Origin of the sequence: Pseudomonas sp. NY15372, assembly GCF_048068215.1 — a bacterium.
Lineage (GTDB): Bacteria > Pseudomonadota > Gammaproteobacteria > Pseudomonadales > Pseudomonadaceae > Aquipseudomonas > Aquipseudomonas guariconensis_A.
The window spans coordinates 1-56,557 of record NZ_JBLUPY010000020.1; the positions used below are offsets into that span (position 1 = coordinate 1).

General features: G+C 62.8%; 54 protein-coding genes (1 of these 54 cut by a window edge). 10 read left to right on the forward strand and 44 right to left on the reverse strand.

Features of this window, described 5'->3' with window-relative positions; translation table 11 throughout:
* Positions 1-168: 168 nt before the first annotated feature.
* Positions 169-948: a ferredoxin--NADP reductase gene (fpr, locus tag ACNFG0_RS14865; RefSeq protein WP_196144878.1), complete on the reverse strand. Its 780-nt coding sequence runs from the start codon at positions 946-948 to the stop codon at positions 169-171.
* Between the two features lie 120 nt (positions 949-1,068).
* Here fpr and ACNFG0_RS14870 point away from each other — a divergent pair, with 120 nt between their 5' ends.
* On the forward strand, positions 1,069-1,995 hold the full coding sequence (locus ACNFG0_RS14870; protein WP_196144877.1) for a LysR family transcriptional regulator: 927 nt from the start codon (positions 1,069-1,071) through the stop codon (positions 1,993-1,995).
* On the opposite strand, the gene ACNFG0_RS14875 is transcribed toward ACNFG0_RS14870, so the two are convergent.
* The 3 genes from ACNFG0_RS14875 to ACNFG0_RS14885 all read right to left on the reverse strand — a co-directional run bounded on the left by ACNFG0_RS14875 (position 1,996) and on the right by ACNFG0_RS14885 (position 4,049).
* Entirely contained in the window at positions 1,996-2,358 is a 363-nt protein-coding gene (locus ACNFG0_RS14875) for a diacylglycerol kinase (RefSeq protein WP_084854460.1), read from the reverse strand.
* A 73-nt stretch (positions 2,359-2,431) separates the two neighbouring features.
* Positions 2,432-3,082, reverse strand: a complete 651-nt coding sequence (erdR, locus tag ACNFG0_RS14880; protein WP_084854459.1) for a response regulator transcription factor ErdR — start codon at positions 3,080-3,082, stop codon at positions 2,432-2,434.
* Positions 3,083-3,338: 256 nt separating this feature from the next.
* Entirely contained in the window at positions 3,339-4,049 is a 711-nt protein-coding gene (locus tag ACNFG0_RS14885) for a tRNA-uridine aminocarboxypropyltransferase (protein ID WP_196156023.1), read from the reverse strand.
* Between the two features lie 219 nt (positions 4,050-4,268).
* Between ACNFG0_RS14885 and ACNFG0_RS14890 the strand changes: the two genes are divergently transcribed.
* Entirely contained in the window at positions 4,269-4,691 is a 423-nt protein-coding gene (locus ACNFG0_RS14890) for a quorum-sensing-regulated virulence factor family protein (RefSeq protein ID WP_196144875.1), read from the forward strand.
* Here the strand turns inward: ACNFG0_RS14890 and ACNFG0_RS14895 are convergent, their stop codons facing one another.
* Positions 4,692-4,898: a hypothetical protein gene (locus ACNFG0_RS14895; RefSeq protein ID WP_196144874.1), complete on the reverse strand. Its 207-nt coding sequence runs from the start codon at positions 4,896-4,898 to the stop codon at positions 4,692-4,694.
* A 400-nt stretch (positions 4,899-5,298) separates the two neighbouring features.
* Here ACNFG0_RS14895 and ACNFG0_RS14900 point away from each other — a divergent pair, with 400 nt between their 5' ends.
* The gene (locus ACNFG0_RS14900) at positions 5,299-6,417 is read left to right on the forward strand and encodes an LOG family protein (protein ID WP_196144873.1); all 1,119 of its coding nucleotides are present in this window, start codon (positions 5,299-5,301) and stop codon (positions 6,415-6,417) included.
* 193 nt (positions 6,418-6,610) lie between these two features.
* Here the strand turns inward: ACNFG0_RS14900 and recX are convergent, their stop codons facing one another.
* The 7 genes from recX to ACNFG0_RS14935 all read right to left on the reverse strand — a co-directional run bounded on the left by recX (position 6,611) and on the right by ACNFG0_RS14935 (position 11,750).
* On the reverse strand, positions 6,611-7,078 hold the full coding sequence (gene recX, locus ACNFG0_RS14905) for a recombination regulator RecX (RefSeq protein ID WP_416765428.1): 468 nt from the start codon (positions 7,076-7,078) through the stop codon (positions 6,611-6,613).
* Between the two features lie 8 nt (positions 7,079-7,086).
* Positions 7,087-8,154, reverse strand: a complete 1,068-nt coding sequence (gene recA / locus ACNFG0_RS14910) for a recombinase RecA (protein WP_023381942.1) — start codon at positions 8,152-8,154, stop codon at positions 7,087-7,089.
* Positions 8,155-8,260: 106 nt separating this feature from the next.
* Positions 8,261-8,743 (reverse strand): CinA family protein, encoded by a 483-nt coding sequence (locus tag ACNFG0_RS14915; RefSeq protein WP_196144871.1) that lies wholly within the window; start codon positions 8,741-8,743, stop codon positions 8,261-8,263.
* A gap of 118 nt (positions 8,744-8,861) precedes the next feature.
* On the reverse strand, positions 8,862-9,410 hold the full coding sequence (locus ACNFG0_RS14920) for a hypothetical protein (RefSeq protein ID WP_416765430.1): 549 nt from the start codon (positions 9,408-9,410) through the stop codon (positions 8,862-8,864).
* A 41-nt stretch (positions 9,411-9,451) separates the two neighbouring features.
* Entirely contained in the window at positions 9,452-10,246 is a 795-nt protein-coding gene (locus tag ACNFG0_RS14925) for a hypothetical protein (RefSeq protein WP_416765431.1), read from the reverse strand.
* Between the two features lie 188 nt (positions 10,247-10,434).
* Positions 10,435-10,767, reverse strand: coding sequence for a phage holin family protein (locus ACNFG0_RS14930; protein ID WP_196144868.1), 333 nt, complete (start codon positions 10,765-10,767; stop codon positions 10,435-10,437).
* 236 nt (positions 10,768-11,003) lie between these two features.
* Positions 11,004-11,750 (reverse strand): XRE family transcriptional regulator, encoded by a 747-nt coding sequence (locus ACNFG0_RS14935; RefSeq protein WP_416765432.1) that lies wholly within the window; start codon positions 11,748-11,750, stop codon positions 11,004-11,006.
* A gap of 149 nt (positions 11,751-11,899) precedes the next feature.
* Here ACNFG0_RS14935 and ACNFG0_RS14940 point away from each other — a divergent pair, with 149 nt between their 5' ends.
* Complete coding sequence (locus ACNFG0_RS14940) at positions 11,900-12,796, forward strand: LysR substrate-binding domain-containing protein (RefSeq protein ID WP_416765434.1); 897 nt, start codon at positions 11,900-11,902, stop codon at positions 12,794-12,796.
* A 1-nt stretch (position 12,797) separates the two neighbouring features.
* On the opposite strand, the gene ACNFG0_RS14945 is transcribed toward ACNFG0_RS14940, so the two are convergent.
* Complete coding sequence (locus tag ACNFG0_RS14945) at positions 12,798-14,183, reverse strand: amino acid permease (RefSeq protein ID WP_416765436.1); 1,386 nt, start codon at positions 14,181-14,183, stop codon at positions 12,798-12,800.
* Between the two features lie 235 nt (positions 14,184-14,418).
* On the opposite strand from ACNFG0_RS14945, the gene ACNFG0_RS14950 reads away from it, so the two are divergent.
* From ACNFG0_RS14950 to fdxA, 3 genes are all read left to right on the forward strand, one after another.
* Positions 14,419-15,219, forward strand: coding sequence for a phytanoyl-CoA dioxygenase family protein (locus tag ACNFG0_RS14950; protein ID WP_196144864.1), 801 nt, complete (start codon positions 14,419-14,421; stop codon positions 15,217-15,219).
* Positions 15,220-15,364: 145 nt separating this feature from the next.
* Positions 15,365-17,935, forward strand: coding sequence for a DNA mismatch repair protein MutS (mutS, locus tag ACNFG0_RS14955; RefSeq protein ID WP_416765438.1), 2,571 nt, complete (start codon positions 15,365-15,367; stop codon positions 17,933-17,935).
* Between the two features lie 141 nt (positions 17,936-18,076).
* Positions 18,077-18,400 carry a ferredoxin FdxA gene (gene fdxA, locus ACNFG0_RS14960; protein WP_054891051.1) on the forward strand — a complete coding sequence of 108 codons (324 nt, stop codon included), beginning with the start codon at positions 18,077-18,079 and terminating at the stop codon, positions 18,398-18,400.
* A gap of 652 nt (positions 18,401-19,052) precedes the next feature.
* Here the strand turns inward: fdxA and rpoS are convergent.
* The 8 genes from rpoS to ACNFG0_RS15000 all read right to left on the reverse strand — a co-directional run bounded on the left by rpoS (position 19,053) and on the right by ACNFG0_RS15000 (position 26,282).
* Positions 19,053-20,060 carry an RNA polymerase sigma factor RpoS gene (gene rpoS, locus ACNFG0_RS14965; protein ID WP_196144862.1) on the reverse strand — a complete coding sequence of 336 codons (1,008 nt, stop codon included), beginning with the start codon at positions 20,058-20,060 and terminating at the stop codon, positions 19,053-19,055.
* 108 nt (positions 20,061-20,168) lie between these two features.
* Positions 20,169-21,023, reverse strand: coding sequence for a peptidoglycan DD-metalloendopeptidase family protein (locus ACNFG0_RS14970; protein ID WP_196144861.1), 855 nt, complete (start codon positions 21,021-21,023; stop codon positions 20,169-20,171).
* Between the two features lie 184 nt (positions 21,024-21,207).
* Positions 21,208-21,846 (reverse strand): protein-L-isoaspartate(D-aspartate) O-methyltransferase, encoded by a 639-nt coding sequence (locus ACNFG0_RS14975; protein ID WP_196144928.1) that lies wholly within the window; start codon positions 21,844-21,846, stop codon positions 21,208-21,210.
* 38 nt (positions 21,847-21,884) lie between these two features.
* Entirely contained in the window at positions 21,885-22,634 is a 750-nt protein-coding gene (gene surE / locus ACNFG0_RS14980; RefSeq protein ID WP_084854406.1) for a 5'/3'-nucleotidase SurE, read from the reverse strand.
* Positions 22,622-23,680 (reverse strand): tRNA pseudouridine(13) synthase TruD, encoded by a 1,059-nt coding sequence (gene truD / locus ACNFG0_RS14985; protein WP_416765442.1) that lies wholly within the window; start codon positions 23,678-23,680, stop codon positions 22,622-22,624. The genes surE and truD overlap by 13 nt, the downstream gene beginning before the upstream one ends.
* Entirely contained in the window at positions 23,677-24,150 is a 474-nt protein-coding gene (ispF, locus tag ACNFG0_RS14990; protein ID WP_196156009.1) for a 2-C-methyl-D-erythritol 2,4-cyclodiphosphate synthase, read from the reverse strand. Before ispF ends, truD begins: the two co-directional genes overlap by 4 nt.
* 156 nt (positions 24,151-24,306) lie before the next feature.
* Positions 24,307-25,161, reverse strand: a complete 855-nt coding sequence (gene fghA / locus ACNFG0_RS14995; protein ID WP_196144858.1) for an S-formylglutathione hydrolase — start codon at positions 25,159-25,161, stop codon at positions 24,307-24,309.
* 8 nt (positions 25,162-25,169) lie between these two features.
* Complete coding sequence (locus tag ACNFG0_RS15000; RefSeq protein WP_016712915.1) at positions 25,170-26,282, reverse strand: S-(hydroxymethyl)glutathione dehydrogenase/class III alcohol dehydrogenase; 1,113 nt, start codon at positions 26,280-26,282, stop codon at positions 25,170-25,172.
* 108 nt (positions 26,283-26,390) lie between these two features.
* On the opposite strand from ACNFG0_RS15000, the gene ACNFG0_RS15005 reads away from it, so the two are divergent.
* Positions 26,391-27,287, forward strand: coding sequence for a LysR substrate-binding domain-containing protein (locus ACNFG0_RS15005; RefSeq protein ID WP_196156008.1), 897 nt, complete (start codon positions 26,391-26,393; stop codon positions 27,285-27,287).
* 118 nt (positions 27,288-27,405) lie between these two features.
* Here the strand turns inward: ACNFG0_RS15005 and ispD are convergent, their stop codons facing one another.
* From ispD to rpsB, 23 genes are all read right to left on the reverse strand, one after another.
* On the reverse strand, positions 27,406-28,113 hold the full coding sequence (gene ispD, locus ACNFG0_RS15010) for a 2-C-methyl-D-erythritol 4-phosphate cytidylyltransferase (protein WP_416765444.1): 708 nt from the start codon (positions 28,111-28,113) through the stop codon (positions 27,406-27,408).
* Positions 28,110-28,391 carry a cell division protein FtsB gene (gene ftsB, locus ACNFG0_RS15015; RefSeq protein WP_043208829.1) on the reverse strand — a complete coding sequence of 94 codons (282 nt, stop codon included), beginning with the start codon at positions 28,389-28,391 and terminating at the stop codon, positions 28,110-28,112. Before ftsB ends, ispD begins: the two co-directional genes overlap by 4 nt.
* A gap of 157 nt (positions 28,392-28,548) precedes the next feature.
* Entirely contained in the window at positions 28,549-29,838 is a 1,290-nt protein-coding gene (gene eno / locus ACNFG0_RS15020) for a phosphopyruvate hydratase (protein ID WP_196144855.1), read from the reverse strand.
* A gap of 152 nt (positions 29,839-29,990) precedes the next feature.
* Positions 29,991-30,836: a 3-deoxy-8-phosphooctulonate synthase gene (gene kdsA, locus ACNFG0_RS15025; protein WP_196144854.1), complete on the reverse strand. Its 846-nt coding sequence runs from the start codon at positions 30,834-30,836 to the stop codon at positions 29,991-29,993.
* A gap of 3 nt (positions 30,837-30,839) precedes the next feature.
* Positions 30,840-32,468, reverse strand: a complete 1,629-nt coding sequence (locus ACNFG0_RS15030) for a CTP synthase (protein WP_196144853.1) — start codon at positions 32,466-32,468, stop codon at positions 30,840-30,842.
* Between the two features lie 269 nt (positions 32,469-32,737).
* Positions 32,738-34,021: a tRNA lysidine(34) synthetase TilS gene (gene tilS, locus ACNFG0_RS15035; protein ID WP_416765445.1), complete on the reverse strand. Its 1,284-nt coding sequence runs from the start codon at positions 34,019-34,021 to the stop codon at positions 32,738-32,740.
* A gap of 153 nt (positions 34,022-34,174) precedes the next feature.
* The gene (locus ACNFG0_RS15040) at positions 34,175-35,122 is read right to left on the reverse strand and encodes an acetyl-CoA carboxylase carboxyltransferase subunit alpha (protein WP_196144851.1); all 948 of its coding nucleotides are present in this window, start codon (positions 35,120-35,122) and stop codon (positions 34,175-34,177) included.
* 105 nt (positions 35,123-35,227) lie between these two features.
* Entirely contained in the window at positions 35,228-38,752 is a 3,525-nt protein-coding gene (gene dnaE, locus ACNFG0_RS15045; RefSeq protein WP_196144850.1) for a DNA polymerase III subunit alpha, read from the reverse strand.
* A gap of 162 nt (positions 38,753-38,914) precedes the next feature.
* A complete protein-coding gene (gene rnhB / locus ACNFG0_RS15050; RefSeq protein WP_196165835.1) occupies positions 38,915-39,538 on the reverse strand; it encodes a ribonuclease HII in 624 nt (207 codons plus the stop codon).
* A 1-nt stretch (position 39,539) separates the two neighbouring features.
* A complete protein-coding gene (gene lpxB, locus ACNFG0_RS15055; protein ID WP_416765446.1) occupies positions 39,540-40,667 on the reverse strand; it encodes a lipid-A-disaccharide synthase in 1,128 nt (375 codons plus the stop codon).
* A 1-nt stretch (position 40,668) separates the two neighbouring features.
* A complete protein-coding gene (gene lpxA, locus ACNFG0_RS15060; RefSeq protein WP_196144847.1) occupies positions 40,669-41,445 on the reverse strand; it encodes an acyl-ACP--UDP-N-acetylglucosamine O-acyltransferase in 777 nt (258 codons plus the stop codon).
* The gene (fabZ, locus tag ACNFG0_RS15065; RefSeq protein ID WP_003252314.1) at positions 41,442-41,882 is read right to left on the reverse strand and encodes a 3-hydroxyacyl-ACP dehydratase FabZ; all 441 of its coding nucleotides are present in this window, start codon (positions 41,880-41,882) and stop codon (positions 41,442-41,444) included. Before fabZ ends, lpxA begins: the two co-directional genes overlap by 4 nt.
* Positions 41,883-41,995: 113 nt before the next feature.
* Positions 41,996-43,051: a UDP-3-O-(3-hydroxymyristoyl)glucosamine N-acyltransferase gene (gene lpxD, locus ACNFG0_RS15070; protein WP_196144846.1), complete on the reverse strand. Its 1,056-nt coding sequence runs from the start codon at positions 43,049-43,051 to the stop codon at positions 41,996-41,998.
* Between the two features lies 1 nt (position 43,052).
* Positions 43,053-43,556 carry an OmpH family outer membrane protein gene (locus tag ACNFG0_RS15075; protein WP_043208855.1) on the reverse strand — a complete coding sequence of 168 codons (504 nt, stop codon included), beginning with the start codon at positions 43,554-43,556 and terminating at the stop codon, positions 43,053-43,055.
* Between the two features lie 44 nt (positions 43,557-43,600).
* Positions 43,601-45,952 (reverse strand): outer membrane protein assembly factor BamA, encoded by a 2,352-nt coding sequence (bamA, locus tag ACNFG0_RS15080; protein ID WP_196144845.1) that lies wholly within the window; start codon positions 45,950-45,952, stop codon positions 43,601-43,603.
* A 79-nt stretch (positions 45,953-46,031) separates the two neighbouring features.
* The gene (rseP, locus tag ACNFG0_RS15085) at positions 46,032-47,384 is read right to left on the reverse strand and encodes an RIP metalloprotease RseP (protein ID WP_196144844.1); all 1,353 of its coding nucleotides are present in this window, start codon (positions 47,382-47,384) and stop codon (positions 46,032-46,034) included.
* Positions 47,385-47,430: 46 nt separating this feature from the next.
* On the reverse strand, positions 47,431-48,621 hold the full coding sequence (ispC, locus tag ACNFG0_RS15090) for a 1-deoxy-D-xylulose-5-phosphate reductoisomerase (protein ID WP_196156004.1): 1,191 nt from the start codon (positions 48,619-48,621) through the stop codon (positions 47,431-47,433).
* The gene (locus tag ACNFG0_RS15095; RefSeq protein WP_196144842.1) at positions 48,618-49,433 is read right to left on the reverse strand and encodes a phosphatidate cytidylyltransferase; all 816 of its coding nucleotides are present in this window, start codon (positions 49,431-49,433) and stop codon (positions 48,618-48,620) included. Before ACNFG0_RS15095 ends, ispC begins: the two co-directional genes overlap by 4 nt.
* Positions 49,433-50,188, reverse strand: a complete 756-nt coding sequence (uppS, locus tag ACNFG0_RS15100) for a polyprenyl diphosphate synthase (RefSeq protein WP_084854365.1) — start codon at positions 50,186-50,188, stop codon at positions 49,433-49,435. The genes ACNFG0_RS15095 and uppS overlap by 1 nt, the downstream gene beginning before the upstream one ends.
* 16 nt (positions 50,189-50,204) lie before the next feature.
* Positions 50,205-50,762, reverse strand: a complete 558-nt coding sequence (gene frr, locus ACNFG0_RS15105; RefSeq protein WP_196144840.1) for a ribosome recycling factor — start codon at positions 50,760-50,762, stop codon at positions 50,205-50,207.
* The gene (gene pyrH, locus ACNFG0_RS15110) at positions 50,759-51,502 is read right to left on the reverse strand and encodes a UMP kinase (protein WP_084854362.1); all 744 of its coding nucleotides are present in this window, start codon (positions 51,500-51,502) and stop codon (positions 50,759-50,761) included. Before pyrH ends, frr begins: the two co-directional genes overlap by 4 nt.
* Before the next feature lie 180 nt (positions 51,503-51,682).
* The gene (tsf, locus tag ACNFG0_RS15115; RefSeq protein WP_196144839.1) at positions 51,683-52,546 is read right to left on the reverse strand and encodes a translation elongation factor Ts; all 864 of its coding nucleotides are present in this window, start codon (positions 52,544-52,546) and stop codon (positions 51,683-51,685) included.
* Positions 52,547-52,731: 185 nt separating this feature from the next.
* A complete protein-coding gene (rpsB, locus tag ACNFG0_RS15120; protein ID WP_196144838.1) occupies positions 52,732-53,469 on the reverse strand; it encodes a 30S ribosomal protein S2 in 738 nt (245 codons plus the stop codon).
* A gap of 347 nt (positions 53,470-53,816) precedes the next feature.
* On the opposite strand from rpsB, the gene map reads away from it, so the two are divergent.
* Positions 53,817-54,599, forward strand: a complete 783-nt coding sequence (gene map / locus ACNFG0_RS15125; RefSeq protein WP_196144837.1) for a type I methionyl aminopeptidase — start codon at positions 53,817-53,819, stop codon at positions 54,597-54,599.
* A gap of 36 nt (positions 54,600-54,635) precedes the next feature.
* Positions 54,636-56,557, forward strand: partial view of a [protein-PII] uridylyltransferase gene (locus ACNFG0_RS15130; RefSeq protein ID WP_196156001.1) — the 5' portion only. 781 nt of this gene lie beyond the right edge of the window; the window shows 1,922 of its 2,703 coding nt (coding positions 1-1,922); it begins with the start codon at positions 54,636-54,638; its stop codon lies beyond the right edge, outside the window.

Sequence of the window (56,557 nt, forward strand, 5' to 3'; positions counted from 1 at the left end):
AAGGCCGCGCCGCGCTCCCCCCCCCGCGCCGGCACGCCGGCCCCCACACCCTGGCGCACCCCCCAAACCCGTGGGGCGCGGGCTTGCCGGCGATGGGCTGCGTAGCAGCCCCAAGGCTTAACGGACTGGCATCAGGCCAGGCCTGCGTTTTTTATTGCAGTGTGCTGCTTACTTCTCGACGAAGGCACGCTCGATCAGGTAATCGCCTGGCTCGCGCATGCGCGGGGAGATCTTCAGGCCGAAGCTGTCCAGAACCTCGGCGGTCTCGTCGAGCATGCTCGGGCTGCCGCAGATCATGGCGCGGTCGTCCTGTGGGTTGATTGGCGGCAGGCCGATGTCGCTGAACAGCTTACCGCTGCGCATCAGGTCGGTCAGGCGGCCTTGGTTCTCGAACGGCTCACGGGTCACGGTCGGGTAGTAGATCAGCTTTTCACGTACCGCATCGCCGAAGAACTCGTTCTGCGGCAGGTGCTCGGTGATGAACTCGCGGTAGGCCACTTCGTTGACGTAGCGTACCCCGTGAACCAGGATCACCTTCTCGAAGCGCTCGTAGGTTTCTGGGTCCTGGATCACGCTCATGAATGGTGCCAGGCCAGTGCCGGTGCTGAGCAGGTACAGGTGCTTGCCTGGGTTCAGGTCGTCCAGGACCAGCGTGCCGGTAGGCTTCTTGCTGATGATGATCTCATCGCCTTCCTTCAGGTGCTGCAGCTGGGAGGTCAGCGGGCCATCCGGCACCTTGATGCTGAAGAACTCCAGGTGCTCTTCCCAGTTCGGCGAGGCGATCGAGTAGGCGCGCATGAGCGGACGGCCGTTGTCCTGCTGCAGGCCGATCATCACGAACTGACCGTTCTCGAAGCGCAGGCCCGGGTCACGGGTGCACTTGAAGCTGAACAGGGTGTCGTTCCAGTGGTGCACACTGAGGACACGTTCGTGGTTCATGTTGCTCATCTATGGGGCTCCTGAAGAAAGACGCAGCGCGGACGAAGCGCACTATTGCGCGATATTTTAGGGGCAGCGACAATATCTGTTAAATGGATTATCAAGATATGTCTTATCGGTTATATAGATATGCGATTCACACTTCGTCAGCTACAAGTTTTTGTCGCCGTCGCCCAGCACCAGAGTGTGTCGCGGGCGGCGAGCGTCCTGGCGTTGTCGCAGTCGGCAGCCAGTACCTCGATCACTGAACTGGAGCGTCAATCCAGCTGCCAGCTGTTCGACCGCGCCGGCAAACGGTTGAGCCTCAATGCCCTGGGCCACCAATTGTTGCCTCAGGCCGTGGCCCTGCTCGACCAGGCCAAGGAAATCGAAGACCTGCTCAATGGCAAGACCGGCTTCGGCTCGTTGGCGGTCGGTGCCACCCTGACCATCGGCAACTACCTGGCCACCCTGCTCATCGGCAGCTTCATGCAGGGCCACCCGGAAAGCCAGGTCAAGCTCCATGTGCAGAACACCGTCCATATCGTGCAGCAGGTGGCCCACTATGAAATTGACCTGGGTCTAATCGAAGGCGACTGCAGCCACCCGGACATCGAGGTGCAGCCGTGGGTGGAGGATGAACTGGTGGTGTTCTGTGCGCCCCAGCATCCCTTGGCCAAGGTCGGCCGAGCGGATGTGGAGACGCTGTCCCACGAAGCCTGGATCCTGCGCGAACAGGGCTCCGGCACCCGCCTGACCTTCGACCAGGCCATGCGCCACCATCGCGCCAACCTGAACATCCGCCTGGAGCTGGAACACACCGAGGCGATCAAGCGGGCCGTGGAGTCGGGCCTGGGTATCGGCTGCATCTCGCGCCTGGCCCTGCGTGACGCGTTCCGCCGTGGCAGCCTGGTGCCGGTGGAAACCCCGCAACTGGACCTTTCCCGACAGTTCTACTTCATCTGGCACAAGCAGAAGTACCAGACCTCTGCCATGCGCGAATTCCTCGAACTGTGCCGCAGTTTCACCGCCGGTGTCAGCCGCAGCGACGAGATCGTCCTGCCGCCGATCGCCTGATCAGAGCAGGATCACGCCCCACACCAGCGCCACCATGGTCATGGCGACCAGCTGGGCAGCGCTGCCCATGTCCTTGGCGTTCTTCGACAAGGGGTGGCGCTCCAGGGAGATGCGGTCGATAGCTGCCTCGACCGCCGAATTGAGCAGCTCGACGATCAAGCCCAGCAGGCACACGGCGATGAGGATCGCCCGCTCCACGCGGGTGACCGGCAGCCAGAACGCCAGGGGAATCAGCACCAGGTTGGCGATCACCAACTGACGGAACGCGGCCTCGCCTTTGAAGGCGGCACGCAGGCCGTCCAGCGAGTAGCCGGCGGCGTTGAAGATACGTTTGAGGCCGGTCTGGCCCTTGAATGGCGACATGGGAGTCACTTCACCGGTAAAGGGCCGGCAGATTAGTCCAACCCGAGTCAAAAAAGCGTGAATGGACGAGGACTTAGCTGCTCGCAACCGATTCCAGTTGTTGCAGCAGCAAGGCCGCCTGGGTGCGGGTACGCACACCGAGCTTGCGGAAGATCGCCGTCACGTGGGCCTTGATGGTCGCCTCCGAGACATTCAGCTCATAGGCGATCTGCTTGTTCAGCAAGCCTTCGCAGACCATCGTCAATACCCGGAACTGCTGCGGTGTGAGGCTCGCCAGGCCTTCGCTGGCGGCTTTGGCTTCGGCCGAGACATCGACCTTCTCGAACGCCTGAGGCGGCCACCAGACCTCGCCGTCGAGCACCTTCTGCACCGCATCCTGGATGACGTCCAGGTTGCTGGACTTGGGAATGAAGCCACTGGCACCAAACTCGCGGGACTTGACCACCACGGCCGCTTCTTCCTGGGCCGACACCATCACCACCGGGATCTGCGGGTACTGCCCACGCAGCAGGACCAGGCCGGAGAAACCATAGGCACCGGGCATGTTCAGGTCCAACAGGACCAGGTCCCAGTCGGCCTTTTCGGTCAGGCGGGTTTCCAGTTCGGCGATGCTCGCCACCTCGACAAGCCGCACATCGGGCCCCAGGCCGAGGGTAACGGCCTGGCGCAGGGCGCTGCGAAACAGCGGGTGGTCATCGGCAATCAGGATTTCGTATGTGGCCATCGATCTATGGATCCTGTTCTGTGCCAGGCGCTAGGGGTGGGAGAAGCACCTGGCAGACAACTCAAGGCGCGAACGGCAGGGCCGCCGGCCGGTAAGGCACGGCGAAGTCCGGGGTAACAGCATCTTCGTCGTGCCCGAATCGGCGCCAAGAATGCCGAGCACGGCCCGGGGGGTCAAGCCAATCGCCCGGTCGCACCCGCCCTCCTGGCTGCCAGCCCGGACATTATGAACCAATCCGGCGCACCTGCCCCTTGGACTATAGGAAGGTATGCAAGCGCTGGTGGGCATCATCTTGCAAGTCCAGCGGCAGATGCCGCTTGGCACTGAGGTAATGCAGGCTGAAGACGTCCAGGTAGGCGTCCAGGGCGCGGGAGGCCTGCTGGTCGCCGGCCAACTCCAGGCACATGGCGGCAACCTCGGCCGTGCAAAAATGATCGTCACGCTTGGAACGCCGCAGGCGATAGCGCGACATCTGTTCGGCCTGCAGGCTCAGCACCGGGAAGCGGTCAAGGTACGGACTCTTGCGGAACATCTTGCGTGCTTCGGTCCAAGTCGCGTCAAGCAGGATGAACAGCGGCCGCTTGCCAGGCTCGCGCACCACTTCGCTGACCACCCGCTCCGGCGCCACGAACTCGCCCGGGAAGACGATATAGGGCTGCCATTGGGGGTCGTCGAGCAACGCCAAAAGGCGCGGGTCGACTTCGGTTCGCTGCCAGCCGAAGGCTGCGGTGTCCTCGACCAGGTCGGCAATCAGCCAGCCGGTGTTGGTCGGCTTCAGCGGCTCGGTATCGTGCATCACCAGGCACACCCCGGCGTCGGCCTGCACCTTGGGCTTCAGGGCACACAGGCAATGGCTGGCGATCACCCGGCAATCCGGGCAGCGCACCGCGCGCGAGCCACGGGCGATGAAAGGTTTGTTGCTGCGGGCCAGGCGCTCGGCGCGCAGGCGCGCTACCGCGTGGCTCATGGCTGCAAGCCTCTGGAAGGATAAGGAACGGACACTGCGACAACTCGGCGGGAAACGAGCCGCCAGTCTACCAGAGGCTGCGTCATTTGCCGTGCAGGCGGCCGGACGCCTCCTTTATAATCGCGCTTTTGCGACCTGGGATCCCCATCGATACGGGGGCCACGGAACGCCGCTCGCCGGCGCAGGTCAAAGTGCCAGTCATCGAACCAGGAGAGATTCATGCTGCGTTTTACCATCCCGGCCTTGAGCCTGTTGCTTGCCCTGCCCCTGGCGGCCCAGGCAGCCTCCAAGCAGGAATACGAGCTCAACCAGATGCTGGAGAAGGTCGCCAAGGAAAGCAGCGTCGGCACCCCCCGCGCCATCAACGAAGACATCCTCGACCAGGGCTATACCGTCGAGAAAGGCAAGGCACTGGTCAACCACCTGAGCGTACGCGAGAGCCATGCCGAGCGGATGCGCGCCAATCCGGAGCAAGTGCGCAGCCAGCTGGGCGACAGCGTTTGCCGTAACAACGGCTACCGCCAGCTGATGTCCAAAGGCGCGGTGCTGGTATACCGGTTCACCGTGTACAAGACCAACCAGCCGATCATGGACCAGGCGTTCAATAACGCCAGTTGCGTAGCAGGCAACAAGAAGAAGTAATCAGGCCACCCGGTCGTTGTCGTTGGCGCGCCGCTGCTCTTCGTCGGCGCGCAGCTCTGCCAGCAGGGCTTGGAGGTAGCGCGACCGTCGCTCGCCGTCGCCCAACCTGCGCAAGCACTCCGCTTCAAGGCTCAGGTGATTGGCCTGGGCTGCCTGCTCCAGCAGCAGGTACAGCTGCCTGTCCACCTCGATCACCAACCGATGCATGCCGAACCTCCTGCATCGAGACGCTGCGCCTCCAGTTAACCAGAGCTTCGCAAGGCTTGGATCCGATCCGACGAGTGGAAATGCTGCTCGTTCTGCTTTGCCGTGCGCGCCCTTCGCCCGGCCTGGGTCATCCGAGGCAGCACGATCGCGCGCCAGGGTCTAGATTGATAGCAACCCCCCGTGTATTTCCGGCAAACCGAGGAGAATGCCGAGGGCACGGTATTTGCGGTCCAAAACAGAACGACAACGTGATGGATTTACCACTGCACCACGGCCTTGAAGGCCTACTGCAACGCCCGGCGTGCATACTCGGGCTACAGCAGCCAGCGACGCATGCAGTGTCGCGGCCGGGATACGCCATCGGCCCGGTCAGAGGTTCTGCTGCAGAAGGAGACGTTGAATGCCTTACCAACCGAACGAACTCTTGTTCAATCACTTCAGGGACAACGGTATCGACCTGAGCAAGATTGAAGAACAGCTGCAACTGGTTGCTCCCGACAGCCCCAACCTGCCGCTTTACCGCGACATGATGTTGACCATCCTGCGCATGGCCCACGACGACACCAACCGCTGGAACGCCAAGATCACCCTGCAGGCCCTGCGTGAACTCGATCATTCCTTCCGCATCCTGGAACGCTACAAAGGGCGGCGTAAGGTCACCGTGTTCGGCTCGGCGCGCACGCCGCTGGAACACCCCATGTATGCGTTGGCTCGGGAGCTGGGGGCAACCCTGGCGCGCTCGGACCTGATGGTCATCACCGGTGCCGGCGGCGGCATCATGGCAGCCGCCCATGAAGGCGCCGGCACTGAACACAGCCTGGGTTTCAATATCACGCTACCCTTCGAGCAGCACGCCAACGCCACGGTGGATGGCACGGAAAAACTGCTGCCGTTCCACTTCTTCTTCATCCGCAAGTTGTTCTTCGTCAAGGAAGCCGACGCGCTGGTCTTGTGCCCAGGCGGCTTCGGTACGCTCGATGAAGCGCTGGAAGTACTCACCTTGATCCAGACCGGCAAAAGCCCGCTGGTGCCGGTGGTGCTGCTGGACTCGCCCGGCGGTAGCTTCTGGCGCGACGCCCTGGCATTCATCAGCCGGCAACTGGAAGAAAACCGCTACATCCTGCCCAGCGACCTGAAACTGCTACGCCTGGTGCACAGCGCCGACGAAGCCGTCGAGGAGATCAACCAGTTCTACAGTAACTATCACTCAAGCCGCTGGCTGAAAAACCAGTTCGTCATCCGCATGCATCACCCGTTGAGCGACGCGGCGCTCTATGACATCCAGGAGGGGTTCGCCGACCTGCGCCTGAGCGGCAAATACCATCAACAGCCCGACAGCGGGCTTGAGCACGAGGTTGGCAATTTTAGCCACCTCACCCGGTTGACCTTCGCCTTCAACGGTCGCGACCAAGGCCGCCTGCGCGAACTGGTGGATTTCATCAACCTGCCGGAAAACTGGGCCAAACCACAGCCAATGCATACGACCCAACGGGCGCGGGAGGCCTTGAAAGTCGATTGAAGGAGCAATTGCATTGCGGGGTATGTCCCGACCCGATCGCCAAGCCGCTCCACTGTTTGCCCGCAGGCCTTAGGAGCGGGCTTGCCCCGCGATCAAGGGCGAAGCCCTATCCAAATAGCCGCGAACATGGACAGCTCAACACAAACCGCTAGAGCGCATTCACCACAGGGCACGGCATCCTGTATGGGAATGCTCAGTCGTCCAGATCCCGACCATTGAGCAGGCGGCCGATCAGATCCATGGGGAAACCACGATAAGCCAGGAATCGGGTTTGCTGGGCACGACTACGGGGATCATGGGGGCGTTGCCCGGCGAACTTGCGTTGCCAGACGTCCTGCAACCGGGCCGCCCAGTCTACCCCGCTGTCACGCAGGGCCTGGTCGATATCACCACGGTTCAGACCGCGCAGGCCAAGCTCTTCGCGAATACGCGCGGGGCCATAGCCGGCATTGGAACGGTAGGAAATGAAACTCTCGAGATAACGGGCTTCACTGAGCAGCCCTTCTTCGGCAAGCCGGTCGAGCGCAGGCTCGATCAACTCATCCGGTGCGCCGCGCTGACGCAACTTGCGCGTCAGCTCGACACGACCGTGCTCGCGGCGTGCGAGCAGGTCCATGGCTGTCCGCCGGACGGCGACGGGGGTGTCGAGTACGACGGACATAGGGCCAATCAATAACCGGCGTCGGCGTCAGCCATGTCGTCGGCATCGGCTTCGGCAGCAGCAGCCTTGCCTGCGGCAGCGACGGCACCGGCGTTGAGCAGCTTCTCGCGGATCTGCTTCTCGATCTCGGCGCCCACGGCTGGGTTTTCTTGCAGGAACTTGGCGGCGTTCGCCTTGCCCTGGCCGATCTTGTTGCCCTGGTAGCTGTACCAGGCACCGGACTTCTCCACCAGACCTTGGGAAACACCCAGGTCGATGATTTCGCCGTTGCGGTAGATACCCTTGCCGTAGAGGATCTGGAACTCAGCCTGGCGGAACGGTGGCGAGACCTTGTTCTTGACGATCTTGACGCGGGTTTCGCTGCCCACGACTTCGTCGCCTTCCTTGACCGCGCCGGTACGACGGATGTCCAGGCGCACGGAGGCGTAGAACTTCAGGGCGTTACCGCCGGTGGTGGTTTCCGGGCTGCCGAACATCACGCCGATCTTCATACGGATCTGGTTGATGAAGATGACCAGGCAGTTGGCGTTCTTGATGTTACCGGTGATTTTACGCAGCGCCTGGGACATCAGACGAGCCTGCAGGCCCACGTGCATGTCGCCCATCTCGCCTTCGATCTCGGCCTTGGGCACCAGCGCGGCCACGGAGTCGACGATGATCACGTCGACGGCGTTGGAGCGCACCAGCATGTCGGTGATTTCCAGCGCCTGCTCACCGGTGTCCGGCTGGGAAACCAGCAGGTCGTCGACATTGACGCCCAGCTTGCCGGCATATTCCGGGTCGAGGGCGTGCTCGGCGTCGACGAAGGCGCAGGTGGCGCCGTTCTTCTGGGCTTCGGCGATGACCGACAGGGTCAGCGTGGTCTTACCCGAGGATTCCGGACCGTAGATCTCGACGATACGGCCTTTTGGCAGGCCGCCGATGCCCAGGGCGATGTCCAGGCCCAGGGAACCGGTGGAGATAGCTGGAATGGCCTGGCGCTCGTGATCGCCCATGCGCATGACTGCGCCCTTGCCGAACTGGCGTTCGATTTGACCCAGGGCCGCAGCCAAGGCGCGCTTCTTGTTGTCGTCCATTGAAATCCTCACGTGATCGACTGGCGGCCCTGGGGCCGGGAATACCTGTATAAGTAGCCAGTATTATTCCACAGGGATACGATTCCGCAAACCCCCGCCAGGCGATTTACTCCGCACCAAGCTGTAACAAGCCGTCTAACGCGGCGATCACCGTCTGTCGGCGCACCGCTTCGCGGTCGCCGTCGAAGTGCCGGCGCTCGCTGGTCACATGGACACCATCGGCCCAGGCCAGCCATACGGTACCCACCGGCTTGGCCGGTGAACCACCGTCTGGCCCGGCCACGCCACTGACCGCCACGGCAAAACGTGCGCCACTGGCGGCCTGGGCTCCACGGACCATGGCCTCGACCACTTCCTGGCTGACGGCGCCGACTTCGGCGAACAGCGCTTCGGGTACACCCAGCTGGCGGGTCTTCTGCAGATTGGAATACGTCACGTAGCCGGCCTCGAACCAGGCCGAGCTCCCGGGAATGCGGGTAATGGCCTCGGCGATACCCCCGCCGGTGCAGGACTCGGCAGTGGTCACCTGGGCATTGAAACGCCGCAAGTGCTCACCCAGGCGGGTGGAGAGAACGGTGATCGGGTCCATGGTGCGCTCCTTGAAGACTGCCCGTCACCCTAGCACAGACGCCGCGAACGAGGAGCGGCCCCCATCAATGCGGCGCCCTGCAAGTTCCTACACACAAATAGGAACGAATCCAGTTAAATCAAGATCGTCCCAAAAGCACCCGGCGATGTTTCCACGCAATCAAGAGTGCAACAAAAATAAACCCCATGGCGGCAAGGGTACAAAGCACCACAGCCTGCCAAATCGATTCGTTATTCCAAGCCACGACCTGTTGATTGAAGTTGTCGTCGAATAGCACCTTCCCTTCTGGGCTCACTAACGCTCGAAGCACAGTTTCTTGCTCACCCACTTCAATTGTCATACGCAGCCTTGAACCTATTCGCAGTTTTTCTCGTTCATAAACGCCGGCATCCAAAAAAGCCGATTGGACCTGCCTCCCCTCCTGATCAATATAGGAGACACCAAATCTGAGCACCGAACGATTATATTCCCACGGAGAAGCATAGCCATTAATCCATGCCTCTACAGTGACCAAATTTTTCGCATCCGGCGGCGTATAGGTTCTAAGGCCGCTATGGTAAATTGCCGCTATCGCTAAAAGGGTTACCCCTACCAGCAAGACATTCAAGACCTGCACCTTAGGGGGTTGTATTTTAAGCAGTGCGGCAAATTGAGCAATCGACGACATTTAATACCTGAGCACGTTCGTGGCTATGACCCGACGGACATTCAATGGTAGCGATCGATACCAAAAGCGCCCTGCGGGCTGACAATTTCGATAGGCCCAATATCGATTCGCCATCCCGGTGGCTCCGGGAGCGGAAAAATCATAGGCCCCGAATGTCCGTTCTCAATGTAGCCTCCAGTAGACCCTATAGTGCCGCTATAAAGATGCCGGCTTTTTCCTACAAGTGTAACAACACGTGTACTTGGATCCCACTGGTTAACTGCGATACGGTTCCCATAGAGAGAGTCGATCTGCGCTAGCGATACAAGCTTCAAGTCAGGGGCCACCCAGTAAGTGGGGTACGCCGACTTCGGATTGGCACGAAAATGCCTTTCCCATAATGGTTTCAGCAGGGTAGCATACAACTTCGTCGCTACATCTGATAAAACAATGCCCGCTACGTTAGCACCTATGCCTATCGCAACGAACGGGAGAGATGCTTGAGCGGCGCCAGTCAGCAATATCACACTCCCTACGACACCCGCCACATTCCCGACCAAACTAAGAATATCGCCAGTTTCAAAAGATTTATCCGTACGATATTGAGCAGTTATTTTCAGAAACACCGTCGTCGCCGCAAGCGTATTCGTTTTGATATTGAGAAACGGAGTAAACCCAGCGGTCAATTTCACGATCGAGATTACACCCGCCACCGCCGCTCCTGTCTGGGCGCTTTGATTGACGAGGGCGAACCCCTTCTTATCACTATTGTACTGGTCAATCAGTGAAGTACCGGCCGCTGCCGCGCCCACGGGTTTATCGACATACCCCAAAATAATTTCAACCGTCCTGGCCATGCGCCTTACTCCTTGATCAACGTTTTGAACGCCACGCTCATGCGCAATCTGTTGCAACTCGTCGCTGGCGCTCTCGCGCCATGGGGAATTTCGCCATCGAACACCACGACTCGCCTTGGCTTAGGTTGGACGGCCCTGAGGATCGTTTCCTTGTCGTCACCGCAGAACATCAATTCGCCGCCCCAGCATTACCGATCCTGGGAAACATCCTTCAATCCCAGCCGCCTGGCTGCCCAGCGCTCGTAAAATCCGATCGCGATGTCGGCGCCCGACAGCGCGGTCATGCACCCCAAGGCACAAGCACTCCAGATCGAGATACCGCTGGCATACGACAACATGACTGTCGAAACACCACAGACCATGCACGCCCCGGATCGCAACGCCAGCCGTCGCATCAAGGACCAGCCTCGAGCACCGGCCTTGTCGGCCCGCCACATCTCGCCACAGAGCCCGCCCACCAACGCCAGAACGATCACCAGCCAGAACGGCACCTCCAGCAACATCTGTTGCTCGTTCATCACTGCCCCGCCTCCTATATGAATTCCAAAGGCCTCCATCACCGCCACTCCGTAACTCATTCAGCGGCTTCGGAGACAAAATATGCATCAATGCATAGGCGGTCAATGCATTTCATCATGCTTTTGTGCATAAGGAATCTGCTGTTATGCATGCAAGCCATGCACGACACGGCTTGTAGGGATTTTCCACAGGCGAAAAAAAACCCGCCGAAGCGGGTTTTTTCCTCACAGATGCCCCATCAGCGAGCGTACATGCCCCACCAGAACACATGGCCGAGCAGGCTGATCTGTTCTTCCTGCATCTGCTGGAAGCTGTAGTCCTCGTCAGGGTGCTCGTCGCGGTTGAAGCTGCGCAGGCGGATGCCGGTGGGCAGGCGATAGACCTGCTTCACCCGCAGTTGGCCGTTGTGGTTGATGGCATAGAGGTCGCCATCGATGATGTCGCCGATGGAGCACTTGCCGGTGTTGACGCCCACCGTGGCACCGTCGCGCAGCACCGGCAACATGCTGTTGCCACGTACCGTCACGCATTTGGCCTGGTCGAACTGCACGCCATTGTGGCGCAGGCTGCGCTTGCCGAAACGCAGGCGCGCGCGTTCGCTTTCTTCGATGACGAATCGTCCTGATCCTGCTGCCAACTCGACCTCTCGAAGAAAGGGAACGGAAACCTCGTCGTCCTCGACCGGGGTTTCGTCGTCCCACAGGCTGATGTCGCTCAGTTCCGCATGGCCACGGGCCGCTTGCACCGACTCGCGCAGTTCACGGGGCTCGTCCAGCTCGGCACGGCCTCGCAGTTGGTCGGTGCTCACGCCGAAATAATCGGCGATCTTCGACACGTGTTTGTCGGACGGGTCGACGATCTTCTCGCTGAGAATGCGCGACAAGGTGGATTGGGGAACGCCCGTGCGCCGGTGCAGCTCCGTCGGGGACAGGCCGTGGCGATCGAGCAGTACTCTGAGTACGGAGGCTACGTTGCGTTTTTGCATACCGTGCATCATGGATGTGCTGCAACGCAAATGCAATCCATGCACGTCATCTTCTCCTGCCGTTCCCCACGAGCGGGCAATTCCTTGTAGGCTCATAGGCCCGGTGGCACGGGATGATTTGGCCTGCCAATAGAAGGACAAGAACAACAATGATCGGCTTTACCTTCCGCCAGCTCGAATACTTCGTGGCCACCGCCGAACAGGGCAGCGTCAGCGCCGCGGCACGGGCCAAGCACATCTCCCAGCCTTCGGTGTCGCTGGCGATCTCCCAGCTCGAGGCGATCCTGGGCGAGAAGCTGTTCCTGCGCCAGGCCAGCCGTGGCCTGGAATTGAGCCCGGCCGGGCGCCAGCTGCTCGAACAGGCGCGGGAGATACTGGCCATGGCGGCAGGCATCGGCACGGCAGGGGATGAACCGGAAGTGCTGCGCGGCAACCTGAGCCTGATCTGTTTCCAGGACCTGGGCCCCTGGTACGCACCGCGCCTGCTCAGCGGCTTTCGCCAGCGTCACCCGGAAGTCGCCATCACCCTGTTCGAGACCGATCTGACGGGCGTCAACCGACGCCTGAACGATGGCAAGGCGGAACTGGCACTGACCTATGACGTGGGCCTGGACCCGCAGATCGAGCGACGTGTGCTGGCGCAGGTAGCGCCCTATGCCCTGTTGCCGGTGGATCACCCTCTGGCGCGCCAGGAACAGGTCTCGCTGGCTGAGCTTGCCGAGGAGTGCCTGATCCTCGAAGACATTGCCCGCACCCGCGAATACTTCCTGTCGCTGTTCTGGGCCCACGACCTGCAGCCGCGCGCCCAGCAATTGACCCAGACCTTCGAGATGCAGCGCGGGCTGGTGGCCCATGGCTATGGCGTGGCGCTGTCATGTACCCGCCCCGCCGGCGACCAGAGCTACGATGGCCGGCCACTGGCTTGCCGGCCCCTGCGCGAAGCGGTCAGCCCGCAGTCGGTGGTGCTGGCGCAATCCAGCGCCATGCGCCCCTCGCCTGCGGCCCAGGCATTCCTGCGCTGGGCCAGCGAGCTGTTTTCCGTCTGAATCAGGCGCTAACCGGCGCCGGGCGCGGCTGGCGCGCCCCCCACAGCCAGTAGCCCACCGACAGCAGCGCCATCCAGCCAAGGCCCACGTACATCGCCGTGCGGCTGTCTGGGAACCAGCCCAGCACCCCGAAGACGAACAGCATGAACACGATGGCCAAGGCTGGCCCCACCGGCCACAGTGGCACTGGGAAGTCCAGCGCGGCGATTTCCTCGCGGCTCATGCCACGACGCATGGCCACCTGGGAAAGCAGGATCATCAGCCACACCCAGACGATCGAGAAGGTCACCACGGCGGCCAGGATCAGGAACAGGTTCTCCGGCGCCAGGTAGTTGAGCACCACGCCCAGCAGCAGGGCGACGCCCATCACCACCACGGTCATCCACGGCACGCCGAAACGCGACAGACGCGAGAACCCCGAAGGAGCCTGGCCGTTCTGGGCCATGCCGTACATCATGCGCCCGGCGCTGAAGATATCGCTGTTGATCGCCGAAACCGCCGCCGAGATCACCACGATATTGAGCAGGGTCGCCGCCGAGCCGATGCCCAGGCCACTGAAGATCTGCACGAACGGGCTACCCTGGCTGCCGATGTTGGTCCAAGGATAGAGGGCCATCAGCACGACCAAGGTCAGCACGTAGAACAGCAGGATGCGCAGCGGCACCGAATTGATCGCCTTGGGCAGCACACGCTTGGGGTCCTTGGCTTCGCCGGCGGTGATACCGATCATCTCGACGCCGCCGAAGGCGAACATCACCACCGTGAAGGAGGCGATCATCCCGCCGATGCCGTTGGGGAAGAACCCGCCGTGGCTCCACAGGTTGGACAGCCCGGTGACGGTCTCGGCGCCATTGCCCAGCTGGATGCCGAACAGCAGCACCGCGCCGCCTGCCAGGATCATCGCAATGATCGCAGTGACCTTGAGCAGCGACAGCCAGAACTCCATTTCACCGAATACCTTGACGCTGCACAGGTTCAGCGCGCCGATGAAGCAGACGATGCCCAGCACCCAGATCCAGCGCGGGGTATCGGGGAACCACAGGCCCATGTAGACGCCGAAGGCGGTGACGTCCGCCAGGCACACCACCAGCATGGAAAACGCATAGCTCCAACCGGTGAGAAACCCCAGGTAGCGCCCCAGGTACTGGCTGGTGTACTGCCCGAACGAGCCGGACACTGGGTTGCGCACGGCCATCTCGCCGAGGGCGCGCATCATCATGTAGATGGCCGCACCGCCGATCAGGTAGGCCAACAGCACCGATGGCCCGGCCAGCTTGATCGCCGACGCCGAGCCATAGAACAGCCCCGTGCCGATCGCCGAGCCCAGCGCCATGAAGCGGATATGCCGGGTACTCAGGCCCCGTCGCAGGTTGTTGTGGTCGTTCATCCCAGGGACTCCTCGTTGTTCTTGTTCTTGGCCGGCAGTCGCGCTGCCGTGGAAGGGTTCACGCAAGGCCCGGAAACCGCAGGGCGCAGGGCTATTAACCGGCCAATCGAAAGGCAAGACAACAAGGCGGGGCATACAGAATAGCTATAGTGACGAATAGGAATTCTGTGATTTACCCGGCCCTCGCCGGCATCCGATGCTGGTGCCACGACAACAATAATGAGAGGGCTGCCCCATGAATCCCCACATCGAAGACTATCAGCGCGACGGCGCAGTGATCCTGCGTGGCGTGTTCAAGGACTGGATCGAACGCCTGCGCGAAGGCTTCGAGCAGAACCTGGCCGAACCCAGCGCCTTCGCCATCGAGAACGTCGGCTCCGGCGAGGGCGGGCGGTTCTTCGAGGACTACTGCAATTGGCAGCGCATCCCCGCATTCACCGACTTCGTGCTCAACTCGCCTGCCGCCGGCCTGGCTGGCGAACTGATGGGCGCCCAGCAGGTGCAGGTGTTCCACGACCACATCCTGGTCAAGGAGCCCGGCACCGCCAAGCCCACTCCCTGGCACCAGGACTTGCCCTACTACTGCGTCGAGGGCCTGCAGACCGCCAGCTACTGGATCCCCCTGGACCCGGTCACCCGCCACAACACCCTGAGCGTGGTGCTTGGCTCGCACCGCTGGCCCAAGCCGGTTCGCCCCAAGCGCTGGGCCAGCAACCAGGACTTCTACGGCGCCACCGACGCCGACGGCCAGAACCTGTACATGGACATGCCGGACGTAGAGAACGGCGAATACCAGATCCTGTCGCCGGAACTGGAGCCAGGCGACGCCATCGTCTTCGACTTCCGCACCGTGCACGGCGCAGCCGGCAACACCGGCACCGGCAGGCGCCGCGCCTTCTCCACCCGCTTCCTGGGCGACGACGTGCGCTACGTGCAACGCCCCGGCCGCACATCGCCGCCCTTCCCGGGCATCAACCTGCGCGACGGCGAGCGCATGCGCGAAGACTGGTTCCCGGTGGTCTGGCAACGCAACTGAACGCCCCTGCCCCGCGCCCAGCTGCACGGGGCAGGGCCGCTGCGGCGATCAACGAAGTGGCCTGGGCGCCTGTGCCCGGCAGGCAAGAACCTGTAGACTTGGGCGTTTCGCATTTTGTCTGAGACGCACAGCTTCAAGGCCTTGAATGTCTGACCTTTCCGCACACACACCAATGATGCAGCAGTACTGGAAGCTGAAGAACCAGCACCCAGACCAGCTGATGTTCTACCGCATGGGCGATTTCTACGAGATCTTCTACGAAGACGCGAAGAAAGCCGCCAAACTGCTGGATATCACCCTGACCGCCCGTGGCCAGTCCGCCGGCCAGTCGATCCCCATGTGCGGGATCCCCTTCCATTCGGTGGAAGGTTACCTGGCCAAGCTGGTCAAGCTGGGCGAGTCGGTGGTGATCTGCGAGCAGATCGGCGACCCGGCCACCAGCAAGGGGCCGGTGGAGCGCCAGGTGGTGCGGATCATCACCCCCGGCACGGTCAGCGACGAAGCCCTGCTCGACGAGCGCCGCGACAACTTGATCGCCGCGCTGCTGGGCGATGAGCGTCTGTTCGGCCTGGCGGTGCTGGACATCACCAGCGGCAATTTCACCGTCCAGGAAATCAAGGGCTGGGAAAACCTGCTGGCCGAGCTCGAGCGCATCAACCCGGTGGAACTGCTGATCCCCGACGACTGGCCCCAGGGCCTGCCGGCGGAGAAGCGCCCGGGCTGCCGCCGCCGCGCGCCGTGGGATTTCGACCGCGACTCGGCACGCAAGAGCCTGTGCCAGCAGTTCGCGACCCAGGACCTCAAGGGCTTTGGCTGCGACAAGCTGACCCTGGCCATCGGCGCCGCCGGCTGCCTGCTGACCTACGCCAAGGAAACCCAGCGCACCACCCTGCCACACCTGCGCAGCCTGCGCCATGAGCGCATGGACGACACGGTGATCCTGGACGGCGCCAGCCGTCGCAACCTGGAACTGGACGTCAACCTAGCCGGTGGCCGCGACAACACCCTGCAATCGGTCATCGACCGTTGCCAGACCGCCATGGCCAGCCGCCTGCTGACCCGTTGGCTGAACCGCCCGCTGCGCGACCTGAAGGTGCTCAAGGCACGCCAGGACTCGATCCGCTGCCTGCTCGATGGCTACCGCTTCGAAAAGCTGCAGCCGCAGCTCAAGGAAATCGGCGATATCGAGCGCATCCTGGCTCGTATCGGCCTGCGCAACGCCCGCCCGCGTGACCTTGCCCGCCTGCGCGATGCCCTGGGCGCCCTACCCGAGCTGCAGAACGCCATGGCCGAGCTCGAAGCCCCGCACCTGGCACGCCTGGCGGCGATCACCGGCACCTACCCGGAACTGGCCAGCCTGCTGGAGCGGGCGATCATCGACAACCCGCCGGCGGTGATCCGCGACGGCGGCGTACTCAAGGCCGGCTACGACAGCGAGCTGGACGAGCTGCTGGCCATGAGCGAGAACGCCGGCCAGTTCCTCATCGACCTGGAAGCCCGGGAAAAAGCCCGCACGGGCCTGGCCAACCTCAAGGTCGGCTACAACCGTGTACACGGCTACTACATCGAGCTGCCCACCAAACAGGCCGAGCAGGCGCCAGGCGACTACATCCGCCGGCAGACCCTCAAGGGTGCCGAGCGCTTCATTACCCCCGAGCTCAAGGCCTTCGAGGACAAGGCGTTGTCGGCAAAGAGCCGCGCCCTGGCTCGCGAGAAGATGCTCTACGACGCCTTGCTCGAGACTCTGATCGGCCACCTGGCGCCGCTGCAGGACAGCGCAGCCGCCCTGGCCGAGCTGGATGTGCTGAGCAACCTGGCCGAGCGCGCCCTGAACCTGGACCTCAACTGCCCGACCTTCGTCGACGAGCCTTGCCTGCGCATCGACCAAGGCCGTCATCCGGTGGTCGAGCAGGTGCTGACCACGCCGTTCGTGGCCAACGACCTGGCGCTGGACAACAACACGCGGATGTTGATCATCACCGGCCCGAACATGGGCGGTAAGTCCACCTACATGCGCCAGACCGCACTGATCGTGCTGATGGCGCATATCGGCAGCTTCGTCCCTGCAGCGCGCTGCGAATTGTCGCTGGTCGATCGTATCTTCACCCGCATCGGCTCGAGCGACGACCTGGCCGGCGGGCGCTCGACCTTCATGGTCGAGATGAGCGAAACCGCCAATATCCTGCACAACGCCACCGACCGCAGCCTGGTGCTGATGGACGAAGTCGGCCGCGGTACCAGTACCTTCGACGGCCTGTCGCTGGCCTGGGCCGCCGCCGAGCGTCTGGCCCAGCTGCGCGCCTACACGCTGTTCGCCACGCACTACTTCGAGCTGACCGTGCTGCCGGAGAGCGAGCCGCTGGTAGCCAACGTGCATTTGAACGCCACTGAACACAACGAACGCATCGTCTTCCTGCACCATGTACTGCCCGGCCCTGCCAGCCAGAGCTACGGCCTGGCCGTGGCGCAACTGGCCGGCGTGCCGGCGCCGGTGATCCAACGTGCTCGCGAGCACCTGGGCCGCCTGGAAACCGCCAGCCTGCCCCATGAGCAACCGATCAAGGTCGCCAAGGGCGAGCCGCAAGTGCCGCACCAGAGCGACCTGTTCGCCAGCCTGCCCCACCCAGCCATCGAGAAGCTGGGCAAGCTGGACCTGGACGACATGACGCCACGCCAAGCTATCGAAACGCTATATCAACTGAAAAACCTGTTATAACGGCGCCCACAACAAGCTGGTAGAATCCGCCGCGGTTTGCCGGTGCTGCAGGTTATTAGCCTGGCCTGCAGCCAACTGCCTGTAAACCGCGCGGCCCGTTAGAGGAAGGGCCGCCGCCGTCGCCTGAGGAGAGAACTAGAAATGACCTTCGTCGTCACCGACAACTGCATCAAATGCAAATACACCGACTGCGTGGAAGTCTGTCCGGTGGACTGCTTCTACGAAGGCCCGAACTTCCTGGTGATTCACCCGGACGAGTGCATCGACTGCGCCCTGTGTGAGCCGGAATGCCCAGCCCAAGCCATCTTCTCGGAAGACGAAGTGCCTGCGGGCATGGAGAACTTCCTCGAGCTGAACGCAGAACTGGCGGAGATCTGGCCGAACATCACCGAGCGCAAGGACCCGCTGCCCGACGCCGAAGAGTGGGATGGTAAGCCTGGCAAGATTGCGGATCTGGAACGCTAAGCGTCCGAACCTGAAGAAGGCCCGAAAGGGCCTTTTTTATTGCCTGCGAATCACGTGGCAGGCCTCACCCTTGTAGGAGCGGCCTTGTGCCGCGATCGGCTGCGTAGCAGCGGTAAAATCAGCGACCTCGATACACCAGGTAAATCGTGCGCGCAGGCTTGAACGCCTGCTGCGCAGCTGATCGCGGCACAAGGCCGCTCCTACAAGGTGGCGTGGGGCATTCGACTTTTCTACAGGCAAAAAAAAGGGGCGGTTTGACCCGCCCACATTTTTTCCGTAGTCCCTGCTTGTCCCAATCATCGTCCTGATGAATCGCGTCTTGCGATGTCCCTGACCTTCATCCTTGAAAGCCTGTGTCAGTCCGTCGACACAGTTCGAATACTAGCCATTCCAGTTTGGCGAGCAAGCGTCAAACCTCTCAAAACAATTCAGTGGACACACATTTTCATATCTAAAAAAGTCTTAACTATCATAAAGTTAGGATTATCGATGGGATGGAAACGACAATGATTTACTGATCCCTACAGGAAATTCCTACACAACAAGTAAGTAAACGCTTACAAGCAATGCCACAACGGTAGCGGAATAAACATGGGTGCTTACAAACAAAAACGCCCCGAGGTCGTCGGGGCGTTTGTCGAAGCAGCTGCGCTTACTGGAACAGGGACTCGCTGGAGAGCCCATTCTTCTCGAGGATCTCGCGCAGGCGCTTGAGCCCCTCGACCTGGATCTGCCGCACCCGCTCACGGGTCAGTCCGATTTCCAGGCCAACATCCTCCAAGGTGCTGCTCTCATGCCCGCGTAGCCCGAAGCGGCGTACCACCACTTCGCGCTGCTTGTCGGTCAGCTCGCCCAGCCACTGGTCGATGCTCTGGGAAAGGTCATCATCCTGCAGCAACTCGCAAGGGTCGGTAGGGCGATCGTCCGTCAGGGTGTCGAGCAGGGTCTTGTCGGAGTCTGGACCGAGCGAGACGTCCACCGAGGAAACCCGTTCGTTGAGCCCAAGCATGCGCTTGACCTCCGCGACCGGTTTTTCCAACAGGTTGGCGATTTCTTCCGGAGAAGGCTCGTGGTCGAGCTTTTGGGTCAGCTCCCGTGCGGCGCGCAGGTAGACGTTGAGTTCCTTCACCACGTGGATCGGCAGGCGAATGGTGCGGGTCTGGTTCATGATCGCCCGCTCGATGGTCTGGCGGATCCACCAAGTGGCGTAGGTCGAGAAGCGGAAACCACGCTCCGGGTCGAATTTCTCCACTGCGCGGATCAACCCCAAGTTGCCCTCCTCGATCAAGTCGAGCAGCGACAGGCCACGGTTGACGTAACGACGAGCGATCTTGACCACCAAGCGCAAGTTGCTCTCGATCATGCGCTTGCGACCGGCCGGGTCCCCTTTCTGCGACAGGCGCGCATAGTGCACTTCCTCTTCGGGAGAAAGCAGCGGGGAGAAACCGATCTCGTTGAGATACAGCTGGGTGGCATCGAGCGCCCGGCTGTAATCGATGTATTTGTGTTGCTTGAGCGATGAGCCTTGTTTAGCCCTGGTCCGAACCGAAGGTACAGCAGGTTCGTCTGACACCACATCCGTTTCCAAAACGATGCCCGTCTCCATCAGAAGGAGGTCATCGTCGATGTCAAACTCCGGCACTTCTTTGCTGAGAGCCATTGTTATAGTCCTTTGCTGAGTTCGAACTCAGGCTCGAGCGGCACCTGTTTCCCTGGCAGCGCTGGAGCCTGTCCCCTCTACGTCAGCGGGAACAGGCCGGGGCAAAGATCAACGACGTGGCAGGAACTGGAGCGGATCGACGGGTTTGCCCTGACGGCGAATCTCGAAATGCAGCTTCACCCGATCAGTGCCCGTTGACCCCATTTCAGCGATCGTCTGCCCTGCCTTGACCTGCTGTCCCTCCCGAACCAAAAGCCTGCGGTTATGACCGTAGGCACTGACGTAGGTATCGCTGTGCTTGATGATGATCAGCTCGCCGTAGCCCCTCAAGCCACTCCCGGCGTACACCACTGAACCACCAGACGCAGCAAAAACAGGCTGTCCCAAATTACCGGCGATATCAATGCCTTTATTCAAACTACCGTTTGAAGCGAATTTTCCAATCAGGACGCCATTGGCCGGCCAGGTCCATCCACCCACCGAGCGCTCTGCAGCAGGCACCTGGGTAACCACAGGTGCCGGCGTCGCGGGGGCCGACGTGGCAGGCCGATTGTTCGCAGGCGGCGTGGCCGGGGTGCCTACCGGGCGGCGAGTAACGGTGGTCCTGCTGGACGAGGAAGGGCTCGATACCACTCGTGTCGTGCCAGTTGAACCACTGCTGAAGCGGATGGCCTGGCCGGGGCGAATGGTATAGGGCGCGGCGATGTTGTTGCGCGCGGCCAGCTCCTTGTAGTCCCAGCCGTAGCGGAAGGCGATGGAGTACAGGGTGTCGCCGGGCTTGACCACATATTGCCCGGACGTCACGGTGGGGCGCTTGGGCACCGTATTGTTGCGATCGACCACGCGCGCATTGTTGGAACTGGTGCTGGAGCAACCAGCCAGCGATGTGGCCATGGCCAGGGCAATCACCAGTAGCCTGAAAAACGACTGATCCTTGCGTTGCCGCATGATTGTGTGCCCCACCCGCGCTCCCCTCATGGTGCCGAAACGATATGACGATACGAAATGCAATATTGTTGCAATTATAAACGAGCCGACACGCCTTGGGGTGCCGGCTCAGGTGCCACGACAAGACTGGCGAAACCCCGCACGATAGACAGGGGCGCGGCAGAAGAATTCGTCGATGCCGTAAATATTCCGTGCGCCCTCAGGCCAGCGGGCCGTTGAGCAGTGGCACGAAGCGCACGTTACCCAGCACCCGACGGGAGAACCCATGTTCCTCGCGCACGATCAGCATCAATTGCTGCGCTTCGCCGGCAGGCCCTACCGGGATCACCATGCGCCCCCCGGGCGCCAGCTGGTCCAGCAGCGCCTGGGGCACTTCCGGGGCCACGGCAGTGACGATGATGCCGTTGTAAGGGGCGAGCGCCGGCCAACCCTCGCAGCCGTCCCCCCAACGGAACACCACGTTGCGCAGGTTGAGCTCGACCAGGCGCTCCTTGGCCCTGTCCTGCAGGACCTTGATCCGCTCCACCGAGAACACCCGCTCCACCAACTGCGCCAGGACCGCCGTCTGGTAGCCCGAGCCGGTACCGATCTCCAGGACCTTGTCCAGCGGCCCGGCCTCGAGCAGCAGCTCGCTCATGTGGGCGACCATGAACGGCTGGGAGATGGTCTGGTTGTGCCCGATCGGCAGTGCCGTGTCTTCGTAGGCCCGGTGCGCCAGGGCCTCGTCGACGAACAGGTGGCGCGGGGTACGTCGGATGACCTCGAGCACCTGCGTGTTCGAGACGCCTTCCTCGTACAAGCGCTGGATCAGCCGCTCCCGGGTCCGCTGGGAAGTCATGCCGATACCGCGGCGCAGCATATCGTCCTGTTCACGCATCAGAGCAGGCCCTCCAGCCAACCGTCGAGACGTTCGAAGGCATCATTGAAGGTGCGGTCCAGCTGCAGCGGGGTGATCGACACATAGCCCTGCATCACCGCATGGAAGTCGGTACCCGGCCCACCGTCTTCGGCATCGCCGGCCACGGCGATCCAATAGCCTTCCTTGCCCCGTGGGTTGACCACCTTGGTCGGCGCGGCGGCGCGCGCGCGGTGGCCGAGGCGGGTCAGCTGAATGCCCCGGATATGCTCGAGCGGGAGGTTGGGGATATTGACGTTGAGCACCGTGCGCGGCGGCAGCTCCAAGCGTGACTGGGCCTCCACCAGGCGCCGCGCGATATAGGCGGCGGTGGGTAGGTTGTCCGGCTGGCGCGACAGCAACGAGAAGGCAAGCGAGGTGCCGCCCAAGAAGCGCCCCTCCAGTGCCGCGGCGACGGTACCGGAATACAGCACGTCGTCCCCCAGGTTGGCGCCCAGGTTGATGCCGGACACGACCATGTCAGGCGTTTCCGGCAACAGGCCGTTGAGCCCCAGGTGCACGCAGTCGGTCGGCGTGCCGTTGAGGCTGATGAAGCCATTGGCCAGGGTCTGCGGGTGCAGTGGCCGGTCCAGCGTCAGCGAACTGCTGGCGCCGCTCTTGTCTTGATCCGGGGCAATCACCACGCACTCGGCGTGATCCACCAGCGCAGCATGCAGCGCGGCGAGGCCGGGTGCGGTAACACCGTCGTCATTCGAAATCAGAATACGCATGGGCTGTCCGTCTGCCCTGCCGGCACCAGATCGACGAGCTCGCGCACCACCACGGTGGCGAAGCATCCGGCCGGAAGGACGAATTCCAGTTGCAGGATATCAGGCTCGGGATAATGCCACGTCAGCTCGCCAATAGGGAGCCGCAGGATACGCCGTTCGTGACTCATGCCCGCTTGCGCCAGCCACTGGCACAGCGCCACGTGCTGTTCACCGACGCCTGATTCCAGCGTGAATACTGGGCCGCAGGCCGGCGTAGGGCCTTCGCCCCACAACGGGCCAGTAGGATGCAAGTCGAGAATCGACAAACGAGGATCAGAAATTTCCTTGTCGCCAGCAGGAAAAAAGCTACGACTGTCCGTGAAGGCCAACAGGTCCCCGACCTGCGCCTTGTTCCAGGTACCCTCGGCGACCCTGGTAGCCAGTACCTGGTTGAACAGGTAGCTGCGCCCGGCCGACAACAGCCGCGAACGAACATTGCGCTGCTCGGGCAATGCCTTGCGGGCCGCCCAGTCCTGCGCATCATGCACATTGCCGCCGGCATGGCCGAAACGCTGGCTGCCAAAGTAGTTCGGCACGCCCTGGGCTTTCAGCAGGGCCAGGCGCGCGTCGAGGGCGTCATGGTCGGCACGCAGGGCGGTAAGACGCAAGGTGAAGCCATTGGCCGAATGGGCGCCGCGCTGCAGCTTGCGCTGGTGTCGCACCTGCTTGAGCACGCTCAGGTTGGCGTCTTCAGCGCGCGACAGATCGGGGTCGGCCTTGCCCGGCAGGTGCAGGCTGAACCATTGGCGGGTCAGGGCCTGACGATCCTTGAGCCCTGCATAGCTGATGGCACGCACCGGCACGCCTGCAGCACGGGCCAGGCGACGGGCGGCCTCTTCGGTGTTCAGGTCACGCTTTTCGACCCATAGCCAGAGGTGCTCGCCTTGACCGGAAAGTGGAATGTCCAGTACTTCATCGACCTGGAAATCTTCGGCGACGGCTTTCAATACAGCCTGGCCGAGGGGCTCGCCCGACGCCCTCGGGCCCAACAGTTCCAGTTCGGTCATGCCGGCAGCAACAGGGCGACCGCATGCACGGCGATGCCCTCCTCACGGCCAGTGAAGCCCAGCTTCTCGGTGGTGGTCGCCTTGACGTTGACCTGGTCGAGCCCGACCTGCAGGTCTTCGGCGACCCGCTGGCGCATGGCCTCGATGTGCGGCGCCATCTTCGGTGCCTGGGCCACGATGGTGGCGTCGACGTTGCCGACCTTCCAGCCCTTGGCCTGGACGATACCGACCACGTGGCGCAACAGCACGCGGCTGTCGGCCCCCTTGAACTGGGGGTCGGTATCGGGGAAATGCTTGCCGATGTCACCCAGCGCCGCGGCGCCGAGCAAGGCATCGCTCAGGGCGTGCAGCAGCACGTCACCATCGGAATGGGCCAACAGGCCGTATTTGTGGGGGATACGCACCCCGCCCAGGGTAATGAAATCACCGTCGCAGAAACGGTGCACATCGTAGCCGTGGCCAATACGCATAGGAAAAAGCCCTGATTGAGTCAGGGCGGGATTCTACCTGCTTTAGCTGACATTGGGGCTGGAGGTGATCGCCACGACATTTTTTGCGCCTGCGAGATCGAGCGCCGCGCGGGCGGCGCTCGATCTCGCAGGCGCTGAAAATGCTACATTAAATCCTCACACCCGCCCCAGCGCCACCGCGTGATGACGCAGGTGCTCATCGATGAAGCTGGCGATGAAGTAGTAGCTGTGGTCATAGCCCGGTTGCAGGCGCAAGGTCAGCTCATGGCCGCCCTTGCGTGCTGCCTGCTCCAAGGCTTCGGGCTTGAGCTGCTTCTCCAGGAAGTCATCCCGATCGCCCTGGTCCACCAACAGCGGCGGGCACTGCCCGACAGGCGTCTCGGCGAGCAGCACGCTGGCATCCCACTCGCGCCAGCGCGCACGGTCGTCACCCAGGTAACGGGAAAACGCCTTTTCGCCCCACGGGCAATCCATCGGGTTGCTGATCGGCGAGAACGCCGACACCGAGCGGTACCGGCCCGGGTTGCGCAAGGCACAGACCAGCGCACCGTGGCCACCCATGGAGTGCCCGCTGATGCTGCGCTGATCGGAGGCCGGGAAGTGGGCCTCCACCAAGGCGGGCAGTTCATCCACTACATAGTCATGCATGCGGTAGTGCTGGGCCCAGGGCTGCTGGGTGGCGTTGAGGTAGAACCCGGCGCCCAGGCCGAAGTCCCAGGCGCCATCCGGGTCGCCCGGTACCTGCTCGCCGCGCGGGCTGGTGTCCGGGGCGACGATGATCAGGCCAAGCTCGGCGGCCAGGCGCTGGGCGCCGGCCTTCTGCATGAAGTTCTCGTCGGTGCAGGTCAGGCCGCTGAGCCAGTACAGCACCGGCAGCTTTTCACCCTGCTCGGCCTGCGGTGGCAGGTACACGGCGAACACCATGTCGCAGCCCAGCACCTTGGAGTGGTGCCGGTAGCGCTTGTGCCAGCCGCCGAAGCTCTTCTGGCAAGAGATGTTTTCCAGGCTCATGACGGACCTCAGAAGTGGATCACGCTGCGGATGCTCTTGCCTTCATGCATCAGGTCGAAGGCTTTGTTGATGTCCTCCAGGCCCATGGTGTGGGTGATGAAGGTGTCCAGCGGAATCTCGCCCTTCTCGGACATTTCCACGTAGCTTGGCAGTTCGCTGCGGCCGCGTACGCCACCGAAGGCCGAGCCGCGCCATACACGGCCGGTGACCAGTTGGAACGGACGGGTGGCGATTTCCTGGCCGGCACCGGCCACACCGATGATCACCGACTCGCCCCAGCCCTTGTGGCAGCATTCCAGCGCGGCGCGCATCAGTTGCACGTTGCCGATGCACTCGAAGGAGAAGTCCACACCACCGTCGGTGAGGTCGACGATCACTTCCTGGATCGGGCGATCGTAGTCTTTCGGGTTGATGCAGTCGGTGGCGCCCAGTTGGCGAGCGATCTCGAACTTGGCCGGGTTGATGTCGATGGCGATGATGCGCGAGGCCTTGGCCTTCACCGCGCCGATCACGGCGGACAGGCCGATGCCGCCCAGGCCGAAGATAGCCACGGTGTCACCCGGCTTGACCTTGGCGGTGTTGAGCACCGCACCGATACCGGTGGTGACGCCACACCCGAGCAGGCACACCTTCTCCAGCGGTGCTTCCTTCTGGATCTTGGCCACGGAGATTTCAGGCAGCACGGTGTACTCGGAGAAGGTCGAGGTGCCCATGTAGTGGAACAGCTGCTGGCCCTTGTACGAGAAGCGGGTGGTGCCGTCGGGCATCAGGCCCTTGCCCTGGGTGGCGCGGATGGCCTGGCACAGGTTGGTCTTGCCCGAGAGGCAGAACTTGCACTTGCCGCACTCTGGGGTGTACAGCGGGATCACGTGGTCGCCCACGGCCACCGAGGTCACGCCCTCGCCTACCGCTTCGACGATAGCGCCACCTTCATGGCCGAGGATCGACGGGAAGATGCCTTCCGGGTCGGCGCCGGACAGGGTGTAGGCGTCGGTGTGGCAAACACCGCTGGCGACCACGCGCAGCAGCACCTCACCGGCTTTGGGCATGGCCACGTCGACTTCGACGATTTCCAGGGGTTTCTTGGCCTCGAAGGCAACGGCAGCGCGGGACTTGATCATCAAAGGTCTCCAGATAAGGGGATCGATTCTGTCCGGCAGTGTAATTCACCGGCTTTTGATGAATAATCAGGCAGAAGTAAAAACATTATTGCCGTACAGGGATAATCAATGAGCAGTCGCTGGGAAGGTATCGACGAATTCGTCGCGGTGGCCGAAACCGGCCAGTTCACCGCTGCCGCCGAACGCCTGGGTGTTTCCTCCTCCCACATCAGCCGACAGATCGCCCGCCTCGAAGAGCGCCTGCAGACGCCGCTGCTGTACCGCAGCACCCGCCGGGTGACCCTCAGCGAAGCCGGGCAGACCTTCCTGCAGCATTGCCAACGCCTGCAGGATGGCCGCGAAGAAGCACTACGCGCCATGGGCGACCTGGCCAGCGAGCCCAAGGGGCTGCTGCGCATGACCTGCGCGGTGGCCTACGGCGAACGCTTCATCGTGCCCCTGGTGACTCGTTTCATGACGTTGTACCCGCAGCTCAGGGTGGAGGTGGAACTGAGCAACCGCACATTGGACCTGGTGCATGAAGGCATGGACCTGGCGATACGCCTCGGACGCTTGCAGGACTCTCGCCTGGTCGCCACCCGTCTGGCCCCGCGGCGCATGTACCTGTGCGCATCACCCGCCTACCTGGAGCGTTACGGCCGGCCACATAGCCTGTCGGAACTGGCGCGGCACAACTGTCTGGTCGGCAGCTCGGATGTGTGGATGTTGCAGCAGGACGGGCGGGAACTGAGCCAGCGCGTGCAGGGCAACTGGCGGTGCAACAGCGGGCAGGCCGTGCTGGATGCGGCGTTGCTGGGGATGGGGTTGTGCCAGCTGCCGGACTATTACGTGCTCGAGCATCTACACAGTGGCGCGCTGGTGTCGTTGCTGGAGGCGCACCAGCCGCCAAACACGGCTGTGTGGGCGCTGTACCCACAGCAGCGGCATTTGTCGCCTAAGGTGCGGCGCTTGGTGGATTACCTGAAAGAAGGGTTGGCGGGGTTGCCGGAGTACCGGTTGGCCTGATGGTTCGCTGGAGCCGCTGCGCGGCCCTTTCGCGGCACCAGGCCGTTCCTACAGGAGTTTCACGTTCGCCTGTAGCAGCGGCCTGCCGCGAAAGGACCGCACAGCGGTCCCAACAACTTCAGCGCCTACCCACCCAGCGCTGGCGCAACCATTCCAGATCTTCAGGCCGAGTGACCTTGATATTGTCACTACGCCCCTCGATCAACCGCGGCGCCTGCCCCGACCACTCGATGGCAGACGCTTCGTCGGTGACCAGCACATCCGATACCAGGCATTCCGCCAGGGCCCGGTGCAATGCGCCGAGGCGGAACATCTGCGGCGTGTAGGCCTGCCAGATCGTACTGCGGTCCACCGTGGCGCTGACTCGCCCGTGGGCATCGGCGCGCTTGAGGGTGTCGCGCGCCGGCACCGCAAGCAGGCCGCCGACAGGGTCATCGGCCAATTCCGACAGCAACCGATCCAGGTCGCTGCGCGCCAGGTTCGGCCGTGCTGCGTCATGCACCAACACCCAATCATCGTCGGCCGCGCCCTGGGCGTGCAGCAGCAACAAGGCATTGAGCACCGAGTCGGCACGCTCACGGCCACCGGCAGCCCGCTGGATGCGCGGGTCGCTGGCGCAACGCAGGCCAGGCCAGTACGGATCATCGGCGGCAATGCTGACCACCACGCCCTTGAGCGTGGGGTGGTCGAGGAAACAGTCGAGGCTGTGCTCGAGGAGGGTCTGCCCGCCCAACTGCAGGTATTGCTTGGGACGATCGGCAGCCATGCGGGCGCCAACGCCCGCGGCAGGAATCACGGCCCAGAAGGCCGGTAGCATCTGTGTCATTTTTGCGGCAACTGGTAGAGGGTTTCGCCCTCCTTGACCATCCCCAGTTCATGACGAGCCCGCTCTTCCACGGTCTCCATACCTTTTTTCAACTCCAGGACTTCGGCATCCAGCACACGGTTACGCTCGAGCAGCCGCTCGTTTTCCGCATGCTGTTCGGCGATCTGCTGCTTGAGCTCGGCCACTTGCGCCAGGCTGCCATTGCCCACCCAGAGGCGATACTGCAGGCCACCGAGCAGCAGGAGCAGGACGAGAAACAACCAATAGGGACTGCGCATCAAAGTATCCAGAGGTAAAAGGCCGCCGCTGCGGGCTTCCGATAGCACGAAGCCTGGCCGAGGCCAGGCTTCGTCGACAGAAACCCGTAAGAAGCGTCTGGCAGTTCAGTACGAACGTTCAGACGGCCTCGGCTGCTGCCTTTTTACCATCTCTTGCTCAGCCGCGAAACTCGGCACGGCCGCGGTACACCGCCTTGGCACCCAGCTGCTCTTCGATACGCAGCAGCTGGTTGTACTTGGAGACGCGGTCGGAACGGCACAGCGAACCGGTCTTGATCTGGCCGGCAGCGGTACCCACGGCCAGGTCGGCGATGGTGGAATCTTCGGTTTCACCGGAGCGGTGCGAGATCACTGCGGTGTAGCCAGCGGCCTTGGCCATCTGGATGGCTTCCAGGGTCTCGGTCAGCGAGCCGATCTGGTTGAACTTGATCAGGATCGAGTTACCGATGCCCTTCTCGATGCCTTCCTTGAGGATCTTGGTGTTGGTCACGAACAGGTCGTCACCGACCAGCTGGACCTTGGCGCCGATCTTGTCGGTAAGGATCTTCCAGCCCGCCCAGTCGGACTCGTCCAAGCCATCTTCGATCGAGATGATCGGGAAGCGCTCAGTCAGGCCCTTCAGGTACTCGGCGAAACCTTCGGCGTCGAACGACTTGCCTTCACCGGACAGGTTGTACTTGCCGCCTTCATAGAACTCGGAAGCCGCGCAATCCAGCGCCAGGGTCACATCGGTGCCCAGCTTGTAGCCGGCCTTCTCGACGGCCTCGGCGATGGCGCCCAGGGCGTCTTCGTTGGAGGCCAGGTTCGGGGCGAAGCCACCTTCGTCACCCACGGCGGTGTTCAGGCCACGGGCCTTGAGCACACCTTTGAGGTGATGGAAGATCTCGGTGCCCATGCGCAGGGCGTCGGAGAAGGTCTTGGCGCCAACCGGCTGGACCATGAACTCCTGGATGTCGACGTTGTTGTCGGCGTGCTCGCCGCCGTTGATGATGTTCATCATCGGCACCGGCATGGAGTACTGGCCCGGGGTGCCGTTGAGGTTGGCGATGTGTGCGTACAGCGGCAGGTCCTGGTCCTGGGCGGCGGCCTTGGCAGCAGCCAGGGAGACAGCCAGGATGGCGTTGGCGCCCAGCTTGGCCTTGTTCTCGGTACCGTCCAGTTCGATCATGGCACGGTCCAGGGCCTTCTGGTCTGCTGGGTCCTTGCCCAGCAGCAGGTCGCGGATCGGGCCGTTGATGTTGGCGACGGCCTTCAGCACGCCCTTGCCCAGGTAACGGCTCTTGTCGCCATCACGCAGCTCCAGCGCTTCGCGCGAGCCAGTGGAAGCACCCGACGGCGCGCAAGCGCTGCCGATGATGCCGTTGTCGAGCAGTACATCGGCTTCCACGGTGGGGTTGCCACGCGAATCGAGAACTTCACGACCTTTGATGTCGACGATCTTTGCCATTGTTGTAAGCACTCCAGAATTGACGAAAACAACGCAGCTTTGGGAATTCTTGCCGTTCACCAGGCGACATGGCACGGGCAGGCCTGGCGAAGGGAGCCCCTGACCGAAAGGTCAGGGGTGGAACGGGCGGTACTTTACCCGAGAAATGAGCTTTACGCGGTTTCTACCGTCGGAAAACTTTTCACCAGGTCATCCAGCTGCTTGAGCTGGCTGAGGAACGGCTCCAGCTTGTCCAGGCGCAAGGCGCATGGGCCGTCGCACTTGGCGTTGTCCGGGTCCGGGTGGGCTTCCAGGAACAGCCCGGCCAGGCCTTGGCTCATGCCGGCCTTGGCCAGGTCTGTAACCTGGGCGCGGCGACCGCCGGCCGAGTCGGAGCGACCGCCCGGCATCTGCAACGAGTGGGTCACGTCGAAGAACACCGGGTACTCGAACTGCTTCATGATGCCGAAGCCGAGCATATCCACCACCAGGTTGTTGTAGCCGAAGCTCGAACCGCGCTCGCAGAGGATCAACTGGTCGTTGCCGGCCTCGACGCACTTGGCGAGGATGTGTTTCATCTCGTGAGGCGCGAGGAACTGCGCCTTCTTGATGTTGATCACCGCGCCAGTCTTGGCCATCGCCACCACCAGGTCGGTCTGGCGCGACAGGAAGGCCGGCAGCTGGATGATGTCGCACACTTTCGCGACCGGTTCGCACTGGTAGGGCTCGTGCACGTCGGTGATCACCGGCACGTTGAAGGTACGCTTGATCTCCTCGAAGATCTTCAGCCCTTCTTCCATGCCTGGGCCACGGTACGAAGTAACCGACGAACGGTTGGCCTTGTCGAAGCTGGCCTTGAACACATACGGGATACCGAGCTTCTCGGTCACCCGCACGTACTCTTCGCAGACCTTCAGAGCCAGGTCACGGGACTCCAGGACGTTCATGCCGCCGAACAGGACGAACGGCTTGTCGTTGGCGATCTCGATGTTACCGACGCGAATGATCTTCTGGGTCATGGATCAGGCCTTGTTCTTCTGCGCCAGGGCCGCCTTGACGAAGCCACTGAACAGCGGGTGGCCGTCACGCGGGGTCGAGGTGAACTCGGGGTGGAACTGGCACGCCACGAACCATGGGTGGTCCTTGGACTCGACCACTTCCACCAGGGCGCCGTCGCCTGAACGACCGGACACCACCAGGCCAGCCTCGACCATCTGCGGCAGCAGGGTGTTGTTGACTTCGTAGCGGTGACGGTGGCGCTCGACGATCACGTCCTTGCCGTAGCAGTCGTGGACGTTCGAGTTGCCCATCAGCTGGCACTCCTGCGCACCCAGGCGCATCGTGCCGCCCAGGTCCGAGGCTTCGGTGCGGGTCTCGACGGCACCGGTGGCATCGGCCCACTCGGTGATCAGGCCCACGACCGGGTGGCCGCTGTTGCGGTCGAATTCGGTGGAGTTGGCGTCTTTCCAGCCCATCACGTTACGGGCGAACTCGATCACCGCAACCTGCATGCCCAGGCAGATACCCAGGTAAGGGACCTTGTTCTCGCGGGCGTATTGCACCGCGGTGATCTTGCCTTCCACACCGCGCAGGCCGAAACCGCCCGGGACCAGGATGGCATCGGCGCCTTCGAGCAGGCTGGTGCCCTGGTTCTCGATGTCTTCGGAATCGATGTAGCGCAGGTTGACCTTGGTGCGGTTCTGGATGCCAGCGTGGCTCATCGCCTCGATCAGCGACTTGTATGCATCCAGCAGCTCCATGTACTTGCCGACCATGGCGATGGTGACTTCATGCTCAGGGTTGAGCTTGGCGTCCACCACCTGGTCCCACTCGGACAGGTCGGCGCTGTTGCACTGCAGGCCGAAGCGCTCGACGACGAAATCGTCCAGGCCCTGGGCATGCAGCACACCCGGGATCTTGTAGATGGTGTCGACGTCTTCCAGGGAGATCACCGCGCGCTCTTCGACGTTGGTGAACAGCGCGATCTTGCGGCGCGACGAGGCGTCGACCGGGTGGTCGGAACGGCAGATCAGCACGTCTGGCTGCAGGCCGATGGAGCGCAGCTCCTTGACCGAGTGCTGGGTCGGCTTGGTCTTGGTCTCGCCCGCAGTGGCGATGTACGGAACCAGGGTCAGGTGCATCAGCATGGCGCGCTTGGAGCCCACTTCGACGCGCAGCTGACGGATGGCCTCGAGGAACGGCTGCGACTCGATGTCACCGACGGTACCGCCGATTTCCACCAGGGCCACATCGGCATCGCCGGCGCCCTTGATGATGCGACGCTTGATCTCGTCGGTGATGTGCGGGATCACCTGGATGGTCGCGCCCAGGTAGTCACCACGGCGCTCCTTGCGCAGCACGTGCTCGTAGATGCGGCCGGTGGTGAAGTTGTTGTTCTGGGTCATGGTCGTGCGGATGAACCGCTCGTAGTGGCCCAGGTCAAGGTCGGTCTCGGCGCCGTCGTGGGTGACGAACACCTCACCGTGCTGGAACGGGCTCATGGTGCCGGGGTCGACGTTGATGTACGGGTCCAGCTTGAGCATGGTGACCTTGAGCCCCCGCGCCTCCAGGATGGCCGCCAAGGAAGCCGAGGCAATGCCTTTCCCCAATGAAGAAACAACACCGCCCGTGACGAATATGTAGCGCGTCATGAAAAACCCTAGAAGTCTGCGTTAAAGCGGCCAGCGCCGCCGGAGAAAGCGAAGGAAGGCCGAAGCCCCCGATCACCTGCGTCTATCACAGTGCATCTCGAAAAACTGCCGCGTCTGTACAAACCAGGGGTATCCCCGGCATGGAGCTCGCTCGTCATTTTAAGAATCAGCCCAGCAAAAAACTGCTTGGTAATCGGCAACTCCTGTGTTTTCGATGAACCCACAGAAGCTGTATCAAGAAGGGAGGGTAGTCTACCCGAATGTACCCTTCAGCTCAAACCTTGCACGCTCGTCGGTGGCTGCCAGTGAAACTGCGGGCCGCCCTGCCCTGCCAGCGGCAGATTGGCCACCGCCAGCACCTGCTCGCCCAGCAGCAGCAACGGCAGGCGTGGCCGCACGAAATGCGGCACCTGCCACTCATTGAGCAGGCGCTTGAGGTCGCGCCGGCCACGGCCGGGCACATCGAGGACCTCGCCTCCTTGACGGTAGCCCACCTGCAACCCAGCGGGCCAGGCGCCGCCCTGCACATACACACACCCGTTGCCGGGTAACGCCAAGGGCGAACCCGGGTCCACCCAGGCCAGCCTGCCAGCGACCGATTCGAGCCACTGTCCGCTCAACCACCAGATACGCCCATGGCTTCGCTGCAGCACGCCGTCGCCGAGGTGCCAAATTGGCTGGGCATCGATGGCCGCGTCGCGCAGGTCCTCCCAACCGGCCCAGTGACGGCTGTCCGGCAGCCGGGTACGGCTGCTCAGCCAGTATTGCAGGGCATTGCGCTGGCGTGCGGGTGACAGTGCCTTGAGGCTTTCCAAATCCAGGGAATCCAGGCCCAGCCACGGTAGTGGCGCGCCGCGTGCGGCTGGCGCCAGGTCGCTGCAGGCCAACTCGTCCAGCAGGCCCAGGGCCTCGCCCAGATGCTCGGCACTGCGTGCCAGGTTGCCGGCTGCCTGGGGCCAGCGTTGACCCAACAAGGGGAAGACCTCGCGACGCAGGTAGTTGCGGGCGAAGACGGTGTCGGCATTGGAAGGGTCCTCGACCCAGGCAAGCCCGGCTGCCTTGGCATGGGCCAGCAATTGCCCCCGCGCCACCGCCAGCAACGGCCTGGCCAAGGTGCCCTGCCCCAGCGCGCGTGCCGCTGGCATCGCTGCCAGGCCGCGCAGCCCGGCGCCGCGCAACAGACGAAAGAGCAGGGTTTCGGCCTGGTCCTCGCGGTGCTGGCCGGTGAACAGCACGTCGCCCGGCCCGAGCAACTGGCTGAACGCGGCATAGCGAGCGTCCCGGGCAGCCTGCTCGAGACTGGCGCCGGGGGCGACCTGCACATGGATCACCTGCAGCTCGATACCCAGGCCATCGCAAACTGACTGGCAATGCGCTGGCCAGCCGTCGGCGGCGGCCTGCAAGCCATGGTGGATGTGCACGGCGCGCAGCGGTGGTGCGTCATGGGCACGGACGTAGTCGGCCAGCAGGTGCAGGAGGACGGTGGAATCGAGGCCACCGGAGAAGGCGACGTGCCAGGCGGAGGCGTCTAGCCAGGGGGTGAGGTTGATCATTAGGGCCTCACTTGGCGGGTGATGGCCGGGGATGCTTCGCCCCCTTTCGCGGCACAAGGCCGCTCCTACAGGTATCGCAGCATCGGTAGGAGCGCAAAACCTGTAGGAGCGGCCTTGTGCCGCGAAAGGGCCGCAAGACGGCCCCAGGGTCTATCAGACGCCGTAGCTCATCAGGCGCTCGTAACGGCGCGCCAGCAGGGCATCGGTGTCGAACTTGCCCAGCATGTCCAACTGCTCGACCAGGTCGGCGCGGATGCTTTCGGACATCTTCGCCGGGTCGCGGTGGGCGCCGCCCAGGGGCTCACTGATGACCTTGTCGACGATATTCAAGCTCTTCAAGCGCTCTGCGGTGATGCCCATGGCCTCGGCAGCGTCCGCCGCCTTGTCGGCGGTCTTCCACAGGATCGAGGCGCAGCCTTCCGGCGAGATCACCGAGTAAGTGGAGTACTGCAGCATGTTCAGCTGGTCGCACACACCGATGGCCAGCGCGCCGCCGGAACCACCCTCACCGATGACGGTGGCGATGATCGGCGTCTTCAGGCGTGCCATCACACGCAGGTTCCAGGCGATTGCTTCGCTCTGGTTGCGCTCTTCGGCGTCGATGCCCGGGTAGGCACCTGGGGTGTCGATGAAGGTGAGGATCGGCATCTTGAAGCGCTCGGCCATTTCCATCAGGCGACAAGCTTTGCGATAGCCTTCCGGACGCGGCATGCCGAAGTTGCGGCGGACTTTCTCGCGCACTTCACGGCCCTTCTGGTGACCGATGACCATGACCGGCTTGCCGTCCAGACGCGCGGTACCACCGACGATCGCGGCGTCGTCGGCGAAATGACGGTCGCCGTGCAGCTCTTCGAACTCGGTGAAGATGTGGTCGATGTAGTCCAGGGTATAGGGACGACGCGGATGACGGGCCAGGCGGGCGATCTGCCAGCTGGTCAGGTTGCCGAAGATGCTTTCGGTCAGGGTATTGCTCTTGTCTTGCAGACGGGCAATTTCATCGCTGATGTTCAGCGAATTGTCGTTGCCCACCAGGCGCAGCCCTTCGATCTTGGCTTGCAGGTCGGCAATCGGCTGTTCGAAGTCGAGGAAATTCGGGTTCATAGGCATCCGTCTTGGGTCTACGGCCAGGCGGCCGGCCGGTTGATCCGTTTGGCGCCCTACCTTAAGGGATCAGGCGCATTCAGGTCGAGAGTAAAATTCGTCGGTTCAGCGGTATTGCAGGAAGACGTTCTCACGTCCGAACTGGTCACGCAGCGCTTGAATCAGGCCATCGGCCGGGTCGATCGACCATTCGTCGCCGAACTGCAACATGGCCCGGGCATCGCTGCCGGTATATTCCAGGGTGATCGGGCAGCCGCCGCGGTGCTTGGTGATCAGCTCGCCGAGCCAGGCCAGACGGTCGCCTTTGAGTGCCTCATGGGCGACTTTCAGGCGTAGGCTCTCGGCCAGCTTGGTCCGAGCGTCCTCCATGGTCATCACGGTCTTGACCCGCAGGCGCAGGCCACCGGAGAAGTCGTCGTTGCTGACCTCCCCTTCCACCACCACCATCGCGTCGGTCTGCAGCAGGGCCTGGGCCGCCATGAAGGCATCGGCGAACAGCGAAGCCTCGATCCGCCCGGATCGGTCATCGAGGGTGACGAAGCCCATCTTGTCGCCCTTCTTGTTCTTCATCACTCGCAGGGCAATGATCATCCCGGCCACGGTCTGGGTATCGCGGGACGGTTTGAGGTCGACGATGCGCTGGCGGGCGAAGCGGCGGATTTCGGTCTCGTATTCGTCGATCGGGTGGCCGGTCAGGTACAGGCCCAAGGTGTCCTTCTCGCCCCGCAGGCGCTCCTTGAGGGTCAGCTCGCGCACCTTGCGGTGGTTCGCATAGACGTCCGAATCCTCCTCGACGAACAGCCCGCCGAACAGGTCGATGTGGCCGCTGTCGGCGGTACGAGCCGTCTGCTCGGCGGCCTTGATCGCCTCTTCCAGGGCCGAGAGCAGCACCGCGCGGTTGCGGTCGATATTGGCCTGGTAGGCTTTGATCTCGTCATGGAAGTAAGGGCCCAGGCGGTCCAGGGCACCACTGCGGATCAGGGCGTCGAGGGTGCGCTTGTTGATGCGTTTCAAGTCCACGCGCTCGCAGAAGTCGAACAGGTCCTTGAACGGCCCACCCTCGGCACGCGCCTCGACGATGGCCTCCACTGGGCCTTCGCCGACGCCCTTGATCGCGCCCAGGCCGTAGACGATGCGGCCATCGTTGTTGACGGTGAACTTGAAGTCGGAGAAGTTCACGTCCGGCGCATCGAGGCGCAGCTTCATGTTGCGCACTTCCTCGACCAGCACGACCACCTTGTCGGTGTTGTGCATATCCGCCGAGAGCACCGCAGCCATGAACGGCGCCGGGTGGTGGGTCTTGAGCCAGGCGGTCTGGTAGGAGACCAGGCCGTAGGCGGCCGAGTGGGATTTGTTGAAGCCGTAGCCGGCGAACTTTTCCACCAGGTCGAAGATGTTGCCGGCCAGGTCCGCGTCGATGCCATTGTTCGCGCAGCCTTCGATGAAGCCACCGCGCTGCTTGGCCATCTCCTCGGGCTTCTTCTTGCCCATGGCCCGGCGCAGCATGTCGGCGCCGCCGAGGGTGTAGCCGGCCATGACCTGGGCGATCTGCATCACCTGTTCCTGGTACAGAATGATGCCGTAGGTCGGCGCCAACACCGGTTTCAGGCCGTCATACTGGTAGTCCGGGTGTGGGTAGGCCAGCTCCGCACGGCCATGCTTGCGGTTGATGAAGTCGTCCACCATGCCCGACTGCAGCGGGCCGGGGCGGAACAGCGCCACCAGTGCGATCAGGTCTTCCAGGCAGTCGGGCTTGAGCTTCTTGATCAGCTCCTTCATGCCACGCGATTCGAGCTGGAACACCGCCGTGGTCTCGGCCTTCTGCAACAGCTCGTAGGTCTTGCGGTCGTCCAGCGGGATGAAGTCGATGTTGACGTCGGGCAGGTTCTTCTTTTTCTGCTCGCGGTTGATGATCTCCATCGCCCACTTGATGATGGTCAGCGTACGCAGGCCGAGGAAGTCGAACTTCACCAGGCCCGCGGCCTCGACGTCGTCCTTGTCGAATTGGGTCACCAGGCCGCCGCCTTCTTCGTCACAGGCGATCGGCGAGAAGTCGGTGAGCTTGGTCGGGGCGATCACCACGCCACCGGCGTGCTTGCCGGTACCGCGGGTGACACCTTCGAGCTTGAGGGCCATGTCCCAGATCTCGCGGGCGTCCTCGTCGCCCTTGAGGAAGTCGCGCAGGATCTCTTCCTGCTCGTAGGCTTTCTCCAGAGTCATACCCACTTCGAATGGGATCATCTTCGACAGGCGGTCGGCCAGGCCATAGGACTTGCCCTGCACCCGCGCCACATCACGCACCACCGCCTTGGCGGCCATGGTACCGAAGGTGATGATCTGGCTCACCGCGTTGCGCCCGTAGGCTTCGGCCACGTAGTCGATCACCCGGTCGCGGCCATCCATGCAGAAGTCGACGTCGAAGTCGGGCATGGAAATACGTTCAGGGTTGAGGAAGCGCTCGAACAGCAGGTCGTAGGCCAGCGGGTCGAGGTCGGTGATCTTCAGTACGTAGGCCACCAGCGAACCGGCACCCGAACCCCGGCCCGGGCCCACCGGCACGCCGTTGTTCTTGGCCCACTTGATGAAGTCCATCACGATCAGGAAGTAACCGGGGAAGCCCATCTGGATGATGATGTCCAGTTCGAACTTCAGGCGGTCCAGGTAGACCTGGCGCTTTTCTTCATAATTGGGCGTGGTCTCCTTGGGCCAGAGCACCGCCAGGCGCTCTTCCAGGCCTTCATAGGAGACATGACGCAGATAGTCGTCGATGCCCATGCCGTTGGGTGTCGGGAAATCGGGAAGGAAGTACTTGCCCAGCTGCACGGTGATGTTGCAGCGTTTGGCGATTTCCACGGTGTTGGCGATGGCGTCCGGCAGGTCGCTGAACAGCTCGGCCATTTCCTCGGCGCTCTTGAGGTACTGCTGGTCGCTGTACATGCGCGGGCGGCGAGGGTCGTCGAGGGTCCAGCCTTCACCGATGCACACGCGCGTCTCATGGGCGTCGAAGTCGGACTGTTTGATGAAGCGCACATCGTTGGTCGCCACCAGCGGCGCACCGACCTTGTCGGCCAGGGCCACGGCGGCGTGCAGGTATTCTTCGTCTCCGGCACGATTGGTGCGCTGCACCTCGACATAGAATCGATCCGGAAGCATCTGCATCCAGTCACGCAACAGGGCCTCGGCCTCTTCGGCCTTGCCTGCCAGCAGGGCCATGCCGATATCCCCTTCCTTGGCCGCCGACAAGCCGATCAGGCCTTCGCTGGCCGGGGCGATCCATTCGCGCTGGATGATCACCAGACCATTGCGCTGGCCGTCGGTCCAGCCGCGGGAGATCAGTTCGGTGAGGTTGCGGTAGCCCTTGGGGTTCATCGCCAGGAAGCAGATGCGCGATAGCGGTGCATCGGGGTCGCTGCCTGCCAGCCACAGGTCGGCGCCACAGATCGGCTTGATACCGGCGCCCATGGCGGTCTTGTAGAACTTCACCAGCGAGCACATGTTGCTCTGGTCGGTGATCGCCACCGCCGGCATGTTCATCCCCGCCAATGCCTTGGCCAGCGGCTTGATCCGCACCAGGCCGTCGACCAGCGAGAATTCGGAGTGCACGCGAAGGTGAACGAAGGAGACCGACATGGATGATCCTGTAGCAGTGCTAAACGACAAGGGCGGGATTGTAGCGTAAATGCAGGGGGAATTTGGGGCTGCTGTGCAACCCAATCGCGGGACAAGCCCGCTCCTACAGGGGGGGCGGGAGGGCTGGGTGATCTCCCACAGAGACCAAGCGGCCCCGATGGATCAGATCAGAGAATCGGTAATGCCTTCACGTGCTTCCCACGCGGCGCGTACCGGCGCGAACGAGCGCCGGTGAATCGGCGTCGGCCCCAACCGCGCCAGGGCCTCCAGGTGCGCCGGCGTCGGGTAGCCCTTGTGCCCGCCGATGCCATAGCCCGGGTAGATCAGCTCGAACGCGCTCATCTCTCGGTCACGGGTAACCTTGGCCAGGATGGACGCAGCGGCGATCGCCGGCACCTGGGCATCGCCCTGCACCACCGGCGCAGCCGGCACTGCGAGCTTCGGGCAACGGTTACCGTCGATCAGTGCAAGCTTGGGCGTGATGCTCAAACCCTCCACCGCACGCTGCATGGCCAGCATGGTGGCCTGCAGGATGTTCAGGCTATCGATTTCTTCTACCGTGGCGCGCGCGATGAAAAAGCTCAGGGCTTTCTCGCAGATTTCGTCGAACAGCGCCTCGCGCTTGGCCTCGGTGAGCTTCTTCGAGTCGTTCAGGCCCAGGATCGGACGCTGCGGATCGAGGATCACCGCCGCGGTCACGACATCGCCACACAGCGGCCCACGGCCCACTTCGTCGACACCGGCAACCAGTTCCTCGACCAGATTGAAGTCCAGCCCCATCTGCATGCTATCGCTCTCCTAGCAAGGCCAACACCGCGTCAGCCGCCTGGTTGGAGGCGTCACGACGCAAGGTGCGGTGAATCTGGTCGAAGCTGTCGGTCTGCTGTGTGCCGTCGGTGAGCAGCGGCGCCAGGGTCTGGGCCAGGGCATCGCTGGTGGCGGCGTCCTGCAGCAGCTCGGGCACCAACAGGCGCTGGGCCAGCAGGTTGGGCAGCGATACGTACGGGCTCTTGACCATGCGTTTGAGAATCCAGTACGTCAACGGTGCCAGGCGGTAGGCAACGACCATGGGCCGCTTGTACAACAACGCTTCCAGGGTGGCCGTGCCTGAGGCGATGAGCACCGCGTCGCACGCGGCGAGGGCCTCGTGGGAGCGGCCGTCGAGCAAGGTCAGGGGCAGGTCGCGGCCCTGCAGCATCTGCTCGAGCTGCGCGCGCCGGGACGGATTCGCGCACGGCGAGACGAAACGCACCCCAGGCACCCGCTCGCGCAAGCGCTGGGCGGCATCGAGGAACAACGCCCCCAGGCGCTCGACCTCACCCCCGCGGCTACCCGGCATGAGGGCGACCAGCGGCCCCTCGCCCAGCCCGAGGGCGACGCGAGCGGCTTGGCGATCAGCTTCGAGCGGGATGGTATCGGCCAGCGGATGGCCGACGAAACGCACCGGCACGCCCTTCTCTTCGTAGAACTTCGCCTCGAAGGGAAGCAGGGTCAGCATCAGGTCGCAGCCTTCGCGAATTTTCAGCACACGCTTCTGCCGCCACGCCCAGACCGACGGGCTGACATAGTGCACGGTCTTGATCCCGGCCTGGCGCAGCTTCAGTTCGATCGTGAGGTTGAAGTCCGGAGCGTCGATACCGATGAACACATCCGGCTTTTCGGCGATGAGTGTCTGGATCAGCTCCTTTCGGCGCCTGAGCAGCTCGCGCAGGCGCCCCAGCACTTCCACCAGCCCCATGACCGCGAGGCGCTCCATGGGGAAATAGGACACCAGGCCTTCGGCCTCCATCAAAGGGCCGCCGACACCGATGAAACGCACATCGGGGTGGCGCGCCTTGAGGGCTCGCATCAGGCCGGAACCGAGGATATCGCCGCTGGCCTCACCGGCGACCAACGCCACGCACAGCTGGGCCATGTCAGCGGGTGATGCCGCGAGCGGAACTTTGGATCGACTGGCGGAACAGCTCGACCTCGGGGAACTGCGTTGCCAGCTCGTCCAGCTCGTTGAGCGCGTCTTCCACGGTCAGGCCATGGCGATAGACGATCTTGTAGGCGCGGCGCAGAGCGTGGATGACTTCATCGCTGAATCCCCGGCGGCGCATGCCTTCGAAGTTCATGCTACGTGCCTCGGCCGGGCTGCCGAATACCGTGACGAAGGCCGGTACGTCTTTGCCGATCGCCGTGCCCATGCCGGAAAAAGCGTGGGCGCCAATATGGCAGTACTGGTGCACCAGGGTGTAGCCGGACAGGATCGCCCAGTCGCCTACATGGACATGGCCAGCCAGCGCGGTATTGTTGACCAGAATGCAATGGTTGCCGATGACGCTGTCATGCCCGATATGAGCATAGGCCATGATCAGGTTATGGTCGCCAAGGGTGGTTTCCGCACGGTCCTGGACGGTGCCACGGTGGATGGTGACCCCTTCGCGAATCACATTGTGGTCGCCGATCACCAGGCGCGTGGGCTCACCCTTGTACTTGAGGTCAGGGGTGTCTTCACCGATGGAAGAAAACTGGTAGATGCGGTTGTGCTTGCCGATCCGGGTCGGCCCCTTGAGCACCACATGAGGGCCGATGACGGTGCCCTCTCCGATCTCCACGCCAGGCCCTACGATCGACCAGGGGCCCACCTCGACACCGTCGGCCAACTTGGCCGAGGGGTCGATGATCGCCCGAGGGTCAATCGAACTCATAGGGAGCGTTCCGCGCAGGTGATCTCGGCCGAGCAGACCGGCTTGCCGTCGACCAGGGCACGGCATTCGAACTTCCAGATCATGCTCTTGCGGCTGAGGAACTTGGCTTCCAAGACCAGCTGGTCACCCGGCAACACAGGCTGGCGGAAGCGCAGCTTGTCGGAGCCGACGAAGTAATAGAGGGTGCCGTCGGCTGGCTTGGCATCGAGCATCTTGAAACCGAGAATCCCGGCCGCCTGGGCCATGGCCTCGATGATCAGCACGCCCGGCATGATTGGATGCGCCGGGAAATGGCCGTTGAAGAACGGCTCATTGATGCTGACATTCTTGTAGGCACGAATGCTCTGGGCCTCGAAGTCCAGATCCGTTACGCGGTCCACCAGCAGGAACGGGTAACGGTGAGGCAGGTATTCGCGAATCTCGTTGATGTCCATCATTTCGGGGGGAAGCCTGTAATAAGAATAGGGAGCGCAGGTGCTGACCACACGCTCCTTTTGCAATCCAAAGAGGAGCCAGCTAGCGACTGTTCACTCTTGCTCAGGGAATGGTATCAGCCTTCTGATGCCAGCTGGCCACCTGAGGTCACGGTGTCGACACGTTTTTCCAGCTGTTGGAGACGCTTGGACATCTCGTCCAACTGGCGGATACGCGCGGCGCTCTTGCGCCATTCGGCCAGCGGCTGCATGGCCGTGCCGGATGAGTAGCCACCCGGTTCCGTGATGGAACGGGTCACCATGGTCATGCCGGAAACGAATACGTTGTCGCAGACATCGATATGACCGACCATGCCCACACCGCCCGCGATCATGCAGTGCTTGCCGATGCGGGTGCTGCCGGAAATCCCGACGCACGCGGCCATGGCCGTGTGGTCACCGACCTGCACGTTATGGGCGATCTGGATCTGGTTGTCGAGCTTGACGCCGTTGCCGATGCGCGTGTCCGACAACGCGCCGCGGTCCACGGCGGTGTTCACGCCGATCTCCACGTCGTCGCCGATGGTCACGCCACCGATCTGGGCGATCTTGTTCCAGACACCCTTCTCGTTGGCAAAGCCGAAACCTTCGCCGCCGATCACCGCGCCGGACTGGATGACCACGCGCTTGCCGATGGTCACGTCGTGGTACAGCGTCACCCGCGGTGCCAGCCAACCGCCCTCACCGATCACGCAACGGGCACCGATGAAGCAGTGGGCACCGATGGAGACATTGGCCGCTACCTGCGCACCGCTCTCGATCACCGCGAACGGGCCGATGCTGGCGCTGGGGTCCACCTGAGCGTCCGGGGCCACCACGGCGCTGGGATGGATTCCCGCCACAGCCTTGGGTTTGGGGTCGAACAGGTGGGAAATCCGGGCGTAGGCCAGATATGGGTCAGGCACGATCAGCGCATTGCCGGCGAAGCCTTCGGCGTCCTCGGCCTTGAGCAGCACGGCGCCAGCCTTGGAATCGTCCAGGTACTTGCGATACTGCTTGTTGGCCAGGAAACTCAATTGCCCGGCGCTGGCTTCCTGAAGGGTTGCCAGGCCGGTGATCTGCAGCGACTCGGGGCCCTTGAGGGTCGCCCCGAGGGCCTCGGCCAGCTGGCCGAGCGTCATGGTCACGGTCATATCAACGGGCTTGGTTCATGCGCTCGATGACTTGACGGGTGATGTCGTACTGCGGCTTGACATCGATTACCGCGCCGCGCTCGAGCACCAGGTCATAGCCACCCTTCTTGATCACTTCCTCGACAGCACCGTCGAGCTTGGGCTTGAGTTGCTTGAGCATGTCACGGTCGGCAACGGCCTTGGCTTCGTTCAGCTCCTTGGACTGGAACTGGAAGTCACGGGCCTTCTGCTTGAATTCGAGCTCCAGGCGCTCGCGCTCCTGCTGCTGCATCTTGTCACCGCCTTTGATCAGGCGGTCCTGGATGCCTTTGGCGCTGCTTTCCAGGTTCTTCAGCTTGGTCAGCTGCGGGCCGAACTTCTTCTCGGCATCGACGGCGTACTTCTTGGCCGCGTCAGACTCGAGCAGTGCCATCTGATAGTTCAGCACGGCAACCTTCATTTCGGCGAAAGCCGGGGTGGCGACCAGCGCCGCGGCCATCACGGCCAGTTGAGTCAACTTACGCACGATGCACTCCTGGATAAACCGTTGTCGTTGAGCGAGGGCCGACCTTAGAAGGTCTGGCCCAGAGAGAATTGGAACACCTGGGTATCGGCGTCGTCCGGCTTCTTCACCGGCATCGCCAGGCTGAAGCTCAGCGGGCCCAGCGCGGTGATCCAGGTGACGCCCAGGCCGACGGAGCTGGCCATGCCCGAGAAGCCGACTTTCTCGCAATCAGGTTTGTTGCCGCAATTGGTGTCGAACACGTTACCCACGTCCCAGAACACGGACGTACGCAGGGAACGCTGGTCCTTGACGAACGGCAGCGGGAACAGCAGTTCTACACCACCCTGCACGAGGACGTTGCCACCGAACGGCAGCGGATCCTGATCCGGGTCCTTGATGGTGCCCGGCTTGGTGCCGTCGCTCGGGGTACTGCGCGGGCCCAGGCTGCTGTCCTTGAAGCCGCGGACCGAGTTGAAGCCACCGGCGAAGTAGTTCTCGTAGAACGGCAAGCCATCGGTGGAACCGAAACCATCACCATAGCCCAACTCGGTATGCAGGCGCAGGGTGTAGTCGTTGTTGATCGGCTTGAACAGCTGGCCACGGTAGTCGAGCTTGAAGAACGACAGGTCGCTGCCCGGGGTGGTGACTTCGGCGGTCAGGCTCTGGGAGTGACCACGGGTCGCCAGCACACCCTTGTTCAGGGTGGACTCGGACCAGCCGGCCGACGCCTTGAAGTTCAGGAAGCTGTCGTCGCCTTCCCTGTCCAGGAAGTCGAAGATTTCGTCGACGGTGTATTTGCCCGTCTTGATCTTGTCCTGCTGGACGTTGAAGCCAAAGGTCAGGCGCGAGGTCTCGCTGATCGGGTAGCCGACGCTGACACCGGCACCCAGGCTGTCCACCGCATAGCTCGCCACGTCGACATCGAGATCGTCGTAGTCGGTGCTGCGGTAGAAGGCGTTGTAGCCCAGGCTGACGCCATCGGCGGTCCAGTAGGGGTCGACGAAGCCGAAGTTGTAGCGGGTCTGGTATTCCGAACGGGTCAGGCCGACGGACACCTTGTTACCGGTACCCAGGAAGTTGCTTTGGCTGATCGAGCCACCGAGGATCAGGCCTGCGCTCTGGGCGAAACCGACGCTGGCGGTGATGGAGCCGGACGCCTGCTCTTCGACACTGTAGTTGACGTCGACCTGGTCGTCGGTGCCTGGCACCGGCGGGGTCTCGACGTTGACTTCCTTGAAGAAGCCCAGACGCTCGAGGCGGGTCTTGGATTGGTCGATCAGGTAGGTCGAAGCCCAGCCACCTTCCATCTGGCGCATTTCGCGGCGCAGCACTTCGTCTTCGGTCTTGGTGTTGCCGCGGTAGTTGATGCGGTTGACGTAGGCACGCTTGCCCGGATCGACGACGAACATGATATCGACGGTGTGGTCTTCATCGTTCGGCTGCGGCACGCCGTTGACGTTGGCGAAGGTATAGCCTTCGTTGCCCAGGCGACGGGTGATCAGGTCGGAAGTGGTGGTCATCACCTTGCGCGAGAACACCTGGCCCGGCTGCACCAGCAGCAGCGACTTGACCTGGTCTTCAGGCACTTTCAGGTCGCCGGAGAGCTTCACGTCACGGACGGTGTACTTCTCGCCTTCATTGATGTTGACGGTGATGTAGACGTGCTTCTTGTCAGGGGTGATGGAGACCTGGGTCGAGGCGATGTCCATGTTGATGTAGCCGCGGTCCAGGTAGTAGGAACGCAGGCGCTCCAAGTCACCGGAGAGCTTCTCGCGGGCGTACTTGTCGTCGTTCTTGAAGAAGGACAGCCAGTTGGTGGTCTTGAGCTCGAAGAGCTGGGCCAGCTCGTCATCGTCGAAGACGTTGTTGCCGACGATGTTGATGTGCTGAATCGCGGCGACGGTGCCTTCGTTGATCTTGATCTTCAGGCCAACGCGGTTGCGCGGCTGCGGCACCACCTCGGCGTCGACCTCGGCCGAGTAGCGGCCCTGAGCCACGTACTGGCGCTGCAGTTCGTTACGCACGCCCTCGAGGGTGGCGCGCTGGAAGATCTCGCCTTCGGCCAGGCCCGATTGCTTCAGGCCCTTCATCAGGTCTTCGGTGCTGATCGCCTTGTTGCCTTCGATCTCGATGCTCGACACCGACGGGCGCTCGACCACGTTGATGATCAGGACATTGCCGTCGCGGCTCAGCTGGATGTCCTGGAAGAAGCCGGTCTTGAACAGCGAACGGGTGGACTCCACCAGGCGCCGATCGTCGGCCTGGTCGCCCACGTTCAGAGGCAGGGCACCGAACACGCTGCCAGCGGAAACCCGCTGCAGGCCGTTGACACGAATATCGGAGATGGTGAAGGACTCGGCGTGAACTTCAGCGATCATCAGTGCGGAGAGGACCGCAGTTAGCAGCAGACGTTTCATGAAGTCCTTTTATTCCAACTGGCAATAAACAACCCGCCGCGATGAGGCGGCAGGTTCGTTCGCAATTGAGCGAAGCTTTTTATAGTCGACCCAGATCGTTGATCAGGGCGAGCAACATCACCCCAATGACCAAACTGATACCGATCTGGACCCCCCAACCTTGCACCCGATCCGAAAGCGGACGACCGCGCGCCCACTCGATCAGGTAGAACAGCAAATGCCCCCCATCCAATACGGGGATGGGCAGCAGGTTAAGAACCCCCAGGCTTATGCTCAGGTAGGCCAGGAAATTCAGGAAATCCCCCACGCCCGACTGGGCTGAAGCGCCCGCCACTTTAGCAATGGTTATCGGTCCACTCAAGTTTTTTACCGAGAGCTCCCCGAACAGCATTTTCTTCAGCGATTCGAGGGTCAGGACGCTCATGTTCCAGGTCCTCGACAGGCTCTGGGCAACAGCATCCAGCGGCCCGTAGCTGACTTCGCGGACCATGTCGGCGGGCCATTCGGCGCCCTTGACGCCTGCCCCCAGGTACCCACCGGAGGCCTGCCCTTCACCGCGCCGAGCCAAGGTCACCGGGACCTCCAGCTGGGCACCGTCGCGCTCGACGCGAAGCTGCACCTTGGCCTCGGGGCGGGCGCGAACACTGTCGACCACCTGCTGCCAATCGTTCAGGGCGACGCCATCGAGGCTCAGCAGCCGATCGCCGGTCTTGAGCCCGGCAGCGGCGGCCGGCCCCTTCGGGTCGATCTCGGCCAGCACCGGCGCAATGGCCGGGCGCCACGGGCGCAAGCCCAGGGACTGGATCGGGTCCGGTTCGTCCACGCCTTTGAGCCAATGGCTCAAGGTGATTTCATACTGGCGCTCCACCGTACCACCCTGGTCGAGCACACCGACCTTGAGGGTGCCGCTTTCGCCGAGACGACGCACCAACTGCAGGTTGACCGCCGACCAGCCATTGGTCGGCTCGCCATCGATGGACACCACTTCCTGACCGGCGGCCAGGCCGGCGGAAGCCGCCAGGCTACCCGACTCGACCGCACCGATCACCGGGCGCACCTGCTGAGTGCCGAGCATGGCCAGGACCCAGAAGAACAACAAGGCGAGGAGGAAGTTGGCCACGGGGCCGGCCGCGACGATGGCGATACGCTGGCGCACCGGCTTGCGATTGAAAGACTGCTCGACCAACGCAGGCGGCACTTCACCTTCGCGCTCGTCGAGCATCTTGACGTAGCCACCCAGGGGGATGGCCGCCACCACGAACTCAGTGCCGTGGCGGTCATGCCAGCGCAGCAACGGCGTGCCAAAGCCCACGGAGAAGCGCAGCACCTTGACGCCACAGCGTCGAGCCACCCAGAAGTGGCCGAATTCGTGGAAGGTGACCAGCACACCCAGGGCTACCAGGGTGCCGACTATCATGTAGAGCGCTGTCATACCTGTCTCCGAATGACGTTCAGCCCATCCCTGGAACTACCAGACATCAGTAACCGTGACGCCTCAACCACTCCCGGGACAGCTCCCGGGCCCGCTGGTCCGCGGCGAATACTGCCTCCAGCGAAGGCAACGGTACCACGGGTTCCTGGTCGAGCACCTGTTCGATCATACCCGCGATCTCTGGGAAGCGGATACGCCGCTGGAGAAATGCCTCCACGGCCACTTCGTTGGCCGCATTGAGCACGGCCGGCGCGCTGTTGCCCGCTTCGGCCGCCTGGCGCGCCAGGCGCAGGCAGGGAAAACGCTGCTCGTCGGGGGCCTGGAAGTCCAGGCGTGCGATGGCGAACAGGTCCAGCGGCGCGACACCGGAGTCGATGCGCTCCGGCCAGGCCAGGGCATTGGCGATCGGTGTGCGCATGTCGGGGTTGCCCAGCTGCGCGAGCACCGAGCCATCGACATAGTCGACCAGCGAATGAATGACACTTTGCGGGTGGACCACCACCTCGACCTTGGCCGGCGCTGCATCGAACAGCCAACAGGCTTCGATCAGCTCCAGGCCTTTGTTCATCATGCTCGCCGAGTCGACCGAGATCTTGCGCCCCATGGACCAGTTGGGGTGGGCACACGCCTGCTCCGGCGTGACATCGGCCAACGCTGCGGCCGGTGTCTCACGGAACGGCCCGCCCGAGGCGGTCAGTAGGATGCGGCGCACGCCGACCTGGGCCAGCCCGCGGGCATGATCGGTAGGCAGGCACTGGAAGATCGCGTTGTGCTCGCTGTCGATCGGCAGCAATACGGCGCCACTGCGCCGCACGGCGTCCATGAACAGCGCGCCGGACATCACCAGCGCTTCCTTGTTGGCGAGCAATACCTTCTTGCCCGCCTCCACGGCCGCCAGGGTCGGACACAGGCCTGCGGCACCGACGATGGCAGCCATCACCGCGTCCACCTCCGGCGCCGAGGCGACCTGGCACAGCCCGGCCTCCCCTTCCAGCACTTCGGTGGTGCAACCGGCACCCACCAGGCCGTCACGCAAGCGCGCGGCAGCCTCGGCGCCGGGCACCACGGCATAGGCCGGGCGGTGCCGTACGCACAGGGCGAGCAACTCATCGAGACGGGAATAGCCGCTCAGGGCAAACACCTGGTAGCGCTCTGGGTGGCGGGCGATGACATCCAGGGTACTCAGGCCGATGGAGCCGGTGGCACCCAGCACCGTAATACGTTGCGGCTGGCTCACATCACACCCCATTCGGCAGCCCAGAGCAGTACGGCGAACATCGGGATCGCCGCGGTCAGGCTGTCGATACGGTCGAGCACGCCACCATGGCCGGGCAGCAGGTTGCTGCTGTCCTTGATGCCTTCGCGGCGCTTGAACATGCTCTCGGTCAGGTCACCGATCACCGAGGACATCACCACGACCACTGCACCCAGCAGGCCGAGCAGCACATCACCGATGCTCCAGTCGCGGGCCAGGCCCACGCCCAGGGTGATCAGCAGGCTCACCGCCATGCCGCCATAGACGCCTTCCCAGCTCTTGCCGGGGCTGACCTGCGGCGCCAGCTTGCGCTTGCCGAAGGCCCGGCCGGAGAAGTAAGCACCGATGTCGGCGGCCCACACCAGCACCATGACAGCCAGGATCAGCCAGTTGCCCAGCGGCCAGTGCTTGAGCAGCACCAGGCCCTGCCAGGCCGGCAGCAGCACCAACAGCCCGATCAGCAGGCGACAGGCGGCGCTGTTCCACAGCTCGCTGCTGCGCGGGTAGGTAAGCACCAGCCAGGTGGCCAGCCCCCACCAGATCACCGAAGCACCGAGCACCCAGGGCGCCAGGTCCGGCATCAGGTAAAGCAGCATCAGCGCCCCGGCGACCACCGCCGCATAGGCCAGGCGCAACGGCTGGGCGACGAGCCCGGCCAGGCGCGCCCACTCCCAGGCGCCGAGCGTGACGACCAGGCCGATGAACAAGGCGAAGTCCCCACCGTTGAGCAGGAAGAAGCCGCCCAGCGCGACCGGCAACAGGATCAGCGCGGTAATGATGCGTTGTTTAAGCATTAAGCACGAGCTCCAGCCTCGACCTGCTCGCTGGTCTTACCGAAGCGGCGCTGGCGCGAAGCGAAATCGGCCAGGGCGGTACGCATGGCCTCGTGTTTGAAGTCCGGCCAGTACAGGTCGGAGAAGTACAGCTCGGCATAGGCCAGCTGCCACAGCAGGAAGTTGCTGATGCGATGCTCGCCCCCAGTGCGAATGCACAGGTCGGGCAGCGGCAGGTCGCCTGTGGCCAGGCAGGTTTGCAACAGGCCCGGGGTGATGTCCTCGGGACGCAGGTGGCCGGCTTGGACTTCACGCGCCAGGCGTTGCGCTGCCTGGGCGATGTCCCACTGGCCACCGTAGTTGGCGGCGATCTGCAGGATGAAACGGTCGTTGCCGGCGGTCAGGGCCTCGGCTTCGCGCATGGCAGCCTGCAGCTCGGGATGGAAACGCGAACGGTCGCCAATGATGCGCAGGCTGATCTTGTTCTCGTTGAGGCGCTTGGCCTCGCGGCGCAGGGCCGTGAAGAACAGTTCCATCAGCGCACCGACCTCATCGGCCGGCCGCTGCCAGTTTTCGCTGGAGAAGGCGAACAGGGTCAGCACCTCGACCCCAGCCTCAGCGCAGACTTCGATCACCGCACGGACCGCATCGACGCCGGCCTTGTGCCCGGCGACGCCGGGCAGCAGGCGTCGCTTGGCCCAGCGGTTGTTGCCATCCATGATGATCGCGACATGACGCGGCACCGAAGGCGATGCCGCTGGCTTGGTCTTTTCCATGAAAGAAACCCTGGCCTCAGACGGCCATCAGGTCCTTTTCCTTGGCCTTGAACGCAGCGTCGATCTCAGCGACGAACTTGTCGGTCAGCTTCTGGATCTCGTCCGCTGCACGACGCTCTTCGTCTTCGCTGATTTCCTTGTCCTTGGTCAGCTTCTTGAGGTCGGCCAGTGCATCGCGACGCACGTTGCGCACGGCTACCTTGGCATCCTCGGCGACGCCGCTGGCCTGCTTGGTGTAGCCCTTGCGGGTTTCCTCGGTCAGGGCCGGCATCGGCACACGGATGGTGGTGCCTGCGCTGGACGGGTTCAGGCCCAGGTCGGAGGTCAGGATGGCCTTCTCGATGGCGGCGCTGAGGTTCTTGTCGTGGGCGACGATCTTCAGGGTACGGGCGTCCTCGACGGTGACCGCAGCCACCTGGTTCAGCGGCATCTCGCTACCCCAGGCCGGGACCTTGACGCTGTCCAGGATGCTTGGGTGGGCGCGACCGGTACGGATCGCCGCCAGGTTGCGAGCCAGAGCCTCGATGGACTTGCCCATGCGCTCCTGCGCGTCTTTCTTGATGTCGTTGATCATGCTTGGCCTTCCTCGATCAAAGTACCTTCAGCGCCACCCACCACGATGTTCAGCAGGGCGCCAGGCTTGTTCATGTTGAATACCCGCAATGGCATCTTGTGGTCGCGGCACAGGCAAATTGCGGTCAGGTCCATGACACCGAGCTTGCGATCCAGGACCTCGTCGTAGGTCAGGTGATCGAACTTCTCGGCGTGTGGGTCCTTGAATGGATCGGCAGTGTACACACCGTCTACCTTGGTCGCCTTCAGCACGACGTCAGCATCGATTTCGATGGCGCGCAGGCAGGCTGCGGAGTCGGTGGTGAAGAACGGGTTGCCGGTGCCGGCGGAGAAAATTACCACATCCCCGGAGTTGAGGTGACGAATAGCTTTGCGGCGATCGTAATGGTCGGTGACGCCAACCATGGAAATGGCCGACATGACCAGGGCCGGGATGTTCGAACGCTCCAGGGCGTCACGCATGGCCAGGGCGTTCATCACGGTGGCCAGCATCCCCATATGGTCGCCGGTGACGCGGTCCATGCCGGCTGCGCTGAGCGCGGCGCCGCGGAACAGGTTACCGCCGCCGATCACCAGGCCGACTTGGACGCCGATGCCGACCAACTGGCCGACTTCCAGGGCCATGCGATCCAGTACCTTCGGGTCGATCCCGAACTCTTCCGAGCCCATCAGGGCCTCGCCGCTAAGTTTGAGCAAAATGCGTTTATAGCGGGGTTGGCGACCACTCACCTGCTGGGCCATTGCGAGTTTCTCCTGGGGCGTGCTTTTAGAAAATTCGTGCGGGCTGTTTGCAGCCTGCTAACTGTAGCGTGGCGCTGCTTCAGCGCCAGCGGATGCGCGAGGGGTAAACCCGCATCCGTTTTGACAAAGAGGCTGCGCGCGTGAGCGGGCAGCCTCTTTGGGGCGACAGACGGGGCTGTCTTACTGCTTGGCGGCAGCTACCTGGGCGGCAACTTCTTCAGCGAAGTTGTCGACCGGCTTCTCGATGCCTTCGCCGACCTTGAAGTAGGTGAAGGAAACGATTTCAGCACCGGCTTTCTTGGCCAGTTCGCCAACCTTGACTTCCGGGTTCATGACGAAGGCCTGCTCTTTCAGCGAGGCTTCGGCTTTGAACTTGGTGATACGACCGTTGATCATGTTCTCAACGATGTTTTCCGGCTTGCCGGCGATCTTGTCGGCGTTCAGCTGCAGGAAGACGTTCTTCTCACGCTCGATGGCCTCGGCGGAGATTTCCGACGAATCCAGGAACTCTGGGTTCGAAGCTGCAACGTGCATGGCGATGTTCTTGGCCAGCTCGACGTCGCCGCCCTTCAGGACGACAGCAGCGCCGATCTTGTTGCCGTGCAGGTAGGCGCCGACGACGTCACCTTCAACGCGCACCAGGCGACGGATGTTGACGTTTTCGCCGCACTTGGCGACCAGGGCTTCACGAGCGGCTTCACGCGAAGCGATCAGCGGAGCGGCGTCGGTCAGCTTCTGGGCGAAGGCTTCTTCGATGCTTTCAGCAACGAAGTTCTTGAAGTCGTCTTGCAGGGCCAGGAAGTCGGTCTGCGAGTTCACTTCCAGCAGGACAGCGGACTTGCCGTCGGTCTTGACTGCGATGGCGCCTTCGGCGGCAACGTTGCCAGCCTTCTTGGCGGCCTTGATGGCGCCGGAGGCACGCATGTCATCAATGGCTTTCTCGATGTCGCCGCCGGCCTTTTCCAGGGCCTTCTTGCAGTCCATCATGCCTTCGCCGGTACGCTCGCGCAGTTCTTTGACCAGCGCTGCAGTAATTGCTGCCATTTCAAAATCCTCTTGGAAAGTTTTTCAACCATTCCACCCGCTCGTCACGGGCGTTCAATTCTGCAAATCCACTGCTGTCACTTCAGCAGCCCCATGATGCGCGGACGTGCTGACAGCAGGATTTCAAGGTGGCAAAAAGGGGGCCTAGCCCCCTTTTTGCGTGCCAAGTAGACGCCGGGCGTCAATTACTCGGCAGCAGGTGCAGCCGCTTCTTCAGCGTAGACTTCGGTGCCGCCGGCAACGTTGTTGCGGCCGCGGATGACGGCGTCAGCCATCGAAGTCATGTACAGCTCGATGGCGCGGATGGCGTCGTCGTTGCCTGGGATGACGTAGTCAACGCCTTCCGGGCTGCTGTTGGTATCGACAACGCCGATGACCGGGATGCCCAGCTTGTTGGCTTCGGTGATAGCGATGCGCTCGTGCTCGACGTCGATGACGAACAGTGCGTCAGGCAGGCCACCCATGTCCTTGATACCGCCCAGGCTGCGATCCAGTTTTTCCAGGTCGCGGCTGCGCATCAGGGCTTCTTTCTTGGTCAGCTTGGCGAAGGTGCCGTCTTCGGCCTGGGTTTCCAGGTCGCGCAGACGCTTGATCGAAGCACGGATGGTCTTGTAGTTGGTCAGCATGCCGCCCAACCAGCGGTGGTCAACGTATGGCGAACCGCAACGAGCTGCTTGCTCGGCGACGATCTTGCCAGCGGAACGCTTGGTGCCGACGAACAGGATCTTGTTCTTGCCCTGGGCCAGGCGCTCGACGAACGACAGAGCGTCGTTGAACATCGGCAGGGTTTTTTCCAGGTTGATGATGTGGATCTTGTTGCGCGCGCCGAAAATGAACTTGCCCATTTTCGGGTTCCAGTAACGGGTCTGGTGGCCGAAGTGCACACCGGCCTTCAGCATATCGCGCATGTTGACTTGGGACATGATAGTTCCTTGATAAGTCGGGTTGGGCCTCCACGTATCCCAATGACCAACCCACAGGCTCGCGAGCTTGGGGCACCCAGGTCATCGTGTCGACACGTGTGTGGGTTAAGGCTTCCGGGGACCTCCCCCGAAAGCGGCGCATTTTATACCACAGACCACGGGCGAACGGAACCCGGGGGATGCCTCGTCCGTCAGCGATTTTTGCAGCCTGCAGGCAATCGCGCCAGAATTGCCTACTGACTAGACAGCAGAACCTGCGCCTTTATCCCCACAGATTGACGCCCCGCTCTGCTAGAATCCGGCCTTTCCCGTTTGTTCGCGCCCTCGGGGCGCCGTAGAGAGCCTGTATGACCGTCACCATCAAGACCGCAGAAGACATCGAGAAGATGCGCATCGCCGGCCGCCTGGCCGCCGAAGTCCTCGAGATGATCGAAGAACACGTCAAGCCCGGTGTCACCACCGAGGAGCTCGACCGCCTCTGCCACGACTATATCGTCAACGTCCAGCAGGCCATCCCGGCGCCGCTCAACTACAAAGGCTTCCCCAAGTCGATCTGCACCTCGATCAACCATGTGGTCTGCCACGGCATCCCTAACGAGAAGCCACTCAAGGATGGCGACACCATCAACATCGACGTCACCGTGATCAAGGACGGCTATCACGGCGATACCAGCCGCATGTTCCACGTCGGCACCGTCGCGCCTTGGGCCGAGCGCCTGTCCAAGGTCACCCAGGAATGCATGTACAAGGCCATCGAACTGGTCAAGCCTGGCTGCCGCCTGGGCGATATCGGCGAGGTGATCCAGAAGCACGCCGAGAAGAACGGCTTCTCGGTGGTGCGCGAATTCTGTGGCCATGGCATCGGCAAGGTGTTCCATGAAGAGCCGCAGGTACTGCACTACGGCCGCGCCGGCACCGGCATGGAACTCAAGGAAGGCATGACCTTCACCATCGAACCGATGATCAACCAGGGCAAGGCCGACACCAAGGTGCTGGGCGACGGCTGGACCGCCATCACCAAGGACCGCAAGCTTTCCGCCCAGTGGGAGCACACAATCCTGGTGACCGCCACCGGCTACGAGATCTTCACCCTGCGCAAGGACGACACCCTGCCGCGCACCTCGGCCTGACCCGTCCCAGGGCCAACAATACAGGAACGCGACTCGATGCCCCAGGTGGATCCCGAGCTGTTCGACCGTGGCCAGTTCCAGGCGGAACTGGCGCTCAAGGCAAGCCCCATCGCTGCCTTCAAGAAAGCCATCCGCCAGGCCGGCGCGGTGCTCGACCGGCGCTTTCGCGAAGGCGGCGAGATCCGCCCGCTCATCGAGGACCGCGCCTGGTTCGTCGACAACATTCTGCAACAGGCCTGGAACCAATTCGACTGGCGCGACCAGGCCGGCATCGCCCTGGTCGCCGTCGGCGGCTATGGCCGTGGCGAGCTGCACCCCTGGTCGGACATCGACCTGCTGATCCTGCTCGACAGCGCCGAACACGAGCAGTACCGCGACGCCATCGAACGCTTCCTTACCTTGCTGTGGGACATCGGCCTGGAAGTGGGCCAGAGCGTTCGCACCGTCGAAGAGTGCGCCGAACAGGCCAAGGCCGACCTGACGGTGATCACCAACCTGATGGAAAGCCGCACCATCGCTGGCCCCGAAGCCTTGCGCCAGCGTATGCTGGAGGTCACCAGCACCGAACATATGTGGCCGAGCAAGGAGTTCTTCCTGGCCAAGCGCGCCGAACTCAAGGCCCGCCACCACAAGTACAACGACACCGAGTACAACCTCGAGCCCAACGTCAAAGGCTCCCCGGGCGGCCTGCGCGACATCCAGACCGTGCTCTGGGTGGCTCGTCGCCAGTACGGCACCCTGAACCTCCATGCCCTGGCCGACGAAGGCTTCCTGCTGGAGAGCGAGAACGAGCTACTGGCCTCCTCCCAGGCCTTCCTGTGGCGGGTGCGCTATGCCCTGCACATGCTTGCCGGGCGTGCCGAGGACCGTCTGCTGTTCGACCACCAGCGCAGCATCGCCGCATTGCTCGGCTACAGCGACGAGAACCCCAAGCGCGCCATCGAACAGTTCATGACCCAGTACTACCGGGTGGTGATGAGCATCAGCCAGCTGTGCGACCTGATCATCCAGCATTTCGAAGAGGTGATCCTCGCCGACGACGACAGCAGCACCACCCAGCCGCTGAATGCGCGCTTCCGGCTGCATGACGGCTATATCGAGGCGGCCAACCCGGCCGTGTTCAAGCGCACCCCGTTCGCCATGCTGGAAATCTTCGTGCTGATGGCCCAGCACCCGGAGATCAAGGGCGTGCGGGCCGACACCGTGCGCCAGTTGCGCGAACACCGCCACCTGATCAACGACAAGTTCCGCAACGATATCCGCAATACCAGCCTGTTCATCGAACTGTTCAAATGCGAGATCGGCATTCACCGCAACCTGCGGCGGATGAACCGCTACGGCATCCTCGGGCGCTACCTGCCGGAGTTCGGCCTGATCGTTGGGCAGATGCAGCACGACCTGTTCCACATCTATACGGTCGATGCCCATACCCTCAACCTGATCAAGCACCTGCGCAAGCTGCAGTACACGCCGGTCTCGGAGAAATTCCCGCTCGCCAGCAAGCTCATGGGGCGCCTGCCCAAACCCGAGCTGATCTACCTGGCCGGCCTCTACCATGACATCGGCAAGGGCCGCCAGGGCGACCACTCCGAGCTGGGCGCGGTGGATGCGCAGGCCTTCTGCGAACGCCACCAACTGCCGGCATGGGACAGCCGGCTGATCGTCTGGTTGGTGCAGAACCACCTGGTGATGTCCACCACCGCCCAGCGCAAGGATCTTTCCGACCCGCAGGTGATCAACGACTTCGCCCTTCACGTGGGCGACGAAACCCGCCTGGACTACCTCTACGTGCTGACCGTGGCCGACATCAACGCCACCAACCCCAGCCTGTGGAACTCCTGGCGCGCCAGCCTGCTGCGCCAGCTCTATACCGAGACCAAGCGCGCCCTGCGCCGGGGCCTCGAGAACCCGCTGGACCGCGAGGAGCAGATCCGCCAGACGCAGACCGCGGCGCTGGA

What these genes read in the sequence shown, in the direction of transcription:
- ACNFG0_RS15040 (WP_196144851.1), bottom strand. Translation starts at nt 35,122, where the DNA reads ATGAACCCGAATTTCCTCGACTTCGAACAGCCGATTGCCGACCTGCAA.
- ACNFG0_RS15000 (WP_016712915.1), bottom strand. Translation starts at nt 26,282, where the DNA reads ATGATCAAGTCCCGCGCTGCCGTTGCCTTCGAGGCCAAGAAACCCCTG.
- rpoS (WP_196144862.1), bottom strand. Translation starts at nt 20,060, where the DNA reads ATGGCTCTCAGCAAAGAAGTGCCGGAGTTTGACATCGACGATGACCTC.
- surE (WP_084854406.1), bottom strand. Translation starts at nt 22,634, where the DNA reads ATGCGTATTCTGATTTCGAATGACGACGGTGTTACCGCACCCGGCCTC.
- ispF (WP_196156009.1), bottom strand. Translation starts at nt 24,150, where the DNA reads ATGCGTATTGGCCACGGCTACGATGTGCACCGTTTCTGCGACGGTGAT.
- tilS (WP_416765445.1), bottom strand. Translation starts at nt 34,021, where the DNA reads ATGATCAACCTCACCCCCTGGCTAGACGCCTCCGCCTGGCACGTCGCC.
- ACNFG0_RS14925 (WP_416765431.1), bottom strand. Translation starts at nt 10,246, where the DNA reads ATGGCCAGGACGGTTGAAATTATTTTGGGGTATGTCGATAAACCCGTG.
- ispD (WP_416765444.1), bottom strand. Translation starts at nt 28,113, where the DNA reads ATGACACAGATGCTACCGGCCTTCTGGGCCGTGATTCCTGCCGCGGGC.
- rpsB (WP_196144838.1), bottom strand. Translation starts at nt 53,469, where the DNA reads ATGTCCCAAGTCAACATGCGCGATATGCTGAAGGCCGGTGTGCACTTC.
- fpr (WP_196144878.1), bottom strand. Translation starts at nt 948, where the DNA reads ATGAGCAACATGAACCACGAACGTGTCCTCAGTGTGCACCACTGGAAC.
- ACNFG0_RS15030 (WP_196144853.1), bottom strand. Translation starts at nt 32,468, where the DNA reads ATGACGCGCTACATATTCGTCACGGGCGGTGTTGTTTCTTCATTGGGG.
- ACNFG0_RS14975 (WP_196144928.1), bottom strand. Translation starts at nt 21,846, where the DNA reads ATGACTTCCCAGCGGACCCGGGAGCGGCTGATCCAGCGCTTGTACGAG.
- ACNFG0_RS14900 (WP_196144873.1), top strand. Translation starts at nt 5,299, where the DNA reads ATGCCTTACCAACCGAACGAACTCTTGTTCAATCACTTCAGGGACAAC.
- frr (WP_196144840.1), bottom strand. Translation starts at nt 50,762, where the DNA reads ATGATCAACGACATCAAGAAAGACGCGCAGGAGCGCATGGGCAAGTCC.
- map (WP_196144837.1), top strand. Translation starts at nt 53,817, where the DNA reads ATGACCGTCACCATCAAGACCGCAGAAGACATCGAGAAGATGCGCATC.
- lpxD (WP_196144846.1), bottom strand. Translation starts at nt 43,051, where the DNA reads ATGACCGTGACCATGACGCTCGGCCAGCTGGCCGAGGCCCTCGGGGCG.
- bamA (WP_196144845.1), bottom strand. Translation starts at nt 45,952, where the DNA reads ATGAAACGTCTGCTGCTAACTGCGGTCCTCTCCGCACTGATGATCGCT.
- ACNFG0_RS14885 (WP_196156023.1), bottom strand. Translation starts at nt 4,049, where the DNA reads ATGAGCCACGCGGTAGCGCGCCTGCGCGCCGAGCGCCTGGCCCGCAGC.
- ACNFG0_RS14875 (WP_084854460.1), bottom strand. Translation starts at nt 2,358, where the DNA reads ATGTCGCCATTCAAGGGCCAGACCGGCCTCAAACGTATCTTCAACGCC.
- ACNFG0_RS14935 (WP_416765432.1), bottom strand. Translation starts at nt 11,750, where the DNA reads ATGCAAAAACGCAACGTAGCCTCCGTACTCAGAGTACTGCTCGATCGC.
- ftsB (WP_043208829.1), bottom strand. Translation starts at nt 28,391, where the DNA reads ATGCGCAGTCCCTATTGGTTGTTTCTCGTCCTGCTCCTGCTGCTCGGT.
- dnaE (WP_196144850.1), bottom strand. Translation starts at nt 38,752, where the DNA reads ATGTCGGTCTCCTTCGTTCACCTTCGCGTGCACTCCGAATTCTCGCTG.
- rseP (WP_196144844.1), bottom strand. Translation starts at nt 47,384, where the DNA reads ATGACAGCGCTCTACATGATAGTCGGCACCCTGGTAGCCCTGGGTGTG.
- recA (WP_023381942.1), bottom strand. Translation starts at nt 8,154, where the DNA reads ATGGACGACAACAAGAAGCGCGCCTTGGCTGCGGCCCTGGGTCAAATC.
- fghA (WP_196144858.1), bottom strand. Translation starts at nt 25,161, where the DNA reads ATGAGCCTGGAAAACATCTCTTGCCAGAAGAGCTTCGGCGGCTGGCAC.
- ACNFG0_RS14870 (WP_196144877.1), top strand. Translation starts at nt 1,069, where the DNA reads ATGCGATTCACACTTCGTCAGCTACAAGTTTTTGTCGCCGTCGCCCAG.
- ACNFG0_RS14895 (WP_196144874.1), bottom strand. Translation starts at nt 4,898, where the DNA reads ATGCATCGGTTGGTGATCGAGGTGGACAGGCAGCTGTACCTGCTGCTG.
- ACNFG0_RS14915 (WP_196144871.1), bottom strand. Translation starts at nt 8,743, where the DNA reads ATGGACCCGATCACCGTTCTCTCCACCCGCCTGGGTGAGCACTTGCGG.
- recX (WP_416765428.1), bottom strand. Translation starts at nt 7,078, where the DNA reads ATGTCCGTCGTACTCGACACCCCCGTCGCCGTCCGGCGGACAGCCATG.
- ACNFG0_RS14890 (WP_196144875.1), top strand. Translation starts at nt 4,269, where the DNA reads ATGCTGCGTTTTACCATCCCGGCCTTGAGCCTGTTGCTTGCCCTGCCC.
- ACNFG0_RS14940 (WP_416765434.1), top strand. Translation starts at nt 11,900, where the DNA reads ATGATCGGCTTTACCTTCCGCCAGCTCGAATACTTCGTGGCCACCGCC.
- pyrH (WP_084854362.1), bottom strand. Translation starts at nt 51,502, where the DNA reads ATGGCCCAGCAGGTGAGTGGTCGCCAACCCCGCTATAAACGCATTTTG.
- ACNFG0_RS14950 (WP_196144864.1), top strand. Translation starts at nt 14,419, where the DNA reads ATGAATCCCCACATCGAAGACTATCAGCGCGACGGCGCAGTGATCCTG.
- kdsA (WP_196144854.1), bottom strand. Translation starts at nt 30,836, where the DNA reads ATGACCCAGAAGATCATTCGCGTCGGTAACATCGAGATCGCCAACGAC.
- tsf (WP_196144839.1), bottom strand. Translation starts at nt 52,546, where the DNA reads ATGGCAGCAATTACTGCAGCGCTGGTCAAAGAACTGCGCGAGCGTACC.
- ACNFG0_RS14945 (WP_416765436.1), bottom strand. Translation starts at nt 14,183, where the DNA reads ATGAACGACCACAACAACCTGCGACGGGGCCTGAGTACCCGGCATATC.
- lpxA (WP_196144847.1), bottom strand. Translation starts at nt 41,445, where the DNA reads ATGAGTTCGATTGACCCTCGGGCGATCATCGACCCCTCGGCCAAGTTG.
- lpxB (WP_416765446.1), bottom strand. Translation starts at nt 40,667, where the DNA reads ATGGCCCAGCTGTGCGTGGCGTTGGTCGCCGGTGAGGCCAGCGGCGAT.
- fabZ (WP_003252314.1), bottom strand. Translation starts at nt 41,882, where the DNA reads ATGATGGACATCAACGAGATTCGCGAATACCTGCCTCACCGTTACCCG.
- ACNFG0_RS15095 (WP_196144842.1), bottom strand. Translation starts at nt 49,433, where the DNA reads ATGCTTAAACAACGCATCATTACCGCGCTGATCCTGTTGCCGGTCGCG.
- mutS (WP_416765438.1), top strand. Translation starts at nt 15,365, where the DNA reads ATGTCTGACCTTTCCGCACACACACCAATGATGCAGCAGTACTGGAAG.
- ACNFG0_RS14920 (WP_416765430.1), bottom strand. Translation starts at nt 9,410, where the DNA reads ATGTCGTCGATTGCTCAATTTGCCGCACTGCTTAAAATACAACCCCCT.
- fdxA (WP_054891051.1), top strand. Translation starts at nt 18,077, where the DNA reads ATGACCTTCGTCGTCACCGACAACTGCATCAAATGCAAATACACCGAC.
- rnhB (WP_196165835.1), bottom strand. Translation starts at nt 39,538, where the DNA reads ATGCAGATGGGGCTGGACTTCAATCTGGTCGAGGAACTGGTTGCCGGT.
- erdR (WP_084854459.1), bottom strand. Translation starts at nt 3,082, where the DNA reads ATGGCCACATACGAAATCCTGATTGCCGATGACCACCCGCTGTTTCGC.
- truD (WP_416765442.1), bottom strand. Translation starts at nt 23,680, where the DNA reads ATGACCGAACTGGAACTGTTGGGCCCGAGGGCGTCGGGCGAGCCCCTC.
- eno (WP_196144855.1), bottom strand. Translation starts at nt 29,838, where the DNA reads ATGGCAAAGATCGTCGACATCAAAGGTCGTGAAGTTCTCGATTCGCGT.
- uppS (WP_084854365.1), bottom strand. Translation starts at nt 50,188, where the DNA reads ATGGAAAAGACCAAGCCAGCGGCATCGCCTTCGGTGCCGCGTCATGTC.
- ACNFG0_RS15005 (WP_196156008.1), top strand. Translation starts at nt 26,391, where the DNA reads ATGAGCAGTCGCTGGGAAGGTATCGACGAATTCGTCGCGGTGGCCGAA.